At 55.7% G+C, this 49,745-nt stretch carries 47 protein-coding genes and 5 tRNA genes; 36 read left to right on the top strand and 16 right to left on the bottom strand.

Features of this window, described 5'->3' with window-relative positions; all coding sequences use genetic code 11:
• Nucleotides 1-96: 96 nt before the first annotated feature.
• Together rarD and yigI are read right to left on the bottom strand one after the other, a co-directional pair.
• Nucleotides 97-993 carry an EamA family transporter RarD gene (rarD, locus tag ACOTYB_RS20785; protein ID WP_017694744.1) on the bottom strand — a complete coding sequence of 299 codons (897 nt, stop codon included), beginning with the start codon at nucleotides 991-993 and terminating at the stop codon, nucleotides 97-99.
• Between the two features lie 51 nt (nucleotides 994-1,044).
• Complete coding sequence (gene yigI / locus ACOTYB_RS20780; RefSeq protein ID WP_006812366.1) at nucleotides 1,045-1,512, bottom strand: acyl-CoA thioesterase YigI; 468 nt, start codon at nucleotides 1,510-1,512, stop codon at nucleotides 1,045-1,047.
• Between the two features lie 160 nt (nucleotides 1,513-1,672).
• Here yigI and pldA point away from each other — a divergent pair, with 160 nt between their 5' ends.
• The 3 genes from pldA to rhtC all read left to right on the top strand — a co-directional run bounded on the left by pldA (nucleotide 1,673) and on the right by rhtC (nucleotide 5,144).
• Nucleotides 1,673-2,542, top strand: coding sequence for a phospholipase A (pldA, locus tag ACOTYB_RS20775; RefSeq protein WP_003860803.1), 870 nt, complete (start codon nucleotides 1,673-1,675; stop codon nucleotides 2,540-2,542).
• A 90-nt stretch (nucleotides 2,543-2,632) separates the two neighbouring features.
• The gene (gene recQ / locus ACOTYB_RS20770) at nucleotides 2,633-4,462 is read left to right on the top strand and encodes an ATP-dependent DNA helicase RecQ (protein WP_003860800.1); all 1,830 of its coding nucleotides are present in this window, start codon (nucleotides 2,633-2,635) and stop codon (nucleotides 4,460-4,462) included.
• Between the two features lie 61 nt (nucleotides 4,463-4,523).
• Nucleotides 4,524-5,144, top strand: coding sequence for a threonine export protein RhtC (gene rhtC / locus ACOTYB_RS20765; protein WP_023323988.1), 621 nt, complete (start codon nucleotides 4,524-4,526; stop codon nucleotides 5,142-5,144).
• On the opposite strand, the gene rhtB is transcribed toward rhtC, so the two are convergent.
• Nucleotides 5,141-5,761, bottom strand: a complete 621-nt coding sequence (gene rhtB, locus ACOTYB_RS20760) for a homoserine/homoserine lactone efflux protein (RefSeq protein ID WP_003860798.1) — start codon at nucleotides 5,759-5,761, stop codon at nucleotides 5,141-5,143. The two genes, rhtC and rhtB, sit on opposite strands and share 4 nt — an antisense overlap.
• Before the next feature lie 111 nt (nucleotides 5,762-5,872).
• Here rhtB and pldB point away from each other — a divergent pair, with 111 nt between their 5' ends.
• The 3 genes from pldB to ACOTYB_RS20745 all read left to right on the top strand — a co-directional run bounded on the left by pldB (nucleotide 5,873) and on the right by ACOTYB_RS20745 (nucleotide 8,679).
• Entirely contained in the window at nucleotides 5,873-6,865 is a 993-nt protein-coding gene (gene pldB / locus ACOTYB_RS20755) for a lysophospholipase L2 (protein ID WP_015570002.1), read from the top strand.
• Nucleotides 6,866-6,896: 31 nt separating this feature from the next.
• Nucleotides 6,897-7,697, top strand: coding sequence for a sugar/pyridoxal phosphate phosphatase YigL (gene yigL, locus ACOTYB_RS20750; RefSeq protein ID WP_023299050.1), 801 nt, complete (start codon nucleotides 6,897-6,899; stop codon nucleotides 7,695-7,697).
• Nucleotides 7,698-7,779: 82 nt separating this feature from the next.
• Entirely contained in the window at nucleotides 7,780-8,679 is a 900-nt protein-coding gene (locus tag ACOTYB_RS20745; RefSeq protein WP_003860795.1) for a carboxylate/amino acid/amine transporter, read from the top strand.
• On the opposite strand, the gene metR is transcribed toward ACOTYB_RS20745, so the two are convergent.
• Entirely contained in the window at nucleotides 8,567-9,520 is a 954-nt protein-coding gene (gene metR / locus ACOTYB_RS20740; RefSeq protein WP_015570000.1) for an HTH-type transcriptional regulator MetR, read from the bottom strand. The two genes, ACOTYB_RS20745 and metR, sit on opposite strands and share 113 nt — an antisense overlap.
• A 116-nt stretch (nucleotides 9,521-9,636) precedes the next feature.
• Here metR and metE point away from each other — a divergent pair, with 116 nt between their 5' ends.
• Nucleotides 9,637-11,898, top strand: a complete 2,262-nt coding sequence (gene metE / locus ACOTYB_RS20735) for a 5-methyltetrahydropteroyltriglutamate--homocysteine S-methyltransferase (RefSeq protein ID WP_126524493.1) — start codon at nucleotides 9,637-9,639, stop codon at nucleotides 11,896-11,898.
• Between the two features lie 47 nt (nucleotides 11,899-11,945).
• Here the strand turns inward: metE and ACOTYB_RS20730 are convergent, their stop codons facing one another.
• Entirely contained in the window at nucleotides 11,946-12,752 is an 807-nt protein-coding gene (locus ACOTYB_RS20730) for a dienelactone hydrolase family protein (protein ID WP_003860793.1), read from the bottom strand.
• A gap of 259 nt (nucleotides 12,753-13,011) precedes the next feature.
• Between ACOTYB_RS20730 and udp the strand changes: the two genes are divergently transcribed.
• The 9 genes from udp to tatD all read left to right on the top strand — a co-directional run bounded on the left by udp (nucleotide 13,012) and on the right by tatD (nucleotide 20,922).
• Nucleotides 13,012-13,773: a uridine phosphorylase gene (gene udp / locus ACOTYB_RS20725; RefSeq protein WP_003860792.1), complete on the top strand. Its 762-nt coding sequence runs from the start codon at nucleotides 13,012-13,014 to the stop codon at nucleotides 13,771-13,773.
• A gap of 139 nt (nucleotides 13,774-13,912) precedes the next feature.
• Nucleotides 13,913-15,370, top strand: a complete 1,458-nt coding sequence (gene rmuC / locus ACOTYB_RS20720; RefSeq protein WP_032661096.1) for a DNA recombination protein RmuC — start codon at nucleotides 13,913-13,915, stop codon at nucleotides 15,368-15,370.
• A gap of 66 nt (nucleotides 15,371-15,436) precedes the next feature.
• A complete protein-coding gene (gene ubiE / locus ACOTYB_RS20715) occupies nucleotides 15,437-16,192 on the top strand; it encodes a bifunctional demethylmenaquinone methyltransferase/2-methoxy-6-polyprenyl-1,4-benzoquinol methylase UbiE (RefSeq protein ID WP_003860790.1) in 756 nt (251 codons plus the stop codon).
• Nucleotides 16,193-16,205: 13 nt separating this feature from the next.
• Nucleotides 16,206-16,811, top strand: coding sequence for a ubiquinone biosynthesis protein UbiJ (gene ubiJ, locus ACOTYB_RS20710; RefSeq protein ID WP_045342699.1), 606 nt, complete (start codon nucleotides 16,206-16,208; stop codon nucleotides 16,809-16,811).
• The gene (gene ubiB, locus ACOTYB_RS20705; protein WP_022650180.1) at nucleotides 16,808-18,448 is read left to right on the top strand and encodes a ubiquinone biosynthesis regulatory protein kinase UbiB; all 1,641 of its coding nucleotides are present in this window, start codon (nucleotides 16,808-16,810) and stop codon (nucleotides 18,446-18,448) included. Before ubiJ ends, ubiB begins: the two co-directional genes overlap by 4 nt.
• Before the next feature lie 76 nt (nucleotides 18,449-18,524).
• The gene (gene tatA / locus ACOTYB_RS20700; protein WP_003860787.1) at nucleotides 18,525-18,779 is read left to right on the top strand and encodes a Sec-independent protein translocase subunit TatA; all 255 of its coding nucleotides are present in this window, start codon (nucleotides 18,525-18,527) and stop codon (nucleotides 18,777-18,779) included.
• A gap of 3 nt (nucleotides 18,780-18,782) precedes the next feature.
• Entirely contained in the window at nucleotides 18,783-19,325 is a 543-nt protein-coding gene (gene tatB, locus ACOTYB_RS20695; RefSeq protein ID WP_003860783.1) for a Sec-independent protein translocase protein TatB, read from the top strand.
• A gap of 2 nt (nucleotides 19,326-19,327) precedes the next feature.
• A complete protein-coding gene (tatC, locus tag ACOTYB_RS20690) occupies nucleotides 19,328-20,098 on the top strand; it encodes a Sec-independent protein translocase subunit TatC (protein WP_023315191.1) in 771 nt (256 codons plus the stop codon).
• A 41-nt stretch (nucleotides 20,099-20,139) separates the two neighbouring features.
• The gene (gene tatD / locus ACOTYB_RS20685) at nucleotides 20,140-20,922 is read left to right on the top strand and encodes a 3'-5' ssDNA/RNA exonuclease TatD (RefSeq protein WP_126524495.1); all 783 of its coding nucleotides are present in this window, start codon (nucleotides 20,140-20,142) and stop codon (nucleotides 20,920-20,922) included.
• Here tatD and rfaH read toward each other — a convergent pair.
• Nucleotides 20,919-21,410 (bottom strand): transcription/translation regulatory transformer protein RfaH, encoded by a 492-nt coding sequence (gene rfaH / locus ACOTYB_RS20680; protein ID WP_003860779.1) that lies wholly within the window; start codon nucleotides 21,408-21,410, stop codon nucleotides 20,919-20,921. The two genes, tatD and rfaH, sit on opposite strands and share 4 nt — an antisense overlap.
• Nucleotides 21,411-21,579: 169 nt before the next feature.
• Between rfaH and ubiD the strand changes: the two genes are divergently transcribed.
• From ubiD to ACOTYB_RS20665, 3 genes are all read left to right on the top strand, one after another.
• Complete coding sequence (ubiD, locus tag ACOTYB_RS20675) at nucleotides 21,580-23,076, top strand: 4-hydroxy-3-polyprenylbenzoate decarboxylase (RefSeq protein ID WP_032608225.1); 1,497 nt, start codon at nucleotides 21,580-21,582, stop codon at nucleotides 23,074-23,076.
• Nucleotides 23,077-23,115: 39 nt separating this feature from the next.
• Complete coding sequence (gene fre / locus ACOTYB_RS20670) at nucleotides 23,116-23,817, top strand: NAD(P)H-flavin reductase (protein ID WP_003860778.1); 702 nt, start codon at nucleotides 23,116-23,118, stop codon at nucleotides 23,815-23,817.
• 216 nt (nucleotides 23,818-24,033) lie between these two features.
• Entirely contained in the window at nucleotides 24,034-25,653 is a 1,620-nt protein-coding gene (locus ACOTYB_RS20665) for an ABC-F family ATP-binding cassette domain-containing protein (protein WP_219989717.1), read from the top strand.
• A gap of 38 nt (nucleotides 25,654-25,691) precedes the next feature.
• Here the strand turns inward: ACOTYB_RS20665 and ACOTYB_RS20660 are convergent, their stop codons facing one another.
• Complete coding sequence (locus tag ACOTYB_RS20660; RefSeq protein ID WP_003860776.1) at nucleotides 25,692-25,979, bottom strand: HTH-type transcriptional regulator; 288 nt, start codon at nucleotides 25,977-25,979, stop codon at nucleotides 25,692-25,694.
• Nucleotides 25,980-26,309: 330 nt separating this feature from the next.
• On the opposite strand from ACOTYB_RS20660, the gene ACOTYB_RS20655 reads away from it, so the two are divergent.
• Entirely contained in the window at nucleotides 26,310-27,020 is a 711-nt protein-coding gene (locus ACOTYB_RS20655) for a DUF3053 domain-containing protein (protein WP_017383576.1), read from the top strand.
• Between the two features lie 244 nt (nucleotides 27,021-27,264).
• Nucleotides 27,265-27,477: a transcription antiterminator/RNA stability regulator CspE gene (gene cspE, locus ACOTYB_RS20650; protein ID WP_003860775.1), complete on the top strand. Its 213-nt coding sequence runs from the start codon at nucleotides 27,265-27,267 to the stop codon at nucleotides 27,475-27,477.
• A gap of 58 nt (nucleotides 27,478-27,535) precedes the next feature.
• Here cspE and ghrB read toward each other — a convergent pair whose 3' ends face one another.
• The 6 genes from ghrB to ACOTYB_RS20620 all read right to left on the bottom strand — a co-directional run bounded on the left by ghrB (nucleotide 27,536) and on the right by ACOTYB_RS20620 (nucleotide 33,565).
• On the bottom strand, nucleotides 27,536-28,510 hold the full coding sequence (gene ghrB / locus ACOTYB_RS20645; protein ID WP_023315194.1) for a glyoxylate/hydroxypyruvate reductase GhrB: 975 nt from the start codon (nucleotides 28,508-28,510) through the stop codon (nucleotides 27,536-27,538).
• A 27-nt stretch (nucleotides 28,511-28,537) separates the two neighbouring features.
• Complete coding sequence (locus tag ACOTYB_RS20640) at nucleotides 28,538-29,818, bottom strand: MFS transporter (RefSeq protein ID WP_001089079.1); 1,281 nt, start codon at nucleotides 29,816-29,818, stop codon at nucleotides 28,538-28,540.
• Nucleotides 29,819-29,934: 116 nt separating this feature from the next.
• A complete protein-coding gene (locus tag ACOTYB_RS20635) occupies nucleotides 29,935-30,873 on the bottom strand; it encodes a sugar kinase (RefSeq protein ID WP_023323994.1) in 939 nt (312 codons plus the stop codon).
• A gap of 3 nt (nucleotides 30,874-30,876) precedes the next feature.
• The gene (locus ACOTYB_RS20630) at nucleotides 30,877-31,626 is read right to left on the bottom strand and encodes a sugar phosphate isomerase/epimerase family protein (RefSeq protein ID WP_421765876.1); all 750 of its coding nucleotides are present in this window, start codon (nucleotides 31,624-31,626) and stop codon (nucleotides 30,877-30,879) included.
• Nucleotides 31,627-31,728: 102 nt separating this feature from the next.
• Nucleotides 31,729-32,745 carry a LacI family DNA-binding transcriptional regulator gene (locus ACOTYB_RS20625; RefSeq protein WP_015569988.1) on the bottom strand — a complete coding sequence of 339 codons (1,017 nt, stop codon included), beginning with the start codon at nucleotides 32,743-32,745 and terminating at the stop codon, nucleotides 31,729-31,731.
• Between the two features lie 157 nt (nucleotides 32,746-32,902).
• Nucleotides 32,903-33,565, bottom strand: a complete 663-nt coding sequence (locus ACOTYB_RS20620) for an OmpA family lipoprotein (protein ID WP_022650190.1) — start codon at nucleotides 33,563-33,565, stop codon at nucleotides 32,903-32,905.
• A gap of 122 nt (nucleotides 33,566-33,687) precedes the next feature.
• Between ACOTYB_RS20620 and ACOTYB_RS20615 the strand changes: the two genes are divergently transcribed.
• Complete coding sequence (locus ACOTYB_RS20615) at nucleotides 33,688-36,057, top strand: molybdopterin guanine dinucleotide-containing S/N-oxide reductase (RefSeq protein ID WP_421765875.1); 2,370 nt, start codon at nucleotides 33,688-33,690, stop codon at nucleotides 36,055-36,057.
• On the opposite strand, the gene ACOTYB_RS20610 is transcribed toward ACOTYB_RS20615, so the two are convergent.
• Together ACOTYB_RS20610 and tag are read right to left on the bottom strand one after the other, a co-directional pair.
• Nucleotides 36,026-36,466 carry an N-acetyltransferase gene (locus tag ACOTYB_RS20610; RefSeq protein WP_220153495.1) on the bottom strand — a complete coding sequence of 147 codons (441 nt, stop codon included), beginning with the start codon at nucleotides 36,464-36,466 and terminating at the stop codon, nucleotides 36,026-36,028. The genes ACOTYB_RS20615 and ACOTYB_RS20610 overlap by 32 nt on opposite strands.
• The gene (gene tag, locus ACOTYB_RS20605) at nucleotides 36,444-37,025 is read right to left on the bottom strand and encodes a DNA-3-methyladenine glycosylase I (protein ID WP_022650193.1); all 582 of its coding nucleotides are present in this window, start codon (nucleotides 37,023-37,025) and stop codon (nucleotides 36,444-36,446) included. Before tag ends, ACOTYB_RS20610 begins: the two co-directional genes overlap by 23 nt.
• A 160-nt stretch (nucleotides 37,026-37,185) precedes the next feature.
• Here tag and ACOTYB_RS20600 point away from each other — a divergent pair, with 160 nt between their 5' ends.
• The 9 genes from ACOTYB_RS20600 (at nucleotide 37,186) to dppF (ending at nucleotide 47,597) form a co-directional block, all read left to right on the top strand.
• Nucleotides 37,186-37,728, top strand: a complete 543-nt coding sequence (locus ACOTYB_RS20600; RefSeq protein WP_409249021.1) for a lipase — start codon at nucleotides 37,186-37,188, stop codon at nucleotides 37,726-37,728.
• A 238-nt stretch (nucleotides 37,729-37,966) separates the two neighbouring features.
• A complete protein-coding gene (locus ACOTYB_RS20595; protein ID WP_022650195.1) occupies nucleotides 37,967-39,169 on the top strand; it encodes an L-lactate MFS transporter in 1,203 nt (400 codons plus the stop codon).
• A 239-nt stretch (nucleotides 39,170-39,408) separates the two neighbouring features.
• Nucleotides 39,409-41,103, top strand: coding sequence for a kdo(2)-lipid A phosphoethanolamine 7''-transferase (gene eptB / locus ACOTYB_RS20590; RefSeq protein WP_045897243.1), 1,695 nt, complete (start codon nucleotides 39,409-39,411; stop codon nucleotides 41,101-41,103).
• Between the two features lie 91 nt (nucleotides 41,104-41,194).
• Nucleotides 41,195-41,271 (top strand) — tRNA-Pro (locus tag ACOTYB_RS20585).
• A gap of 621 nt (nucleotides 41,272-41,892) precedes the next feature.
• Nucleotides 41,893-43,500 (top strand): dipeptide ABC transporter periplasmic-binding protein DppA, encoded by a 1,608-nt coding sequence (gene dppA, locus ACOTYB_RS20580; RefSeq protein WP_003860756.1) that lies wholly within the window; start codon nucleotides 41,893-41,895, stop codon nucleotides 43,498-43,500.
• Nucleotides 43,501-43,661: 161 nt separating this feature from the next.
• On the top strand, nucleotides 43,662-44,681 hold the full coding sequence (dppB, locus tag ACOTYB_RS20575; protein WP_006810536.1) for a dipeptide ABC transporter permease DppB: 1,020 nt from the start codon (nucleotides 43,662-43,664) through the stop codon (nucleotides 44,679-44,681).
• A gap of 9 nt (nucleotides 44,682-44,690) precedes the next feature.
• On the top strand, nucleotides 44,691-45,593 hold the full coding sequence (gene dppC / locus ACOTYB_RS20570) for a dipeptide ABC transporter permease DppC (RefSeq protein WP_003862349.1): 903 nt from the start codon (nucleotides 44,691-44,693) through the stop codon (nucleotides 45,591-45,593).
• 10 nt (nucleotides 45,594-45,603) lie between these two features.
• Entirely contained in the window at nucleotides 45,604-46,587 is a 984-nt protein-coding gene (dppD, locus tag ACOTYB_RS20565) for a dipeptide ABC transporter ATP-binding protein (protein WP_022650197.1), read from the top strand.
• Nucleotides 46,584-47,597 carry a dipeptide ABC transporter ATP-binding subunit DppF gene (gene dppF, locus ACOTYB_RS20560; RefSeq protein ID WP_023315202.1) on the top strand — a complete coding sequence of 338 codons (1,014 nt, stop codon included), beginning with the start codon at nucleotides 46,584-46,586 and terminating at the stop codon, nucleotides 47,595-47,597. Before dppD ends, dppF begins: the two co-directional genes overlap by 4 nt.
• A gap of 42 nt (nucleotides 47,598-47,639) precedes the next feature.
• Here dppF and coaA read toward each other — a convergent pair whose 3' ends face one another.
• Nucleotides 47,640-48,590, bottom strand: a complete 951-nt coding sequence (coaA, locus tag ACOTYB_RS20555; RefSeq protein WP_015569977.1) for a type I pantothenate kinase — start codon at nucleotides 48,588-48,590, stop codon at nucleotides 47,640-47,642.
• Nucleotides 48,591-48,907: 317 nt separating this feature from the next.
• Here coaA and ACOTYB_RS20550 point away from each other — a divergent pair.
• The 5 genes from ACOTYB_RS20550 to ACOTYB_RS20530 form a co-directional block, all read left to right on the top strand.
• Nucleotides 48,908-48,983: transfer RNA gene (locus ACOTYB_RS20550), tRNA-Thr, on the top strand.
• 8 nt (nucleotides 48,984-48,991) lie between these two features.
• Nucleotides 48,992-49,076: transfer RNA gene (locus ACOTYB_RS20545), tRNA-Tyr, on the top strand.
• A 116-nt stretch (nucleotides 49,077-49,192) separates the two neighbouring features.
• A tRNA-Gly gene (locus ACOTYB_RS20540) sits at nucleotides 49,193-49,267 on the top strand.
• A gap of 6 nt (nucleotides 49,268-49,273) precedes the next feature.
• Nucleotides 49,274-49,349 (top strand) — tRNA-Thr (locus ACOTYB_RS20535).
• Between the two features lie 118 nt (nucleotides 49,350-49,467).
• Nucleotides 49,468-49,745: GTP-binding protein (locus tag ACOTYB_RS20530; protein WP_000031680.1), on the top strand; the 278-nt coding region annotated here is incomplete at its 3' end.

The following is a 49,745-nucleotide window of genomic DNA, read 5'->3' as shown; positions in this document are numbered from 1 at the left end:
AGCTGGGAAAAGAGTACAGTAATATGGTCATGGTGGCATGACCATATTACTGGGGATCCCTCAGCCCTGTGGGAGAGGGTTAGGGTGAGGGCAACATCACAGCCCTTTGCGCACCCTGCGCTGGGTATAAATCGCATCCGCAACAAAGATGGCCAGCGCCACCCAGATAAAGGCGAACGTCACCATCTTATCCGCACCCGGCACCTCGCCGTAAAACACCACCGCCAGCAGGAACATCAGCGTCGGGCCAATGTACTGGAAGAAGCCCAACGTGGAGAGGCGCAGACGCGTTGCCGCGCCGGTGAAGCACAGCAGGGGTATCGTCGTGACCACGCCCGCGGCCATCAGCATCAGGTTCAGCGACCATGGGTTGCTGCCCATATGGCTGGTGGCGCTGTCGGCAATACCGAACAGGTAGATCGCGGCGACAGGCAGCAGCCACAGGGTTTCAAACAGCATTCCCGTCTGCGCTTCCACGGCGATTTTTTTACGCACCAGGCCGTAGAAGGCAAAGCTGAACGCCAGCCCCAGGGCGATAACCGGCAGTGAGCCGAAGGTCCACAGCTGTACCAGCACGCCGCAGAAGGCCAGAATCACTGCCACCCACTGCATCCGGCGAAAGCGCTCGCCGAGGAAAATCATCCCCAGCAAAATATTGACCAGCGGGTTAATAAAGTAGCCCAGGCTGGCTTCGAGCATGTGATGGTTATTCACCGCCCAGATAAACAGCAGCCAGTTTCCGCCAATCAGCACCGCAGAGAGGGCGAGCAGGAAGACCTTCTTCGGGGTTTTCAGCAGCGTTTTGACGCCTGACCACTGACGGCTGATACTCATCAGCGCAATCATGAAGAAAAACGACCAGATGACGCGGTGAGTGAGGATCTCGTCCGCCGGGACATAGGCGATAAGTTTGAAGTACGCCGGTGCTATACCCCAAATAAAATAAGCGGCAAGGGCGAGTAAAACGCCCTGCCGCGTCTGTTTAGCATCCATCGGGAAAATCCGTTACAAAAAAGTGAAGTAATTTTACCCGAATTTGCCGTCTCAACCCACCATATAAGTGGCGGTTGCGCTGGCGATATAAACCTGCTCCTCGTTATGCAGCTCAACGCGGGCGACGGCAACTTTATTCCCGGCGCGCAGCAGGCTGCTGGTACAGGTGAAGCGGTTTCCGCGTCCTGGGCGCAGGTAGTCGACGCGTAAATCGATGGTGCCCATGCGCGACAGGCGCTGGCGTAACTCATCTTCGTTGATGGTGTCGTGGCGCGTCAGCGTGCTGCCCACGCACACCAGACCGGCCGCCACGTCCAGCGCGGAGGCAATTACCCCGCCGTGCAAAATGCTTTGCGCCCAGTTACCGACCATCATTGGCTGATTATTGAAACTCAGCTGAGCGAAGTCTTTTTCGTATCGCTCCAGCTCAAGACCCAGTGCACGGTTGAACGGCATGTGGTACACAAAAATCTCGCCCACGAGCTTTAAGGTTTCTTCGGCGGTGAGTGTGGCTGACATCTGACGTGGCATCCTTGTTGTTAACAAAATGTTGATTTTATGCTTCAGGATAAAGGAATGCCACTTTAAGAAACGAGGAAGCGGAAGTTATCGCAGAAGTCTGTAGAATGCCCGGACAAAACTATTCATTAAATGTCACCATTTCAGGAGAACACCACCGATGCGGACGTATCTGGGTTGGTTACTGGCGGCGGTTGCGCTGCCCCTCACAGCATATGCGCAGGAAGCGACGATCAAAGAGGTGCATGATAAACCTGCCGTTAAGGGCAGCATCATCGCCAATATGCTTCAGGAGCATGACAATCCGTTCACGCTGTACCCGTATGACACAAACTACGTGATCTACACCCAGACCAGCGATCTCAACAAAGAGGCGATAAGCTCCTATAACTGGTCTGATAATGCGCGTAAAGATGAGGTGAAGTTCCAGCTCAGCCTCGCCTTCCCGTTCTGGCGCGGCATCCTGGGGCCGAACTCGGTACTTGGCGCGTCCTACACGCAGAAGTCATGGTGGCAACTCTCCAACAGCGGGGAGTCATCACCGTTCCGCGAAACCAACTATGAACCGCAGCTGTTCCTCGGTTTCGCCACCGATTATGAGTTTGCAGGCTGGACGCTGCGAGACGTGGAGGTGGGCTATAACCACGATTCCAACGGTCGTTCCGACCCAACCTCACGCAGCTGGAACCGCATCTATACGCGTCTGATGGCGCAGAACGGCAATTTCATGGTGGAAGTGAAGCCGTGGTACGTAGTAGGCAGCACCGATGACAACCCGGATATCACCAAATACATGGGATACTATCAGCTTAAGGTGGGCTATCAGCTGGGTGACGCGGTGCTGAGCGCCAAAGGCCAGTACAACTGGAATACCGGCTACGGCGGTGCAGAGCTGGGCCTGAGCTACCCGGTAACGAAACACGTGCGTCTCTATACCCAGGTGTATAGCGGCTACGGCGAATCGCTGATCGACTACAACTTCAACCAGACCCGCGTCGGTGTGGGCGTCATGCTGAACGATATTTTCTAAGCTGCTCGAATGTTTTTGCGTTAAACGTTGAAGTTTCTCTCTCAGGCGCTGAAAATAGCGCCTGTTTCATTTCTGGCATATGGGGTTAACGTGGCGCAGGCGGAAGTATTGAATCAGGAATCGCTGGCTAAACAGGTTTTGCATGAAACCTTTGGCTACCAGCAGTTCCGTCCTGGCCAGGAAACCATCATTGAAACCGTGCTGGAAGGCCGCGATTGCCTGGTGGTCATGCCGACCGGCGGCGGTAAATCGCTCTGCTATCAGGTGCCCGCGCTGGTGCTTAATGGCCTGACGGTTGTGGTATCACCCCTTATTTCCCTGATGAAAGACCAGGTCGACCAGCTGCTCGCCAACGGCGTGGCGGCGGCCTGTCTTAACTCAACGCAAACTCGCGAGCAGCAGCAAGAGGTGATGGCCGGGTGCCGCACCGGACAGGTTCGCCTGCTGTATATCGCGCCAGAGCGCCTGATGCTGGACAACTTCCTCGACCACCTGGCGCACTGGAACCCGGTGCTGCTGGCGGTGGATGAAGCGCACTGTATCTCCCAGTGGGGGCACGATTTCCGCCCGGAATACGCCGCCCTCGGCCAGCTTCGTCAGCGCTTCCCCGAGCTGCCGTTTATGGCGCTTACCGCCACGGCGGACGACACCACGCGTCAGGACATCGTTCGCCTGCTGGGACTGAACGACCCGTATATTCAGGTCAGCAGCTTCGACCGCCCGAACATCCGCTATATGCTGATGGAAAAGTTCAAGCCGCTGGATCAGCTCCTGCGCTACGTGCAGGAGCAGCGCGGCAAGTCCGGCATCATCTACTGCAACAGCCGCGCAAAGGTGGAAGACACCGCTGCGCGTCTGCAAAATCGCGGCTTTAGCGCGGCGGCATACCATGCCGGGTTAGAGAACCACATCCGCGCCGATGTGCAGGAAAAATTCCAGCGCGACGACCTGCAAATCGTGGTCGCAACGGTGGCGTTCGGGATGGGGATCAACAAGCCCAACGTGCGCTTTGTGGTGCATTTCGACATTCCGCGCAATATCGAATCCTACTATCAGGAAACCGGCCGCGCCGGGCGTGATGGTCTGCCTGCGGAAGCGATGCTGTTTTACGACCCGGCGGATATGGCGTGGCTGCGCCGCTGTCTGGAAGAGAAACCGCAGGGGCAGTTGCAGGATATCGAACGCCACAAGCTTAACGCGATGGGGGCCTTCGCCGAAGCGCAAACCTGCCGCCGTCTGGTGTTACTCAACTACTTTGGTGAAGGGCGTCAGGCGCCGTGCGGCAACTGCGATATCTGCCTCGACCCGCCGAAGCAGTACGATGGCCTGATGGACGCGCGCAAAGCGCTCTCGACTATCGGACGCGTGAACCAGCGCTTTGGGATGGGCTACGTCGTTGAAGTGCTGCGCGGGGCTAACAACCAGCGTATCCGCGATATGGGTCACGACAAGCTACCGGTTTACGGCATCGGGAAAGACCAGAGCCATGAGCACTGGGTGAGTATTATCCGCCAGTTGATCCACCTCGGCTTTGCCACGCAAAATATTGCCCAGCATTCTGCGCTTCAGCTGACCGAAGCGGCGCGACCTGTCCTGCGTGGCGAGGTTGAACTGAAGCTCGCCGTTCCGCGCGTCGTCGCCCTGAAGCCGCGCGTGATGCAAAAATCCTACGGCGGTAACTACGACCGCAAGCTGTTCGCCAAGCTGCGTAAGCTGCGTAAAGCTATTGCCGATGAAGAGAACATCCCGCCATACGTGGTGTTCAACGACGCGACGCTGATCGAGATGGCCGAGCAAATGCCGCTCAGCGCCAGCGAGATGCTCAGCGTCAACGGCGTCGGCACGCGCAAGCTGGAGCGCTTCGGTAAAGAGTTTATGGCGCTCATCCGTTCCCACGCTGATGGTGATGATGAGGAGTAGTCAGCCGGGCGAAAAAGTGCCAGGATGGTGACTCACTGTATTATTTCCCCGCGAGCTAATTATGTTAATGCTATTTCTCACCGTGGCGTTAGTGCACATCGTTGCGCTGATGAGCCCAGGCCCTGATTTTTTCTTCGTGTCGCAAACGGCCGTCAGCCGCTCCCGCAAAGAGGCGATGATGGGTGTGCTCGGTATTACCATGGGCGTCATGGTCTGGGCGGCGGTTGCGCTGCTCGGTCTGAACCTGATCCTGGCGAAAATGGCGTGGCTGCATAACATCATTATGGTTGGCGGCGGTCTGTACCTGTGCTGGATGGGCTACCAGATGCTGCGCGGGGCGCTGAAGAAAGAAGAGAACAAGCCGGAAGAGCCAAAGGTTGAGCTGGCAACGGGCGGCCGTAGCTTTGTGAAAGGGCTGCTGACCAACCTGGCGAACCCGAAAGCAATTATTTACTTCGGCTCGGTATTCTCGCTGTTTGTGGGGGATAACGTCGGCGCGGGCGCGCGCTGGGGGATCTTCCTGCTGATCGTTGTGGAAACGTTCGCCTGGTTTACCGTTGTGGCAAGCCTGTTTGCCTTACCGGCGATGCGTCGCGGCTACCAGCGCATCGCGAAGTGGATCGACGGCTTCGCCGGCGCGTTGTTCGCCGGCTTCGGCATTCATCTCATCATTTCTCGCTAAGCATGACGCGCTGACGCAAGCAGCGCGCCAACCAGCATAAACAGCGAACCAAAGACTTTGTTCAGGGCCTTCATCTGCTTAGGCCCTTTGATCCACGCCGCAATTCGCTGCGCCAGCGTCGCGTAACCAATCATCACAATGATATCGACAATAATGGTGGTTGCGCCCAGCACCACGTACTGCATCACCTGTGGCTGATGCGGCACGATAAACTGCGGGAACAGGGCGGCGAGGAACACGATGCTTTTCGGGTTGGTCAGGTTAACGAACACCGCGCGCTTAAACAGGTGGCCGCGTGTTTGCGTCCGGGAGAGCGTATGCAGATCAATCGAGCCAGCGGCGCGCCACTGCTGAATGCCCAGCCAGATAAGATACGCTGCGCCAGCCCATTTCAGCACCTCGAAGGCCAGCACCGAACGGGAGAACAGCGTGCCCAGACCAATCCCCACCAGCACAATATGAATGCCAAGCCCGGTCTGTAAACCGGCGATTGACGCCACCGCGCCGCGATAGCCGTGATTAATTGAGGTGGTCATGGTGTTGATTGCGCCCGAGCCAGGTGAAAGGCTGAGGATGATGGATGTCAGCAGGTAGGCGAACCACCACTCGAAGGTCATTTGAAACTCCCGGATCGTCTGTTTTTATGCCACAATACGCTATTGTTGAGTCATTTTGTGACCGGTGACGAAAAAAACGATATTCCCTGAATTACGGGGGGTGGAAACCCAATGTTTCAGCAGAAAAAGGACTGGGAAACACGAGAAAACGCATTTGCTGCTTTCTCCATGGGGCCGCTGACCGATTTCTGGCGCCAGCGTGAGGAAGATGAGTTTATGGGCGTCGGGGAAATCCCGGTACGCTTCGTTCGTTTCCGTGATGAAAAAAATGACCGGGTGATTGTGGTCTGCCCCGGGCGCATCGAAAGCTATATCAAATATGCCGAGCTGGCGTATGACCTGTTCCATCTGGGCTTTGATGTGTTAATTATCGACCATCGCGGGCAGGGGCTTTCCGGCCGGATGTTGCCGGATACCCATCGCGGCCACGTGGATAACTTCAGCGATTACGTCGACGATCTGGCCGCGTTCTGGCAGCAGGAAGTGCAGCCCGGGCCGTGGCGCAAGCGTTATATTCTTGCCCACTCCATGGGGGGCGCGATCTCGACGTTGTTTTTGCAGCGCCATAAGCACCAGTGCGACGCCATTGCGCTAACCGCGCCGATGTACGGCATTGTGATACGTTTTCCTGACTGGATGGTGCGCCATCTTCTCGACTGGGCTGAGGGCCATCAGCGCATTCGAGAAGGCTATGCCATCGGAACAGGACGCTGGCGGGCGTTACCGTTTGCCATCAACGTGTTAACCCACAGTCGGCAGCGTTATCGGCGCAACCTGCGTTTTTATGCCGATGAACCGCGTCTGCGGGTCGGCGGCCCCACCTGGCACTGGGTGCGGGAAGGTATTCATGCCGGTGAACAGGTGCTGGCAGGCGTAGGCGATGATGACACGCCGACGCTCCTGATCCAGGCGGAAGAAGAGCGTGTGGTGGATAACCGCATGCATGACCGCTATTGTGAACTTCGCGCCGCTGCGGGCCATCCCTGTGAAGGGGGTAAACCGCTGGTCATCAACGGTGCGTACCATGAGATCCTTTTTGAAAAGGACGCTATGCGCTCAGTCGCGCTCAACGCCATTGTTGAATTTTTCAACAGGCATAACTGATTATTGTTTTCCACCAGAGGTTGAAATCCCTATGTACCAGGTTGTTGCATCTGATTTAGATGGCACGCTGCTTTCCCCCGACCACACCCTGTCGCCTTATGCGAAAGAGACCCTAAAACTCCTGACTGCCCGTGGCGTGAACTTCGTGTTCGCCACCGGTCGCCACCACGTGGACGTGGGGCAGATCCGCGATAACCTGGAGATCAAGTCGTACATGATCACCTCTAACGGTGCGCGCGTACATGACACGGACGGCAACCTGATTTTTACCCATAATCTCGATCGTGACATCGCCACTGATTTGTTCGGCATTGTGCATAACAACCCGGATATCGTGACTAACGTTTACCGCGACGACGAGTGGTTTATGAACCGTCATCGCCCGGACGAAATGCGTTTCTTCAAGGAAGCCGTCTTCAACTACTCCCTGTATGAGCCGGGTTTGCTGGATCCTGAAGGGATCAGCAAGGTGTTCTTTACCTGCGAAAGTCACGAAGCGCTGCTTCCGCTGGAGCAGGCGATCAACGCCCGCTGGGGCGACCGCGTGAACGTGAGCTTCTCCACGCTGACCTGTCTGGAAGTGATGGCGGGCGGGGTGTCCAAAGGTCACGCGCTGGAAGCGGTCGCGAAGCGTCTGGGCTTTGATCTGAAAGACTGTATCGCCTTTGGCGATGGCATGAACGATGCCGAGATGCTCTCCATGGCGGGTAAAGGCTGCATCATGCAGAACGCGCATCAGCGCCTGAAAGATCTGCACCCGGAGCTGGAAGTGATTGGCACGAACGCAGACAACGCGGTACCTAAGTATTTGCGCAAACTGTTCCTTGAATAATCTTCATTTGATTGTTTATTGTTCAGATGTCAACTAAAGAGTTCGCTACAATGCCTCTCCTTCTTTCTGAGAGACAAGCATTGTGGCGCTACTCATTATCACGACTATCCTGTGGGCCTTCTCCTTTAGTCTGATTGGCGAATACCTTGCCGGATCGGTCGACAGCTACTTTTCGGTGCTGATGCGCGTGGGGCTGGCGGCACTGGTGTTCCTGCCGTTCCTGCGTACCCGCGGGCAATCGCTAAAAACCATTCTGCTGTACATGCTGGTAGGCGCGATGCAGCTCGGCATCATGTACCTGTTCAGCTTCCGGGCTTACGTCTACCTGTCCGTCTCGGAATTTCTGCTCTTTACCGTGCTCACGCCGCTCTATATCACGCTGATTTACGACCTGCTCAGCAGGCGCCGCCTGCGCTGGGGATATCTGCTGAGCGCGGCGCTGGCAGTCATTGGCGCGGCGATAATTCGCTATGACAAGGTGAGCGATCACTTCTGGACCGGGCTGATGTTCGTCCAGCTCGCTAATATCAGCTTTGCCATCGGGATGGTGGGTTACAAACGCCTGATGGAGACCCGCCCGATGCCGCAGCATAACGCGTTTGCGTGGTTCTATATGGGCGCGGCGATTGTCGCGATTGCGGCATGGTTTATGCTCGGCAACCCGCAAAAGCTGCCGACCACCCCCGTGCAGTGGAGCGTTCTGGTCTGGCTGGGCGTGGTGGCCTCGGGCCTGGGCTATTTTATGTGGAACTACGGCGCGACGCAGGTAGACGCCGGAACGCTGGGGATCATGAACAACGTGCACGTGCCGGCAGGGCTACTGGTGAACCTCGCCATCTGGCAGGAGCAGCCGCACTGGCCGAGTTTCCTTATTGGGGGAACGGTGATCCTGGCTTCGCTGTGGGTACATCGCCGCTGGGTCGCTCCGCGCTCCGCACAAACGGAAGATGGTCGCACGCGTGGTTCCGCGCTGAGCGAATAAACGCTTCCGTAATTGGCTGACGTTGCTCGCCATCGCGCACGGCGGCGTACAGCCGGCTCCACAGTCCTTCACCCAGGGTTTTGGTGACCACCAGACCCTGGCGTTCAACCGTCTCGACCACCCAGTGCGGCAGCGCCGCAATTCCCATTCTGGCCGCCACCATCTGAATTAACAGCAGCGTGTTATCCACGCTTTTCAGCTGTGGGCTGATGCCTGCGGGTTGCAGGAAATGGCGCCAGATATCCAGACGACTGCGCTGTACCGGGTAAATCAGCAGCGTCTCCGTTGCCAGATCTTCCGGCGTGATACGCGTTTTGGCGGCCAGCGGATGGTCCGGGGCCAGCACCAGACGCACCTCAAAATCAAACATTGGCGAATAGTGCAGACCGCTGCGTGGCAGAATATCTGAGGTCATCACCAGATCCAGCTCACCCTGCTGAAGCGACGGCTGCGGATCAAACGTGACGCCGGATTTGAAGTCCATCTCTACCTGCGGCCACTTCTGGCGGAAGTTCTCAAGCGCGGGGGTCAGCCACTGAATACAGCTGTGACACTCAATGGCGATGCGCAGGGTGGTCTGCTGCGGCTCGTTGCAGGACTGCAACGCGCTGGCAATCTGCGGCAGCACCTGGTTCGCCAGCTGAAGCAAAATTTCGCCCTGCGGCGTAAAGCGCAAAGGCTGGCTCTTACGCACAAAAAGACGAAAGCCGAGGCGTTGTTCCAGATCGCTGAACTGGTGAGAAAGGGCAGACTGAGTCTGGTGCAGCGTGGCCGCTGCCGCCGCAAGAGAACCGCAGTTCCGCAACGCTTGTAGCGTTTTCAGGTGTTTAATCTCGATCATGAAAGTCCTTCACTTCGGCATGAACATTTTGCGCTTGAGGAATATACAGTACCTGCCAATTATAGAAGTGTAAACATCTGGACGTCTAAATAACGAATTTCTACAAGGGGTATGCCATGACAATCCGCACTCACACTCTCGGTTTCCCTCGCGTTGGTCTGCGTCGCGAGCTGAAAAAAGCGCAAGAAAGCTACTGGGCGGGTAACGCCACCCGCGAAGAACTGCTGGCGGTGGGACGCGAGCTGCGCGCGCGTCACTGGGATCAGCAAAAACAGGCGGGCGTAGACCTGCTGCCGGTGGGCGATTTCGCCTGGTACGACCATGTTCTGACCACCAGCCTGCTGCTTGGCAACGTGCCGGCTCGTCATCAGAACAACGATGGATCGGTGGATATCGATACCCTGTTCCGCATCGGCCGTGGCCGCGCGCCAACGGGTGAGCCAGCGGCAGCGGCGGAAATGACCAAGTGGTTTAACACCAACTATCACTATATGGTGCCGGAGTTCGTTAAGGGCCAGCAGTTCAAACTGACCTGGACCCAGCTTCTGGATGAAGTGGACGAAGCGCTGGCGCTGGGTCACCAGGTGAAACCCGTGCTGCTGGGGCCGGTCACCTACCTGTGGCTGGGCAAAGTGAAAGGTGAGCAGTTCGACCGCCTCAGCCTGCTGAACGATATTCTGCCGGTTTATAAGCAGGTGCTGATTGAGCTGGGTAAGCGCGGTATTCAGTGGGTGCAAATCGATGAACCGGCGCTGGTGCTTGAGCTGCCGCAGGCGTGGCTGGATGCCTTCAAACCGGCGTATGACGCGCTCACGGGCCAGGTGAAGCTGCTGCTGACCACCTATTTCGAGGGCGTAACGCCTAACCTCGACACCATTACTGCGCTGCCGGTTCAGGGTCTGCACGTTGATCTCGTTCACGGCAAAGACGATGTGGCAGAGTTGCACAAGCGTCTGCCTGCGGAGTGGCTGCTCTCTGCCGGTCTGGTGAATGGTCGTAACGTCTGGCGTGCCGATCTCACCGAGAAATATGCACAAATTAAGGACATTGTCGGTAAACGTGAATTGTGGGTAGCCTCTTCCTGTTCCTTGCTGCACAGCCCGATCGACCTGAGCGTAGAGACCCGACTCGACGCTGAGGTGAAAAGCTGGTTTGCCTTTGCCCTGCAAAAGTGTGAGGAGCTGGCTCTACTGCGCGACGCGTTGAACAGCGGCGACACGGCTGCGATTACCCACTGGAGCGCTCCGATCCAGGCGCGCCGTCACTCGACGCGCGTGCATAACCCGGCGGTGGAAAAACGTCTGGCGGCCATCACTGCCCGGGACAGCCAGCGCCAGAGCCCGTATGAAGTGCGCGCCGAAGCCCAGCGTGCGCGCTTTAACCTGCCCGCGTGGCCGACCACAACCATCGGCTCCTTCCCGCAGACTACCGAGATCCGCGGCCTGCGCCTGGACTTCAAAAAGGGCAATCTGGATGCGAATCACTACCGCACCGGCATTGCGGAACACATCAAACAGGCGATCGTCGAGCAGGAACGTCTGGGTCTGGACGTGCTGGTGCACGGCGAGGCCGAGCGTAACGATATGGTGGAATACTTCGGTGAACACCTGGACGGCTTTGTCTTTACCCAGAACGGCTGGGTGCAAAGCTACGGCTCCCGCTGCGTGAAGCCGCCGGTGGTGATCGGCGACGTCAGCCGCCCGGAAGCGATCACCGTGGAGTGGGCGAAGTATGCCCAGTCTCTGACCGACAAACCGGTAAAAGGCATGCTGACGGGGCCGGTGACCATTCTCTGCTGGTCGTTCCCGCGTGAAGATGTATCCCGGGAAACCATCGCCAAACAGATCGCCCTGGCGCTGCGTGATGAAGTGGCGGATCTGGAAGCGGCGGGGATTGGCATCATTCAGATCGACGAACCGGCGCTGCGTGAAGGGTTGCCGCTGCGTCGCAGCGACTGGGATGCTTACTTACAGTGGGGCGTGGAGGCTTTCCGCCTCAACGCGGCCGTCGCGAAGGACGACACGCAGATCCACACCCACATGTGTTACTGCGAATTTAACGACAGCATGGACTCCATTGCCGCGCTCGACGCCGATGTGATCACCATCGAGACCTCGCGTTCAGACATGGAGCTGCTGGAGTCGTTCGAAGAGTTCGACTACCCGAACGAAATCGGGCCGGGCGTGTATGACATTCACTCCCCTAACGTGCCAAGCGTGGAGTGGATTGAATCGCTGCTGCAAAAAGCGGCCCAGCGCATCCCGGCGGAACGTCTGTGGGTAAACCCGGACTGCGGCCTGAAAACTCGCGGCTGGCCTGAAACCCGCGCGGCGCTGGCGAACATGGTGCAGGCGGCGCAGAATTTGCGTCAGGCGTAGTGGGGCTGGATTGCCCGGTTGGCGTAGCCGCCACCGGGCTTTTGGTATTACGCTTTCTTCCCGCCGTACTGGCTGAACCACGCCAGCATTCTCTGCCAGCCATCTTTCGCGGATTCCGCGTGATAGCTCGGACGATAATCGGCATTAAACGCGTGTCCCGCATCCGGGTACACCACGATTTCGGCCTTCGCGTTTGCCGCCCGCAGCGCGTGGCGCATGGTCTCGACGGTATCAAGCGGAATGCCGGTATCCTGACCGCCATACAGCCCTAGCACCGGGGCATTTAAATCGGTGGCGATATCAACCGGATGTTTAGGCGAGTTCAGCGTCTTTTCGCCCACCAGTTTGCCGTACCAGGCCACGGCCGCTTTCAACTGCGGATTGTGCGCGGCATACAGCCAGCTAATGCGTCCACCCCAACAGAAGCCGGTCACCATCAGACGGTGCGGGTCGCCACCGTTGCGCGCCGCCCAACTGGCAACGTGGTCGAGATCGGCCAGTACCTGCGCGTCCGGCACTTTGCTGACCAGGTTGCTGAACAGCGTCGGGATGTCGCTGTAATCATTCGGATCGCCCTGACGGAAATAGAGTTCCGGCGCAACGGCCAGGTAACCTTCCAGCGCCAGACGGCGGCAGAGGTCGCGAATATGTTCATGAACGCCAAATATTTCCTGCACCACGATCACGATGGGCAGCGGGCCATCGGCAGATTTTGGCCGCGCGTGGTACGCTGGCATGTTCTCTCCCTGGGAGGGAATGGAGGTCTCGCCTGCGGTAATGGCTTCTTCAGGGGTTGAGACGATGGTTGAAGCGTGCGGGGCCGCAGCAGGTGCAAAACCGGTTTTTTCAGTCATGGCATTCTCCGTACCAATGAATGGATTAGCGCAAAGATAAATATAGACACCAGGTTAACAACCCACAGTGCCTTAAAGCGTCTATCTTTTGTGCAGCACCCGGCGATATAACTTGTTAATGTGATGTGAATCACTATTTTATGGAAATTAACTGCAATCATTTTCATTCATGGTGAGGTGTGTCACGAAATAATGCACATTGCTTCTGTAAAGTACCGTTTTACTTCTTCTGACAAACCGACCCACAGAGGAGTCACCTATGTCTAAGTCTGATGTTTTTCATCTCGGCCTCACTAAAAACGATTTACAAGGGGCTACGCTTGCTATCGTCCCTGGCGATCCAGAGCGTGTGGAAAAGATCGCCGCGCTGATGGATAAGCCGGTTAAGCTGGCAGCGCATCGCGAATTCACCACCTGGCGCGCAGAGCTGGACGGTAAAGCGGTGATCGTGTGCTCTACCGGTATTGGTGGCCCGTCTACCTCTATCGCCGTTGAAGAGCTGGCGCAGCTGGGCATTCGTACTTTCCTGCGCATCGGCACCACAGGCGCCATTCAGCCGCACATCAACGTGGGCGACGTGCTGGTTACCACCGCATCCGTGCGGCTGGACGGGGCAAGCCTGCACTTTGCTCCGATGGAATTCCCGGCAGTGGCCGATTTCGAATGCACCACCGCGCTGGTTGAAGCCGCGAAATCCGTGGGCGCCACCACCCACGTGGGCGTAACTGCCTCTTCCGATACCTTCTACCCGGGCCAGGAGCGTTACGACACCTTCTCTGGTCGCGTGGTGAGCCGTTTCAAAGGCTCCATGGAAGAGTGGCAGTCGATGGGCGTCATGAACTACGAAATGGAATCTGCGACGCTGCTGACCATGTGCGCGAGCCAGGGTCTGCGTGCCGGTATGGTGGCGGGCGTTATCGTCAACCGTACCCAACAGGAGATCCCGAACGCTGAAACCATGAAGCAGACTGAAAGCCATGCGGTGAAAATCGTGGTTGAAGCGGCGCGCCGCCTGATCTAATTCTCTCTTCAGTGCTAAAAGGCCGACATGCTCGGCCTTTTCTTTTTGCGTAACGCCTCGCAGGAAAACCCTTTCAAACTGGACGTTCATACAGCACAATTCTATTTTGTGCGGGTTAGACGTGGATGCAGGGGGCATTGTGGATATTTCAATCCTGGTTTATGCGGTAGTTGCGCTGGTGAGCGTGGGGATTGGCTGGCTCATTTGCGGCTACCAACATGCTCAGCAGAAAGCCGATCAGCTGGCAGAGCGCGAAGAGATCGTCGCCGAACTCAGCGCGACGAAACAACAGCTTGCGCTGAGTGACCACTGGCGCGATGAGTGTGAACTGCTCAATAACGAACTGCGCAATCTGCGCGACATTAACACCTCGCTGGAGGCCGATCTCCGGGAAGTGACCACCCGCCTTGAGTCCACCCAACTGCACGCCGAAGACAAAATCCGTCAGATGATCAACAGCGAGCAGCGTCTTAGCGAGCAGTTTGAGAACCTCGCGAACCGCATTTTTGAGCACAGCAATCGCCGCGTGGATGAGCAGAACCGTCAGAGCCTGAACAGCCTGCTGACGCCGCTGCGTGAACAGCTGGACGGCTTTCGCCGTCAGGTGCAGGACAGCTTTGGTCAGGAGGCCCGCGAGCGCCACACGCTGGCGCATGAAATTCGTAATCTCCAGCAGCTGAATGCGCAGATGGCGCAGGAGGCGGTTAACCTGACGCGCGCACTGAAAGGTGATAACAAAGCGCAGGGAAACTGGGGCGAAGTGGTCATGACGCGCGTGCTGGAGGCCTCTGGCCTGCGCGAAGGATACGAATACGAAACGCAGGTCAGCATTGAAAACGATGCGCGCTCGCGGATGCAGCCGGATGTCATTGTTCGTCTGCCACAGGGCAAAGATGTGGTTATCGACGCCAAAATGACGCTGGTGGCCTATGAGCGCTACTTCAACGCGGAAGATGACTACACCCGCGAAACAGCGTTGCAGGAGCACATCGCCTCCGTGCGTAACCATATCCGTCTGCTGGGCAGAAAAGATTATCAACAGTTGCCGGGGCTGCGATCGCTGGATTATGTGCTGATGTTCATTCCGGTTGAGCCAGCCTTCCTGCTGGCGCTCGACAGACAGCCCGAACTGATCACCGAAGCGCTGAAAAATAACATTATGCTGGTCAGCCCCACCACGCTGCTGGTGGCGTTACGTACCATTGCCAACCTGTGGCGTTATGAGCACCAAAGCCGTAACGCGCAGCAGATTGCCGATCGCGCCAGCAAGCTGTACGACAAAATGCGGCTGTTTGTGGACGATATGTCCTCGGTGGGGCAAAGCCTGGATCGCGCGCAGGATAACTACCGGCAGGCGATGAAAAAACTCTCCTCCGGGCGCGGCAATTTGCTGGCGCAGGCGGAGGCGTTTCGCAGCCTGGGGGTGGAAGTTAAACGCGAGATTAATCCGGAACTGGTGGAGCAGGCTACCGCTCAGGACGAAGAGTTTCGTCTGTGTGAAGGCGACGGTGAGCAAAATAGCCGCAATGAAGACAACGGTTTAGCGGCGAGTTTATCCCCCGAAGCGCAGCCGGCACGTTTCTTTCACGGTGGTTGAAACGTAGGGCAAATGCGCCCAATCTGTTACACTTCACGAACATTTGACTGATTAGCAGGCTCTGAGATGGTTGACGATTCACAAGACACAACGCACTTTGGCTTTCAGACTGTCGCCAAAGCGCAGAAAGCTGACATGGTGGCCCACGTATTTCATTCCGTGGCGGCGAAGTACGATGTGATGAATGATTTGATGTCATTCGGCATTCATCGCTTGTGGAAGCGCTTCACTATTGATTGCAGCGGCGTGCGCCGTGGACAAACGGTGCTGGATTTAGCCGGAGGCACAGGGGATCTGACCGCTAAATTCTCCCGTCTGGTTGGCGAAACCGGCCGCGTGGTGCTGGCGGATATCAACGACTCCATGCTGAAAATGGGACGCGAAAAGCTGCGTAACATCGGCGTGGTAGGCAACGTTGAATATGTTCAGGCCAACGCCGAAGCGCTGCCGTTCCCGGATAATACGTTCGACTGCATCACCATCTCTTTCGGTCTGCGTAACGTGACCGATAAAGATAAAGCGCTGCGCTCCATGTACCGCGTGCTGAAGCCGGGCGGCCGACTGCTGGTTCTCGAGTTTTCTAAACCGATTATCGACCCGCTGAGCAAAGCTTACGATGCCTATTCCTTCCACGTTCTGCCGCGCATCGGCGAGCTGGTGGCAAACGATGCAGAAAGTTACCGTTATCTGGCCGAATCCATCCGAATGCACCCGGATCAGGACACGCTGAAAGCGATGATGCAGGATGCCGAGTTTGAAAACGTGGAATACTTCAATATGACGGCGGGTGTCGTCGCGCTGCATCGTGGTTACAAGTTCTGAGTGGAGGTTTCCCGTGCCCATTAAACCCTTAGTCACCGCAGGCATCGAGAATGTACTGAATGCCTTTCTGTATCGCGCTCCGGCGCTGAAAACCGCACGTCAGCGGCTTAACGGAAAGGTGCTGCGCATCGTGTTAAAGGAGTTCTCGACGCCGCTTGTGCTGGTCTTCAGCGAACGCCGGCTTGACGTTCTGGGGGAGTGGGAAGGCGAAGCTGATTGCTCGGTAATTACGCACATGAGCGTCTTACCAAAACTGCGTGACCGTCAGCAGATGACGGCGCTTATTCGCAGCGGTGAGCTGGAGGTCGAAGGCGATATTCAGGTGGTACAGAACTTCGTTGCACTCAGCGATCAGGCTGAATTCGACCCGGCGGAACTGCTGGCGCCCTATATCGGCGACATCGCGGCTGAAGGGATAAGCAAAACGCTGCGCACGGGTTCCGCTTTCCTGCGTAAAGGTCTGCTCCGTCAACAGCGCTACGCTGCCGAGGTGCTGACCGAAGAGTGGCGTATGGCGCCGGGGCCTTTAGAAGTCGCCTGGTTTGCAGAAGAGACCGCGGCAGTTGAGCGCGCAGTTGATGCGTTAACCAAACGGCTGGAAAAACTGGAGGGCAAATGACGCCTGGTGAAATTCGGCGCCTCTATTTTATCGTTCGCACCTTTTTGAGCTACGGGCTCGACGAGCTTATCCCCAGAATGCGTATCACCCTGCCGCTTCGGCTTTGGCGTCGCACGCTGTTCTGGATGCCGAATCGCCATAAGGATCAGGAGCTGGGCGCACGCCTGCGTCTTGCGTTGCAGGAGCTGGGACCGGTCTGGATCAAGTTTGGGCAGATGCTCTCAACACGTCGCGACCTTTTTCCACCGCAGATTGCCGATCAGCTCGCACTATTGCAGGATCGCGTCGCTCCGTTTGACGGAGAGAGAGCGAAGAAACAAATCGAAGAAGCGATGGGCAATATCCCCATCGAGACCTGGTTTGATGATTTCGATATTCAGCCTCTGGCCTCTGCCTCTATTGCGCAGGTTCATACTGCGCGCCTGAAGGAAAATGGCAAAGAGGTGGTCATTAAAGTGATTCGTCCGGATATCCTGCCGGTTATCAAAGCAGACATGAAGCTGATTTATCGCCTGGCTCGCTGGGTGCCGCGTCTGTTGCCGGATGGCCGCCGTCTGCGTCCGCTGGAAGTGGTACGGGAATACGAAAAAACGCTGATTGATGAGCTTAACCTGCTGCGTGAATCGGCGAACGCCATTCAGCTGCGTCGAAACTTTGAAGACAGCCCGATGCTGTATGTTCCTGAAGTCTATTCTGACTATTGCAGTCAGAACATGATGGTGATGGAACGTATCTACGGTATTCCGGTCTCGGACGTGACGGCGCTGGAAAAACAGGGCACCAACATGAAGTTGCTGGCCGAACGTGGCGTGCAGGTCTTCTTTACTCAGGTTTTCCGCGACAGCTTCTTCCATGCTGACATGCATCCGGGCAACATTTTTGTCAGCTATGAGCACCCGGAAGATCCTAAATACATCGGCATCGACTGCGGTATTGTCGGCTCGCTGAATAAAGAGGATAAGCGTTATCTCGCCGAGAACTTTATCGCTTTCTTCAATCGCGACTACCGTAAGGTGGCCGAGCTGCACGTGGATTCAGGCTGGGTTCCGCCAGATACCAACGTGGAAGAGTTTGAATTTGCGATCCGCACCGTCTGTGAGCCGATTTTTGAAAAGCCGCTCTCGGAGATCTCTTTCGGACACGTCCTGCTCAACCTGTTCAACACCGCACGCCGTTTCAATATGGAAGTGCAGCCACAATTAGTTTTACTTCAGAAAACATTACTTTACGTTGAGGGCGTAGGCCGCCAGCTCTATCCTCAGTTAGACTTGTGGAAAACCGCGAAACCGTTCCTCGAATCCTGGATTAAGGATCAGGTCGGTATTCCAGCCCTGGTTCGCTCGCTTAAAGAGAAAGGCCCGTTCTGGATTGAAAAAATGCCTGAAATTCCTGAACTGGTTTACGACAGTTTGCGTCAGAGCAAGAACCTTCAGCACAGCATGGATAAAATCGCGCACGAGCTTCAATCCAGTCGCGTGCGTCAGGGGCAGTCCCGCTATCTCTTCGGAATTGGCGCGACGCTGCTGATAAGCGGCACGTTGCTGTTGATCAATCGTCCGGACTGGGAAATGATGCCAGCCTGGATTATGGCTGCCGGTGTGGTTGTCTGGCTTGCTGGCTGGCGAAAAACGCGCTGAATTAGCGTCGCTATCGAGAGATTGCATACGTATAATGCGATCTGACTAATTAATCATCTATCACTGGGGAACACGCATGGGTGGTATCAGTATCTGGCAGTTAGTGATCATTGCCGTCATCGTTGTGCTGCTGTTTGGCACGAAAAAACTCGGATCGATTGGTTCCGACCTGGGCGCGTCAATCAAAGGCTTCAAGAAAGCCATGAGCGATGATGAGAATAAGCAGGAAAAAACCAGTCAGGATGCTGATTTTACCGCTAAATCCATCGCCGATAAGCAGGACGAAGCCAAAAAGGAAGAGGCTAAACGTCACGATAAAGAGCAGGTGTAATTCGTGTTCGACATTGGTTTTGGTGAGTTACTGCTGGTCTTTGTGATTGGTCTGATTGTGTTGGGGCCGCAGCGTTTACCCGTTGCGGTGAAAACCGTCGTGGGCTGGGTGCGGGCACTTCGCTCGCTGGCAACTACCGTGCAGAACGAGCTGGCGCAGGAGCTGAAGCTTCAGGAATTTCAGGACAGCCTGAAAAAGGTTGAAAAGGCGAGCATGGATAACCTGACGCCGGAGCTGAAAGCATCAATGGATGAGTTACGAGAAGCGGCTGAATCCATGAAGCGCTCTTACAGCATTAACGATCCTGAGAAGGCGAGCGATGAAGCAAACACCATCCACAATCCGGTGGTGAAGGGTAGCGAAGAGCAGCGCGAGGGTGTAACGCCTTCCAGCGCGGAGCATCAGGCTGCTTCGCCAGAGCAATCGCCGCAGGAGCCCGAAGTGAAAAAGCAGGTGCCGCCGGAAGAGCCCGTGGTCAAAACGGCTGAGGTAAAACCCGCCGCGCCCGTTTCCGAATCATCCCCCTCGTCGAGTGATAAAGCGTAAACATGGCAGTAGATGATACTCAACCGCTGATTGCGCACCTCATTGAGCTGCGTAAGCGCCTGTTAAACTGCATTATTGCGGTTTTCCTCATTTTTTTATGTCTGGTCTATTTCGCCAACGATATCTATCAGGTGGTTTCCGCGCCGCTGATTAAACAGATGCCGCTGGGCGCGACGATGATTGCAACGGACGTTGCTTCACCGTTCTTTACCCCCATCAAGCTGACCTTCTGGGTATCGTTGATTGCATCTGCACCGGTCATTTTGTATCAGGTCTGGGCATTTGTGGCGCCCGCGCTGTACAGGCATGAACGCAAGCTGGTTATTCCGCTGCTGGTGTCCAGTTCGCTGCTGTTTTACATCGGCATGGCGTTCGCCTACTTCGTTGTCTTCCCGCTGGCCTTTGGCTTCCTGACGCATACCGCGCCGGAAGGGGTGCAGGTTTCGACGGACATCGCCAGTTACCTCAGCTTCGTCATGGCGCTGTTTATGGCCTTTGGTGTCGCCTTCGAGGTGCCCGTAGCGATTGTCCTGCTCTGCTGGGTAGGGGTGACCACGCCTGACGATCTGCGTAAGAAGCGCCCGTACATCCTTGTGGGGGCATTTGTTGTAGGTATGCTGTTAACGCCACCGGACGTCTTCTCGCAAACCTTACTGGCGATACCGATGTACTGCCTGTTTGAAGTCGGCGTATTCTTCGCTCGTTTCTACGTCGGAAAGGGGCGTACCCGGGACGAAGAAGACGAGCCGTCTGAAGAGACCACGAAAGAATAAAACCAACCGCCCGTCAGGGCGGTTGTCATATGGGGATACGTATGTTTGATATCGGGCTTAATCTGACCAGCGCCCAGTTTGCGAAAGACCACGATGAGGTGGTGGCGCGCGCCTTTGCCGCCGGCGTGAGCGGGCTGTTACTGACGGGAACGAATCTGCATGAGAGTGAGCAGGCACGGCAGCTGGCGCAACGCTATCAACACTGCTGGTCCACCGCCGGCGTGCATCCGCATGACAGCAGCCAGTGGACGCATGAAAGCGCTGAGGTGCTTCATCGTCTGGCACAAACGCCAGAAGTGGTTGCCATTGGCGAATGCGGGCTTGATTTCAACCGTAATTTCTCGACGCCTGAAGAGCAGGAGAAGGCATTTACCGCCCAGCTTGCGCTGGCAGCAGAGCTGGAGATGCCGGTGTTTATGCACTGTCGCGATGCGCATGAACGTTTTATGGCGCTACTGGAACCCTGGCTGGAGAAACTGCCGGGCGCGGTGTTGCACTGCTTTACGGGCTCCCGTCAGGAAGCGCTGGATTGCCTGAACCGCGGGCTTTATTTGGGTATCACGGGCTGGGTCTGCGATGAGCGTCGTGGGCTGGAACTGCGTGAGCTGTTACCCGTTATCCCGGCCGATCGTTTGCTGCTGGAAACGGATGCGCCGTATCTGTTGCCCCGGGATATGCAGCCCAAACCGCCATCACGACGTAATGAACCGGCCTACCTGGGGCATATTGCTGAGCGAGTGGCGCACTGGCGGGGAGAAGATGTGCAGTGGCTGGCAGCACAAACCGATGATAACGTGCGTCGTCTGTTCGGCGTGCAGTTCTAAACTTTGCGGAAATCGGTGTTTTTCACGCTCTGCAACACCTCTTTGTTCAGCAGGTTGAGCAGCAGCATGGAGCGCGCTTCACCGTCCGGCTCAGCGAAGATGGCCTGTAAGCCTTCAAAGGCGCCTTCGGTGATCACCACGCTGTCGCCGGCATAAGGGGTTTCCGGATCGGTAATATCTTCAGGCTGCTGGTAGACAGAAAGCTGATGAATAACCGATGACGGTACTCTTGCCGGATGGGCGCCAAAACGCACAAAATGGCTGACGCCGCGTGTGGCACTGATCGTCGTGGTGTGGATCACTTCGGGGTCGAATTCGACGAACAGGTAATTCGGGAACAGAGGCTCACTGACGGTCGTGCGTCTTCCACGCTGCATTTTTTCAAGCGTGATCACGGGTGTCAGGCAGTTCACAGACTGACGTTCAAGATGTTCCTGCGCGCGCTGAAGTTGCCCGCGTTTGCAATACAGTAAATACCAGGCCTGCATAATCACTCTTCCCATTGTTCGGGGCGCAAGCATACCAAAACCCTGGCGGGATCGCTAAGGTGATTATAATGGCGAAAAAGAGAGTAAGTCGTGGAAGTTCACGCTAATTTAACAAAATTACAGCATCACGCGGTCTTACGCCGTATAATGAAGCGCTTACAGAGAGGCCATGATTAACTGCATGAAATACCACGATCTACGCGACTTCCTGGCGCTGCTGGAAAAGCAGGGCGAACTCAAACGCATTACGCTTCCTGTTGATCCGTATCTGGAAATGACAGAAATCGCTGACCGCACCCTGCGCGCGGGCGGCCCGGCGTTGCTGTTTGAAAACCCAAAAGGCTACACCATGCCGGTGCTGTGCAACCTGTTTGGCACACCTCGCCGCGTGGCGCTGGGGATGGGGCAGGAAGATGTCACGGCGTTACGTGAAGTGGGCAAACTGCTGGCCTTTCTGAAAGAGCCGGAGCCGCCAAAAGGGTTCCGCGACCTGTTCGACAAACTGCCGCAGTTTAAGCAGGTGTTGAATATGCCCACCAAACGCCTGCGCGGTGCGCCGTGCCAGCAAAAAGTGCTGGAAGGCGATGCGGTGGATCTGACCAATATTCCCATCATGCAGTGCTGGCCTGAAGATGCCGCACCGCTGATCACCTGGGGCCTCACCGTGACGCGTGGGCCGCATAAAGAGCGTCAAAACCTCGGCATTTACCGCCAGCAGCTGATTGGCAAAAACAAGCTCATCATGCGCTGGTTGTCCCATCGCGGCGGGGCGCTGGATTTTCAGGAGTGGTGCGCGGCCCATCCGGGCGAACGCTTCCCGGTTTCCGTCGCGCTGGGTGCCGATCCGGCAACCATCCTGGGCGCGGTGACGCCTGTTCCTGATACGCTGTCTGAATATGCCTTTGCAGGGCTGCTGCGCGGCACCAAAACCGAAGTGGTGAAGTGCATCTCCAATGACCTGGAAGTACCGGCCAGCGCAGAGATTGTGCTGGAAGGTTACATTGAACAGGGCGAGCTGGCACCCGAAGGGCCGTACGGCGACCACACCGGCTATTACAACGAAGTGGATAACTTTCCGGTGTTCACCGTCACGCACATTACCCAGCGTGAAGATGCCATTTATCATTCAACTTACACTGGCCGCCCACCGGATGAACCGGCGGTACTGGGGGTGGCGCTGAACGAAGTGTTCGTGCCGATCCTGCAAAAGCAGTTCCCGGAAATTGTTGATTTTTATCTGCCGCCGGAAGGGTGTTCGTATCGCCTGGCGGTGGTGACGATGAAGAAGCAGTATGCCGGTCACGCTAAGCGCGTGATGATGGGCGTATGGTCTTTCCTGCGCCAGTTTATGTATACCAAGTTTGTGATTGTCTGCGATGATGACGTCAATGCCCGCGACTGGAATGACGTTATCTGGGCCATCACCACGCGTATGGATCCGGCGCGTGATACGGTGTTAGTGGAAAACACGCCGATTGATTACCTGGATTTTGCCTCGCCGGTTTCCGGACTTGGCTCAAAAATGGGACTGGATGCCACGAACAAATGGCCTGGCGAAACCGACCGTGAATGGGGTCGCCCGATCGAAAAAGATCCTGCCGTGACCGCGCGAATTGACGCGATCTGGGACGAGCTGGCCATAATGAATAACGGTAAGGCAGAATAAGACCGTTTAGCCCTATAGACTTCCCGACAGAGAGAGCGAATGACAACCTTAAGCTGTAAAGTGACGTCGGTAGATGCTATTACCGACACCGTATATCGCGTCCGTTTGGTTCCTGAAGCGGCATTCTCATTCCGTGCCGGTCAGTACCTGATGGTCGTGATGGACGAGCGTGATAAGCGTCCTTTCTCTATGGCCTCAACGCCAGCAGAGAAGGAATTTATTGAGCTGCATATTGGTGCGTCTGAGCTTAACCTGTACGCGATGGCCGTGATGGACCGCATCCTGAAAGAGCGTGAAATCGTGGTCGATATTCCTCATGGCGAGGCCTGGCTGCGTGAAGACGAAGACCGTCCGCTGATCCTGATTGCCGGTGGCACGGGCTTCTCCTATGTCCGCTCTATTCTGCTGACGGCGCTGGCGCGTAATCCAAATCGCGATATCACCATCTACTGGGGCGGCCGTGAAGAGAAGCACCTTTACGATCTGTCTGAGCTGGAGGCGCTGAGCGTAAATCATCCAAACCTGCGCATTGAGCCGGTTGTCGAGCAGCCGGAAGAGGGCTGGCGCGGGCGCAGCGGTACGGTGCTGACTGCGGTATTGCAGGATCACGGGACGCTGGCCGGGCACGATATCTACATTGCCGGTCGCTTTGAAATGGCAAAAATTGCCCGCGACCTGTTCTGCAACGAGCGTGACGCGCGGGAAGATCGTCTGTTTGGCGATGCGTTTGCGTTTATCTGATTGAGAGACCCGCTTCGGCGGGTTTTTTATGCTCGGGCAATAGCCTGGTGAAAATTTAACCTTGAAATGGGCGGCGCATTGCCGTTATTCTTGTTCCCGTTAAATTTCGCCCTCAGGAGCGCCCCCCAAAAATGAACAAACACGACTGATGAATTTCGATCCTTGCTCAACGCATCGCGTCGGCAGGGGATGTTTTGATTTCATTCAGGAGTGCTTATGGCTCATTTTGCGCAGTCCCCCTCTTTTATTTTGCATCAGGTCACCTGTCAGTTTGCGACGGGCGATATCCTTTTTGGTCCACTGAATCTTTCTCTGGATGCGTCAGTGTGCGCGCTGGTTGGCCGCAACGGCAGCGGTAAAACACGGCTGCTGCGTCTGCTGGCAGGGGTTGATGAACCCGCCAGCGGTCATATTGAGCGCTTTGGTACACACGTCTACGTGGCGCAGCAGCAGAATATTTCTGCGGATACCACGCTTGCCGAACTGCTTGGTTACGACGCGATCTTTGCGGCGCGCACGCGCATCGACAGCGGTCATTATGAACCCGACGATCTCGACACGCTCGACGGTTACTGGGATCTGGCTGAACGGCTGAGCCAGGCTTTTATCGCTGCAAAACTTCCCCCTTTTGACCCGAGTAAACGCGCGGCAGAGTTGAGCGGCGGCGAGCGCATTCGTGCCTTGCTGTGCAGCGCATTCACCGCGGATGCTGACTACCTGCTGCTGGACGAACCGACCAACCACCTCGACAGGCAAGGCCGCAAGTGGTTCTACGAGCAGCTTTCCAGGTATCAGGGCGGGGTGCTGGTGGCCTCTCACGACCGTGAGTTGCTGGCCCAGGTACCGCGAATCCTTGATCTGAGCGCGTTGGGCTTGCGCAGCTACGGTGGGAATTATGCTGACTATCGAACCCAGCGTGATGCTGAACAGCTGGCTGCCCGCGCCGCGCTGGAGCATGCTGCCACCGAGCGCAAGCGTACCCGCGCCCGTATGCATAAAGAGCATGACGACAGCCTGCGGCGTTCAGCCAAAACGCTTCGCACGGTCGACAGCCTTAACATCGCCTCGTTTGAACGGGTCAAATACAAAGGGGCGGCGAAAGAGCGTATTGGTTCCTGGAAAAAACAGCATAGCGATCAAAACCATGCTTTGAACGCTGCGGTCAACCAGGCACGCGAGCGGGTTGAAGAGGATAATGCGGTGATGTTTACCCTGCCGGGCAGTGAAATCCCGGAAGGGAAACAGGTGCTGGTGCTGGAAGAACTGGTGCTTCCGCACGTGCCTGTCCCACCGATAAACTGGCGAATGGATGGCCCGATGCGCGTGGCGCTACGCGGGCCGAACGGCTGTGGAAAATCCACGCTGTTGAAAGTGATGTTGGGCGAAACCGCCCCTGTTACGGGAACCTGTAAGGTCTCTGTCAGGTGTGCTTATCTCGATCAGCATCTTTCCCGGCTGGATCTGTCGCAGTCGGTGATGACTCACCTTAGCCTGGGCAATACGCCGCTCGAAGAGGGGGCGCTGCGTACCCGTTTAGCGCAGCTTCAACTGGGCGCAGAGAAAGTGACACTACCACTGGCCGAACTGAGTGGCGGCGAGCGCCTGAAGGCCGCGCTGGCCTGCGTATTGTGGCGTGAAGCGGCAACGCAGCTGTTGCTTCTGGATGAGCCGACCAACCACCTCGATCTGGCCTCTGTTCAGGCCATTGAAGCGGCCTTAGCCGATTACCCCGGCGCGCTGCTGGTGGTGTCGCACGATGAAGCTTTTCTGGCAGGGCTGAAGCTGACGCATGAACTGGTGTGGGAAGAGACGGGATGGCGATGTGAAAGCCTGTAAACACAAGCCCCCGCAAGGGCGGGGGCAAACAAACTTTATCAGGCTAACTGCTTGCGAAGGTCAGGGTTTGCCTGGATCAGGCGCATCAGCTTTAGCTCGGCTGGGGTAGGTTTTTCACGTTTTGACTCCCACTCCAGCACCATTGCTACGCTGACACCCATCGCTCTTGCGAATTCATCTGTTTTCAGGCCCGATCCTTTGCGTAAACGCTCAAATTCACTAAAAGGATTGGACTTTTGATTCAGGGTAACCGTCGGCGGTACATCTTTAAAAATAATCTGTTCCAGGCTGCTCAGCAGCTCAAACTCAGGATCTTTTAATTCCATTGAGAACTCCTCATAAATCACACATCGGGATCATGAACATCAGAGAGCCTGTTAAGAATAGTCACTAAACCAGACACAGGATCGTCACGGCTGTGATTAATTGTGCGATAACGATCGCTTTACACGTTTCAGCTATATGGATAGTTATGCTAATTACCTGATTAGTCATATGTAGGGATTCACAGGTATTTTTTTGTAAATAGTCAGTACAAAAACGGGAATACCCGTTTTGCATGAAAACTCTATCTTGCAAGGCTGACCTGGACTATCCTTGTCAGCGTTGGGCACGCGTGTGCCGGTGTGCGCTTTTTGGGTGAAAGGAGTAATAAAATGGCGACAGGAAAGTCCTGCTCTCGCTGGTTTGCGCCTATTGCGGCGTTATTGATGGTTGTTAGCCTGAGTGGGTGTTTCGATAAAGAAGGCGATCAGCGCAAAGCGTTTATCGATTTTCTACAGAATACAGTGATGCGTAGCGGCGAGCGTTTACCAACGCTGACTGCGGATCAGAAAAAACAGTTTGGTCCATTCGTGTCGGATTACGCCATTCTGTATGGCTATTCACAGCAGGTAAGCCAGGCGATGGATTCCGGTATTCGCCCGGTAGTGGATAGCGTGAATGCCATCCGTGTTCCACAGGATTATATGACCCAGCGCGAACCGCTACGCCAGTCAAATGGCGCGCTTGGGGTACTGAGCCAGCAGCTGCAAAATGCCAAAATGCAGGCTGATGCGTCGCGTTCCGCGTTGAAGCAGGGCGAGGATCTTAAACCGGTCTATGACCAGGTGTATGAGAAAGTCGTGACCAAGCCTTCAAACGCTTTGCAACCGCTGATCCCGGCGGCGCAGGTCTTTACTCAGCAGTTGGTCCAGGTGGGTGACTTTATTAGTGAACAAGGTACGCAGGTGAGCTTTGTCTCTAACGGTATCCAGTTCCCGACCTCCCAGCAGGCGAGCCAGTATAACGCGCTGATCGGTCCGCTCGCGTCCCAGCATCAGGCCTTTAGCCAGGCCTGGAGCGCAGCGGTCGCTGCTACGGAATAAGAAAAACCCCCGCTTCGGCGGGGTTTTTTTTATGCTTGATGAAAATAACGCTTGTCATTCATCTACCACATCGGTATAACTATGTTCGTCGGTTTGTTACACAGACCTAAAGCAGTTTAGTAAAGCAGTCCAGATTGTTATCCATAGATACCCTTCGTAGTGACCCTTCCTTCATCGCTTAAAAATCTGTAACGCAATCCATCAAGCCGGAAGGCACAATATATTTGTTAATAAGGTAATTTCTATGTCTGCTAAAATGACTGGTCTGGTAAAATGGTTCAACGCTGATAAAGGTTTCGGCTTCATCACTCCTGACGATGGCTCTAAAGACGTGTTCGTACACTTCTCTGCTATCCAGAACGATGGCTACAAATCTCTGGATGAAGGTCAGAAAGTTTCCTTCACCATCGAAAGCGGCGCTAAAGGCCCAGCAGCTGGTAACGTTGTAAGCCTGTAAGCTTCCAGCCCAGTAGCACTAAATTCAAAAACCCGCCTTCTGGCGGGTTTTTTCGTTTCTACTGTTGTATCTGCGGGTTAACGCAGTTCTTATCCACTTTACCGCCGAGCGCGGCAATCAGGTTATCCACGGCGGTCGCCGCCATGTTGTAGCGTGTTTCATGAGTCGCAGAGCCGATGTGGGGCAGGGCGACAACGTTCGGCATGGTCAGTAGCGGAGAATCCACCGGCAGCGGCTCTTGTTCAAACACGTCCAGACCAGCGGCGTGGATCTCACCGTTTTGCAGTGCCTCAATCAGCGCCTTCTCATCGACCACCGGACCACGACCCGCGTTGATGAAAATGGCCGATTTCTTCATCTTTTCAAACGCCGCTTTGCCGATGAGATGACGCGTTTCATCCGTCAGCGGCAGGATCAGGCAGACAAAGTCGGCTTCCCGCAACAGCGTATCAAGCTCGCAATAAAGGGCGTTGAAACGTTCTTCAGCTTCACTGTGGTGACGGCGCGCGTTATACAGAATGGGCATGTTGAAGCCAAAATGCGCGCGCTGTGCCAGCGCCAGACCGATACGGCCCATCCCAACAATCCCCAGCGTTTTGCCATGAACGTCCACGCCGAACCAGTCCGGGCCAATGCTTTTGGTCCATTCGCCCGCTTTCACGCGCTCGGCCACTTCCACTACACGACGGGCGGTGCTAAGCACCAGCGCCATCAGCGTGTCGGCGACGGTTTCCGTCAGGGCATGGGGCGTGTGCATCAGCAGGATGTTGCGCGCGTTTAGCGCATCCACGTCGAAATTGTCGTATCCCACCGAAACGGTTGAGGTAGCACGAAGCTTCGGCATTTTCTCCAGCAGCGCTGCATCCACCTTTTCGCTCGAACCCAGCAGGCCCTCGGCGCTGGCAAACGCGTCGGCGTGCTGTGCCACGGTTTCCGGGCTGAGGTTCTTTACCCGGGTAACGGTAAAGTGTTCCTCCAGGCGTTTTTGCAGATCTTCAGGCAGTGCTTTGTACAAAATGACGGACGGCTTCATGCTAATCTCCGTTGATTTTAAAAGGATTCAGGCGTGGCGTGCGCCGACGGGTAGCTGTTGATTATTAGCAGGCTTAACAATCAGAGTAAGCCATACCGAGGCAAAAAGCGCCACCCCCATAAAGATGTAAGAGGCCGACGGGCTGCCGGTGGCACCGTTAAGATAGCCCACAAACCACGAGCCAAAGAACGAACCCAGCGCACCCATACTGTTGATCAACGCCATCGCGCCCCCTGCGACGTTACGCGGCAGCATTTCCGGGATGATGGCAAAGAACGGACCATACGGGGCATACATGGCCGCACCCGCAATCACCAGCAGCGTATACGAAGCCCAGAAGTGGTTTGCGCCTACGGCCCAGGAGCCAATGAAGGCAAAAGCAGCGATCAGCAGCAGTGGCCAGACGAACAGCTTACGGTTTTGCAGCTTGTCCGATGCCCAGGAGACGATAATCATCGCGATGGTCGCAGCCAGGTAAGGCACCGATGACAGCCAGCCCACTTCCACCATGCCAAGGTTTTCACCGCCGCTGCGGATAATCGACGGCAGCCACAGCACAAAACCGTACACGCCAATACTCCAGGTAAAATACTGTGCACACAGCAGAATAACGTTCCGGGAGCGGAAGGCTTCGCCGTAGTTACGCACCGCTTTAAGCCCTTGCTGCTCTTTATCCAGCTGCGCCTGGAGTGCGGCTTTTTCGTCTTCAGAAAGCCATTTCGCCTGGGCTGGCTTATCTTTCACCAACACCCACCAGCAGAAGGCCCAGATAATCGCGGGAACGCCTTCGATGATGAACATCTCGCGCCAGCCGAAGGACTGGATCAGATAGCCGGAAACCACCGACATCCACAGCACGGTGACCGGGTTACCGAGTATCAGGAACGTATTAGCACGTGAACGCTCCGATTTTGTGAACCAGTTGCTGATGTAAATCAGCATTGCTGGCATGACGGCCGCCTCAACCACGCCGAGGATAAAGCGAATAGCCGCCAGAGCAGGAATGTTATTCACCACGCCAGTAAGCGACGCACAGGCACCCCATAAGATCAGGCAGATGAAAATGAGCTTTCGCACGCTGCGGCGTTCAGCGTAAATCGCGCCGGGGATCTGGAAGAAGAAATAACCCAGGAAGAAGAGGGCGCCCAGCAGGGACGAGACCCCTTTGGTGATCCCGAGGTCTTCGTTGATCCCGGCGGCGGATGCGAAACTGAAGTTGGCACGATCCAGGTACGCCAGGCTGTACGTGATAAACACGATTGGCATGATGTACCACCAGCGTTTTACTGCATTGGTCGAACTGTTCATAGGCTTGCCTCTGTTGTTGAGGTTGTTGCCGCCGTTGTCTGTAGGGTACACGGTGGCTTAATTATCTGGTGCGGATTGCTGCCCCACCCTGGTCCTCTCTCACGGGGAGAGGGAATTTAGACGCCGAGCTCTGCTCGTGTTGGTAATCCTTCGCTGTCGCCCTGCACCTGAATCGCCAGCGAACCAATTTTGTTGCCTCGCGCCACGGCCTGCGACAGCGGTTTGCCCTCCAGCAGGGCGCTGATGACCCCGACGGCAAACCCATCGCCCGCGCCCACGGTATCGACCACGTTGTCGACTTTTACCGCAGCGACAGCGCCTTGCTCACCGTCGGCAGTTTTAAACCACGCGCCGTCGGCACCGGTTTTCAGCACCACGGCTTTTACCCCTCTGTTGAGGTAAAAATCAGCAATGCCTTCGGGCGTGCTTTCGCCAGTGAGGATCATTCCCTCTTTTATGCCCGGCAGAACCCAGTCCGCCTGAAACGCCAGTCGGTTGAGTTTCTCAGCCATCTCCGCTTCGCTTTTCCACAGTACCGGGCGCAGGTTCGGATCAAAGGAGATCGTTTTGCCCTGCGCTTTCATTGCCGAAGCCGCGTGATCGAGTAAATCGTACGAGCTGGCCGAGAGCGCCGCCGCCACGCCGCTCAGGTGCAGGTGGCGCGCGGAGGAGAAATACGCGGCGTAATAATCATCCACGGAGAGATGGCTTGCCGCTGAGCCTTTGCGGAAATACTCCACGATGGGATCGGTTCCATTTTCAACTTTAGATTTCAGCTGAAAGCCCGTCGGGAAGCGTCCGTCAAGGGTGACGCCTGCGGCATCAATGCCCTCTTTTTTCAGCGAGTCGAGAACGAAATGGCCAAAGCTGTCATTGCCCACGCGGCTCACCCAGCCGACATTCAGCCCCAGCCGCGCAAGGCCGGTAGCGACATTCAGCTCGGCGCCTGCCACGCGTTTGATAAAGTGCTCCACTGCGCTCAGCTCGCCCGTTTCGGTGGCGACAAACATCGCCATGGCCTCGCCGATAGTGATAACGTCCAGCGTCTTGTGCATGGTTTACTCCTCGCGCAGCAGGTTGACGTAATGGCGGGTGACGGCGGTGAGATCCGTCCCTTCGAGCGGAAATTCGATACCGCGCGGCGCGTCGGCAGGCAGTTGATTAAGCAGATCCCGCCAGCGAGAATCGGTCTGATCCGGCGCGACGGCGCGGAACTGCGCCTTATGCGGGACTGCGGCCTTCACATGAATATAGCTCACGGCGGGAGCCAGCTGACGTGCAGCCTCTTCCGGGGAGTCGCCAACCCACAGCCAGTTGCCCATATCGAACGTCAGTGTGACCGGCAGCGCCATTACCCGGCAGGCGGCTTTGAAGCGCTGCATCGGCGCGAGCTGCCCGCAGTCGGTCTGGTCGTTTTCCACCACCAGCGTCATGCCGATTTCATCCAGCAGTGCGCGCAGGGCTTCAAGCGGTTGTTTGTCGCTGAAATGACCCAGCGAGACTTTAAGCCACAGCGCGTTCAGTGCGCTGGCTTCGCTAAGGTAGCGCGGAAGATCCGGGTTGAGGGTTCCATCGGGCATAAACAGGGGGGCCGGGGCGGAGTAGCACGCCAGTAAACCCAGCAGTTCAATGGACTCGCCCAGCGCAGGCAGGGCCATTAACTCGTCGTGGCTGAAGAGCTCTCGGCGGATTTCAACGCCATCAGCCCCTGCGCCGGCAATAACGGGAAGCATTGCCCGTTGACCGCCTGCCTGTCGCACCTGATCCGCACCATACGCGGCGGTGACCACCATAATTTTCCTGCTCATTTCCTGACTCCAGAGCGTAATCGATAGTATTACGCTAGATGGAACCGGTTCCAAAGAAAAGATCGGGATGCTGAATTTATGATCGCTGTCACGAAGGGGAAATTAACGGGCAGTAGAGCCGCGAACGATCAGCTCGCCAGAAAAAACCTGCTCGCGTACGGCGTCGCGGGTGCCTTCAATGCGGCGAACCACTTGTTCAACCGCGGCATAGCCGATCTGCCAGGTGGGTTGTTTGAGGGTGGTAATGCCTACGCCAGCAAGTTCAGCCCACTCCAGTTCATCAAAGCCGAGCAAGCCGATGTCGCTGCCCCAGTGCAGGCCAATGCGTTTAAGCGAGCGGGCAACCTGAAGCGTCAGCGCCCCGTTAGCGGAGATCACCGCCTTACGCATTCCCCGATGGCGGGTATGGAACTGGCGCAGGGTATTATCCAGCTGTCCGGCTTCATGGAGGGGGATTTCAGCATTTTCGGCGATCACACCGGGATAACGCGCCAGCGTGGCGCGAAATGCAGCCAGGCGGTCGCGGCGGGTGTTAACCATACCCAGCGGTTCGCTCAGGAACAGAATGGCTTCGAAACCCTGTTCAATCAGGTGCTCGGTGGCAGTGGTGGCCGCCTGGGTGTTATCCAGCCCGACCACATCGCAGGCAAATTCCGGGATTTTGCGGTCAATAAGCACCATCGGGAGAGACGATTGTTGCAGACGATTTAGCCCCTCTTCGCGCATCCCGACGGCATTGACCACGATCCCTTCCACCTGATAGCTGCGCAGCAGATCGAGGTAATGCAACTCCTGATCAACTTCGTTATTGGTGTTACAGACCAGCGGGGTAAAGCCTTTTTCCCGGCACGCCGCTTCGATGCCGCTGAGTACGTTAACGGAGTAGGGGTTAGTGATATCGGCGATGATAAGCCCAATCAGGCGGGTGCGACCCCGCTTGAGGCCGCGCGCCATCAGGCTGGGACGGTAGTCGAGATCGGCAATGGCTTGTTCGATCCGCGCCAGCAGCGCATCGGACAGCAGGTGTTTCTCGCCGTTGAGGTAGCGTGAAATGCTGGTTTTACCGGTTTTGGCGGCTTTCGCCACGTCGCTGATGGTGGCCCGGGTTGGTTTGATCATCGCTGATTTCCCTGAATTTAGTGAGAATACCTTAGCGGGAAAATCTGGCGAATCAAGCAATTTGCCGGGTGGCGGTCTGATGCCCTCACCCCAACCCTCTCCTACAGGAGAGGGCGCAAATACTAAAACGGCAACGGGGTTGCCGTTTTGCTTTTACCTACTGCACAGGACTCAACGTAATTTCAACGCGGCGGTTCTGCGCTTTGCCTTCCGCCGTGCTGTTGCTGGCGATCGGGTTAGCCGGACCCATGCCGCTGGTGCGGATGCGGTTCGCTTCTACGCCCTGGGTGATCAGCGAGCTGGCCACGGAATCGGCGCGCTGCTGCGACAGACGCATGTTCAGATCCTGGCTGCCGGTGCTGTCGGTGTAACCAATCACGTTCACGGCAGTTTTATTGTACTCTTTCAGCACTGCGGCCACGCCGGTCAGGGTGTTCGCGCCTGCGGGTTTCAGCGTCGCGCTGCTGCTGTCAAAGGTCACGTTGTTTGGCATGTTCAGGATGATGTTGTCACCGCTGCGCGTCACGCTTACGCCCGTACCTTTCATTTTGTCACGCAGTTTTGCTTCCTGCACGTCCATGTAATAACCCACGCCGCCGCCCAGGGCTGCGCCTGCCGCTGCGCCAATCAGCGCACCTTTGCCGCGATCTTTCTTGGAGGAGGAGAGTACGCCAACGCCAGCGCCTACCAGGGAACCAATACCCGCGCCAATGCCGGATTTGCCCGCTTCGCGTTCACCGGTGTAAGGGTTGGTTGTGCAGCCTGAAACAGCCAGTGCGCCGCTCACCAGAGCGGCAATAACGAGTACGCGTTTTTTCATCTTATTTCCTTAATCCTTTTTATTCTTTGCCACGACGGACGTGGCAGTGGATTATGACGTCCGGATACGGAGAAAATTCAGTGTATAACTCTGAAATTTGTCACAAACGATAAATTGCCTCAATGAAAGGCCGAAACACCTGCACGCAACCAGGAGCGCACGCTTTGAGCACCTCAACAAAAACCATTCTGACCGCCGCCCACTGGGGGCCGATGCTGGTCGAAACCGATGGCGACACTGTGCTGTCGTCTCGCGGGGCTTTGCCTTCGCGCCATCTCAACTCTTTACAGACCGTCGTTCGCGATCAGGTACACAGCAAGACCCGCGTCCGCTGGCCGATGGTGCGTAAAGGCTTTCTGGCGTCACCGGATAAACCGCAGGGTATTCGCGGGCAGGATGAGTTCGTGCGCGTGAGCTGGGACGATGCGCTGGCGCTGATCCATACGCAGCATAAACGCATCCGCGACAGCTATGGCCCGTCGTCCATTTTTGCCGGCTCCTATGGCTGGCGCTCAAACGGCGTGCTGCATAAGGCTGCAACCCTGCTGCAACGCTATATGAGCCTGGCCGGAGGATATACCGGCCATCTGGGTGATTACTCGACCGGCGCGGCGCAGGCGATCATGCCGTATGTCGTGGGCGGGAATGAGGTTTATCAACAGCAGACCAGCTGGCCGCTGGTGCTGGAGCATACAGAGGTGGTGGTGCTGTGGAGCGCCAACCCGCTCAATACCCTGAAAATTGCCTGGAATGCGTCCGACGAGCAGGGCGTTTCCTACTTCGATGCGCTGCGCAAAAGCGGCAAGCGCATCATCTGTATCGATCCGATGCGCTCTGAAACCCTGGATTTCTTCGGCGACAGCGCCGAGTGGATCGCGCCGCATATGGGCACCGACGTGGCGATGATGCTGGGCATCGCCCACACCCTGGTGGAGAACGGCTGGCACGACACGGAATTTCTGGCGCGTTGTACCACGGGGTTCGATAAATTTGCCGACTATCTGACGGGACAAAGCGACGGTATTGCCAAAACCGCAGAGTGGGCCGCGGCGATTTGCGGCGTTAATGCCGTTAAAATCCGCGAACTGGCGGCGTTATTCCATAGCCATGTCACGATGCTCATGTCCGGCTGGGGGATGCAGCGCCAGCAGTTTGGCGAGCAAAAGCACTGGATGTTGGTGACGCTCGCCGCGATGCTTGGGCAGATTGGCACACCCGGCGGCGGTTTTGGCCTTTCCTATCACTTTGCCAACGGCGGCAACCCGACGCGTAAAGCCGCGGTGCTGGCGTCCATGCAGGGCTCGGTGCAGGGTGGCGTGGACGCTGTGGATAAAATTCCGGTGGCACGCATTGTTGAAGCCCTGGAGAACCCCGGCGGGTTTTATCAGCACAACGGTCAGGATCGCCATTTCCCGGATATTAAGTTTATCTGGTGGGCGGGTGGGGCCAACTTCACCCATCACCAGGATACCAACCGCCTAATCCGCGCCTGGCAGAAACCGGAGCTGGTGGTGATCTCGGAGTGCTTCTGGACTGCGTCAGCGAAACATGCCGATATCGTTTTGCCTGCCACGACCTCGTTCGAGCGTAACGATCTCACCATGACGGGGGATTACAGCAACCAGCATATGGTGCCGATGAAGCGCGTCGTGGCTCCCCGGGTTGAAGCGCGGGATGATTTCGACGTCTTTGCCGACCTGAGTGAAATGTGGGAAGCGGGCGGGGGGGAGCGTTTCACCGAGGGCAAAACGGATCTGCAATGGCTGGAAACATTTTACCAGAGTGCCAGCCAGCGCGGGGCTGCGCAGGGCGTGTCCCTGCCGCCATTTGCTGAGTTCTGGGAGGCGAATCAACTCTTCGAAATGCCAGAAAGCGAGCAGAACGCGCGGTTTGTGCGCTTTGCTGACTTCCGTCGCGATCCGGAGAATCACCCGTTAAAAACCGAAAGCGGGAAGATTGTGATCTACAGCGAACGCATCGCCAGCTTTGGCTACGCGGACTGTCCGCCGCATCCGGCGTGGCTGGAGCCGGACGAATGGCATGGCAATGCGCAGCCGGGGCAGCTTCAGCTGCTGTCTGCCCATCCTGCCCATCGTCTGCACAGCCAGCTCAACTATTCGGCTCTGCGCGAGCAGTATGCGGTGGCGGGTCGTGAGCCGATCGCGCTGAATAGCGACGATGCAAAGGCGCGGGGGATTAACGACGGCGATCTCGTTCGGGTCTGGAACGCGCGCGGGCAGGTGCTGGCAGGCGCCGTGGTGAGTGACGGGATCCGCCCTGGCGTTTTCTGCATTCATCAGGGCGCATGGCCGGATCTGGCGCTGGACGAGGGCGGTATTTGTAAGAACGGCGCCGTAAACGTGCTGACCAAAGATCTCCCCAGCTCGAAGCTGGGGAATGGCTGCGCGGGGAATACGGCGCTGGCATGGGTGGAGAAATATGAGGGGCCGGCGCTTACCCTTACGGCGTTTGATCCGCCTGCCAGCTCGTGATCCACGTCGGGTGTTGGGTATCATCCTGCCAGGCGCTGTCTTCGATGCGAAAACCCTGAGCATGATAGAAATTCACCGCCCGCACGTTTTTCTGGTACACCTCCAGGGTTAAATACGGGTAGTGCTGCTGAACGTGGTTCAGCAGCGCACGCCCAATCCCCTTTCCGATGAACGCCGGGGCGACAAACAGCGCCCCCACGAACTGGAACTGCATGACGCTGATAAAACCGCACAGGGTACCGTTTTCTTCCCAGACCCAGGTCTCGGCGGCGGGAAGGTATTCATCCCGCACTACCGCTTCATTCGCTTGCCAGTAACTTGCGTCGATAAACGGATGCGCCTCGGTGGTGCTCTCCAGCCACAGACTCAAAAGCGGCGCGGTGTTCTCACTTTGCCATTTGCGGATCATGGTGGCCCTCCGGATGGCAGAAGCAGCCCGTAATGTGGTCATTGACCAGCCCGCAGGCCTGCATAAAGGAGTAACAGATGGTGGTGCCCACAAACTTAAAGCCGCGTTTTTTCAGCGCTTTCGACAGGGCATCTGAGGCGGGGGTCGACGTTGGGATCTCTGCAAGCGTGGCGGCCTGCGTCACCTTCGGCTCGTTATCCACAAACGACCAGACAAATGCTGAAAAGGGTTCGCCATTTTGCTCCATCGCCAGATAAGCACGCGCGTTACCAATAATGGCCTGAATTTTACCGCGATGGCGGATGATACCGGTATCCAGAACCAGCTTTTGTACGTCGTCGTCGGTCATGGCGGCAACCGCAGCCGGATCGAACTGGTGGAAGGCTTTGCGATAGTTCTCACGCTTTTTCAGAACGGTGATCCACGACAGCCCGGCCTGCTGGCCTTCAAGGCAAATCATTTCAAATAGTTTTTTACCGTCGGTTTCCGGTACGCCCCATTCCTTGTCGTGATAATCGATATAAAGCTGATCCTGGCTTACCCAGCCGCAACGTTGCATAGGTCATCTCCCTTCCTGATACGGTAAACGCAAAAATTTCAATCTGCCCGGCTTGACGTGTCTGCTAAAGAGACAATAGTTAATACAGGGCTATACGCCCTAATACCTCTTCGAACAATGACATATATCGCCGAACTCGGCTCTTTCTGGAGTCGCTTTGATGATGATAAAAAAAATCAGTGGTCGCCATGCTGCTTCTGGCCTGGTGGGTGTTTCAGTCTGCCTGCTTTTTTGTCACACCGCTTTTGCGTGGCAACAGGAATATATCGTTTCAGATGCACAAAGTAATACGACGGAACGTTATACATGGGACGCCGATCACCAACCTCGTTATGAAGATATTCTCGCGGAGCGTATTAACCGCACGCAGAATGCTACGGGGTTTACCCTGAACGATCCCTCCGGTTCGGATGCGGAAACCGTTCTGAGCGTTGGCTGGAATTTTCCCGTGGCGGGACATTTCACCACCGGGCCCGTCATGGCGTGGCGCACTGATGGCGCCCCCCCTGTAACGGTGAATGCGTTTGAGGATACAACCACCACGCAGTCGCTTACCGATCCCCTCTGGCATGCCAGCGTGAACTCATTGGGTTGGCGTGTTGATACGCAGTATGGTGATTTACACCCCTGGGCGAAGATCAGCTATAACCAGCGAACTGAAGAAGAATATTTATATACGCTGGGATTGAGCGCCAAATTTTAAGGGTTGTTATTTTTTTAAACGATACGATAACATATTTAATACAATTATGACGGGGTCTGGAGCGATAGTGCCCACTAACAGAACAGCGCTTCATTCCCCGGCAAGGTCATTCATTCCAGATCCCAGGCATTTCATTCCTTCTCTCCTGCATTTCATTCCGTTTTTCCCCAACGCTATAAAGGTTTTGTTTATCGTTGTCCTCAGCGAATTTCCATAATTTATCTTGCAGGACACTGCCATGAACACATCAACTTATAACCGCACGCGTTGGCTGACGCTATTCGGCACCATCGTTACCCAGTTCGCACTGGGATCGGTCTATACCTGGAGCCTGTTTAACAGCGCCCTGTCCGATAAGCTCGGCGCGCCGATAAGCCAGGTGGCATTCTCCTTCGGCTTGCTGAGTCTTGGGTTAGCAATTTCCTCTTCCGTGGCGGGCAAACTTCAGGAACGTTTCGGCGTGAAGCGTGTAACCATGGCATCCGGGATCTTGCTGGGCTTGGGATTCTTCCTGACGGCATATTCTAACAACCTGATGATGCTGTGGCTGAGCGCCGGGGTGCTGGTGGGGCTGGCGGACGGCGCAGGTTATCTGCTGACGCTGTCTAACTGCGTGAAGTGGTTCCCGGAGCGTAAAGGGCTTATCTCCGCATTTGCCATTGGTTCATATGGCCTGGGCAGCCTCGGCTTCAAATTCATCGATGCGCATCTGCTGGCCTCGGTTGGGCTTGAGAAAACCTTTATGATCTGGGGCGTGATTGTGCTGGTAATGATCCTCTTCGGCGCCACGCTGATGAAAGATGCGCCGCAGCAGGAAGTGAAAACCGTTAACGGCGTGGTGGAGAACGATTTCACCCTCGCTCAGTCCATGCGTAAGCCGCAGTACTGGATGCTGGCGGTGATGTTCCTGACGGCCTGCATGAGCGGTCTGTATGTCATCGGTGTGGCGAAAGATATCGCGCAGGGAATGGTAAAACTGGACGCGGCGACGGCGGCGAACGCCGTAACGGTCATCTCTATCGCTAACCTCTCGGGTCGTCTGGTACTGGGTATCTTGTCTGACAAAATCGCCCGGATCCGCGTGATTACGCTGGGGCAGGTGATCTCCCTGGTGGGTATGGCAGCACTGCTGTTCGCTCCGCTGAACGAGGCGACATTCTTTGCGGCGATAGCCTGCGTAGCCTTTAACTTTGGCGGCACTATTACCGTCTTCCCGTCGCTGGTGAGCGAGTTCTTCGGCCTGAACAACCTGGCGAAAAACTACGGCGTGATTTATCTCGGCTTCGGTATCGGCAGTATTTGCGGTTCACTGATTGCCTCGCTGTTTGGTGGCTTCTACGTGACATTCTGCGTGATATTTGCCTTGCTGATTATTTCGCTGGCGCTGTCCACCACGATTCGTCAGCCGCAGCGCGAGGTATATAAAGAAGCGCATGCATGATTCGATAAAAAGGGGCCGCAGGGCCTCTTTTATTTATTTCTAAATCGCTTCCGGACTTGCTATTTTGTAAAAAACTTCATCGATTCACATTCTCTGCTGCCACTTTTCTTTCCTGCTGTGGTCTACTTATCGCGCTTGTAGACGTTTCTGATAACGGTTTCTCTCGCATCTACTTACTCTGTCAGCTTTCTCACTGAGATTCGGCGGGTCTTTATACCCCTTCCCCCAGGGTTGTTTGCATGAAATATATTAGGTCTCTTACCCAGCAAAGATTGTGTCTGATGCTGGCTGTCTATATCGGTTTGTTTCTGAATGGCGCGGTGCTGTTCAGACGAGTGGAAGGTTATTTCGAACACCTCACTGTAAGAAATGGAATTTTTGCCGCGATTGAAGTGTTTGGCTCAATTCTGGCGACCTTCTTCCTGCTACGTCTGCTCTCGCTTTTTGGCAGACGTACATGGCAGGTTCTGGCCTCGCTGGTGGTGGTTATCTCCGCCGCCGCAAGCTATTACATGACATTCATGAATGTGGTCATTGGCTACGGTATTGTGGCCTCGGTGATGACCACGGACATCGACCTCTCGAAAGAGGTGGTGGGTCAAGGGTTCATCCTGTGGACGATTCTGACCTGCCTGATCCCGCTCTTCTTTATCTGGAGTAACACCTGCCGCTACACCCTGTTACGCCAGCTGCGTACCCGGGGACAGCGCATCCGCAACGTCGCCGTCGTTCTTCTGGCGGGTCTGCTGGTGTGGGCGCCTATTCGCCTGATGGAAAAACAGCAAAAAAGGATCGAAAAAGCGACAGGCGTGGATATGCCAAGCTACGGCGGCGTGGTGGCTAACTCGTATCTGCCGTCTAACTGGCTGTCGGCGTTAGGTCTTTATGCCTGGGCTCAGGCGGACGAATCCAGCGATGTGAAATCGCTGATTAACCCAACCAAAAAGTTCACCTACCAGGCTCCGGCTGACGGGCTGGATGATACTTACGTGGTCTTCGTTATCGGCGAAACGACGCGCTGGGATCATATGGGTATCCTCGGTTATGACCGCGATACCACCCCGAAACTGGCGCAGGAAAAGAATCTTGTAGCTTACCGCGGCTACTCCTGCGATACCGCCACGAAGCTCTCGTTGCGCTGTATGTTTGTTCGTGAGGGCGGTGCGAGTGATAATCCTCAGCGCACTCTCAAAGAGCAAAACGTGTTTGCTGTTCTGAAGCAGCTTGGATTTAGCTCCGATCTGTTCGCCATGCAAAGTGAGATGTGGTTCTACACCAACACCATGGCGGATAACATCGCCTACCGCGAGCAGATTGGCGCCGAGCCGCGTAACCGCGGAAAGAACGTTGATGACATGCTGCTGCTCTCTGAGATGGAACAGTCACTGAAAAACCATCCGCAGGGTAAGCATCTTATTGTTCTGCATACCAAAGGGTCACACTACAGCTACTATCAGCGTTACACGCGCGATTTCGCCAAATGGACGCCTGAGTGCGTCGGCATTAACAAGAACTGTAGCAAGCAGGAGCTGATCAATGCCTATGATAACTCGATTCTGTATGTGGATACCTTCCTCAGTCGGGTGATCGACCAGCTTCGCGATAAGAAAGCGATTGTGATCTACGCGGCCGACCACGGCGAGTCCATCAACGAGAAAGAGCATTTACACGGTACGCCGCGTAAGCTGGCCCCGCCTGAGCAGTTCCGCGTGCCGATGATCATGTGGATGTCGGATAAGTACCTGGAAAATCCGGACAAAGCCAAAATGTTTGCCCATCTGAAACAGCAGGCAGAGATCAAGGTACCGCGCCGTCACGTTGAGCTGTACGACACCATTATGGGCTGTCTCGGCTATACCTCACCGAACGGTGGGATTAACGAAAACAACAACTGGTGTAAACTCCCTGATAACACCACAAAAGCCGCGCAGTAGCTGGTCTGGCGAGAATATCGCCAGTTGAATGGCTTTTTGAAAATAAGGGATTGACGGGGGCGCACCTCAGCAGTAAGATGCGCTCCGCATTCGGCGAGTAGCGCAGCTTGGTAGCGCAACTGGTTTGGGACCAGTGGGTCGGAGGTTCGAATCCTCTCTCGCCGACCACATTCTAAAAAGGGCTAACCGCAAGGTTAGCCCTTTTTGCATTAACGCGTTACCCCGCACGAGTCCTCAAAATACCCCTTAGCCCTGCTTCCCCCTGCCTGCTTGCGGTTTTGTGACATAATCCATTGTATTTTTTTATATATAGTTTGATCTTTTTTCGCGTTGCTTATGGATAACCTCAGCATTTTTCGCTGTGCGTTTTAACGTTCGCGGTATTTAGTGCTCAGATAATCACCATCCTGTAAGAAAATTTACCCATTCTGAATAAAACTTAATCACTGAGTGTTGCGAAATATGAAGATAATTGTGCTGCATCATGGCGAGTAGCATAAATTTCTCTGCTGAAAACTCACGGTCAGGGTTTTTTTAATCTTTGTTTGCGGTTTCTCACACTCCACGTAAATCCCCGCCACCTGTATTGACGTTTTCACATTCTGTTGACAGATTGTAGGGCACGAGGGGCATTTCAGGGAGGATCTGCGCTGCAACTCAAACGCTCTTCTGAAAGGATTCTCTATCCCTTTTAACGCCTTCGGGCATCACCGACCGGACCGGGTAAAAAATAAATAAAGGTCAGGCGGCGTAACACAACAAAGCAAAACATCACATTGGAGCACAATAATGAGTATTTCCTTGAAGAAGTCAGGGATGCTGAAGCTTGGTCTGAGCCTGGTGGCCATGACCGTTGCAGCAAGCGTACAGGCAAAAACCCTGGTTTACTGTTCTGAAGGCTCTCCGGAAGGCTTTAACCCACAGCTCTTTACCTCTGGTACGACTTACGACGCAAGCTCTGTACCGATCTATAACCGTCTGGTTGAATTTAAAACCGGCACCACGGAAGTGATTCCTGGCCTGGCTGAAAAGTGGGATATCAGCGAAGACGGTAAAACCTATACCTTCCACCTGCGTCAGGGAGTGAAGTGGCAGGACAGCAAAGAATTTAAACCTACGCGCGACTTTAACGCCGACGACGTTGTGTTCTCCTTCGACCGTCAGAAAAATGCCCAGAACCCGTACCATAAAGTGTCTGGCGGCAGCTATGAATACTTCGAAGGGATGGGTCTGCCAGACCTGATCGCTGAAGTGAAAAAAGTGGACGATAAAACCGTCCAGTTTGTGCTGACGCGTCCGGAAGCGCCATTCCTGGCTGACCTGGCGATGGACTTCGCCTCGATTCTCTCTAAAGAGTACGCTGACAACATGCTGAAAGCCGGCACTCCGGAAAAAGTGGACCTGAACCCAATCGGTACCGGCCCGTTCCAGCTGCTTCAGTACCAGAAAGATTCCCGTATTCTGTATAAAGCCTTCCCGGGCTACTGGGGCACCAAGCCGCAGATCGACCGTCTGGTCTTCTCCATCACGCCTGACGCATCCGTGCGTTACGCAAAATTGCAGAAAAACGAATGTCAGGTGATGCCGTATCCAAACCCGGCTGACATCGCGCGCATGAAGCAGGACAAAAATATCAACCTGCTGGAGCAGGCGGGCCTGAACGTGGGTTATCTCTCCTTCAACACCGAGAAGAAACCGTTCGATGACGTGAAAGTGCGTCAGGCGCTGACCTACGCGGTGAACAAAGAAGCGATCATCAAAGCCGTTTACCAGGGCGCAGGCGTTGCGGCCAAGAACCTGATCCCACCAACCATGTGGGGCTATAACGACGACATTAAGGACTACACCTACGATCCTGAGAAAGCGAAAGCGCTGCTGAAAGAAGCGGGCCAGGACAAAGGCTTTACCGTTGAGCTGTGGGCGATGCCGGTACAGCGTCCTTACAACCCGAACGCACGCCGTATGGCGGAAATGGTTCAGGCTGACTGGGCGAAGATTGGCGTACAGGCCAAGATTGTGACCTACGAGTGGGGCGAGTACCTGAAGCGCGCCAAAGCGGGTGAACACCAGGCGGTCATGATGGGCTGGACCGGTGACAACGGGGATCCGGACAACTTCTTCGCGACCCTGTTCAGCTGTGCGGCAGCGAAAGACGGTTCTAACTATTCTCGCTGGTGCTACAAGCCGTTTGAAGATCTGATCCAGCCGGCGCGTGCGACCGACGATCACAACAAACGTATCGAACTGTATAAGCAAGCGCAGGTTGTCATGCACGATCAGGCTCCGGCGCTGATTGTTGCTCACTCCACCGTGTACGAGCCAGTGCGTAAAGAAGTGAAGGGCTACGTGGTCGATCCACTGGGCAAACACCACTTCGAAAACGTGTCTGTTGAATAATAAGTAGGGTGTTCTCCCTCTCCCTGTGGGAGAGGGCAGGGGTGAGGGGCGTGCATGCACCCCCTCACCCTAACCCTCTCCCACAGGGAGAGGGAATTTACATTTGTGAGCAATACAGACGTCACGCCACTGAGTGTGCGTCATCAGAGAGAATCCGGGTTATGTTGCAGTTCATCCTCCGACGTCTGGGACTGGTTATCCCGACGTTTATCGGTATCACCCTTCTCACTTTTGCCTTCGTCCATATGATCCCGGGTGATCCGGTGATGATTATGGCGGGCGAGCGTGGTATCTCCCCTGAACGTCATGCGCAACTGCTGGCTGAACTCGGCCTTGATAAGCCGATGTGGCAGCAGTATCTCCACTATATCTGGGGCGTGTTGCACGGCGATTTAGGGATTTCACTGAAAAGCCGTCTTCCGGTGTGGGACGAGTTCGTACCTCGCTTTAAAGCGACGCTGGAACTCGGTATCTGCGCCATGATCTTCGCGACCGCGGTAGGGATCCCCGTTGGCGTACTGGCTGCCGTTAAACGTGGCTCTATTTTTGACCACACCGCTGTTGGCCTGGCACTGACCGGCTACTCCATGCCTATCTTCTGGTGGGGCATGATGCTGATCATGCTGGTCTCGGTGCAGTGGAACCTGACGCCGGTCTCCGGACGCGTCAGCGATATGGTTTTCCTTGACGACACCAATCCGTTAACCGGCTTTATGCTGATTGATACAGCGATCTGGGGCGAAGAGGGCAACTTCATTGATGCGGTTGCGCACATGATCCTGCCTGCAATGGTGTTGGGCACCATCCCTCTGGCGGTGATCGTGCGTATGACCCGTTCCTCCATGCTGGAAGTGCTGGGCGAGGATTATATTCGTACTGCCCGCGCTAAAGGCCTGACCCGTATGCGCGTCATCATCATTCATGCCCTGCGAAACGCTATGCTGCCGGTGGTAACCGTTATCGGTTTGCAGGTCGGTACGCTGCTGGCGGGGGCGATCCTGACCGAAACCATCTTCTCCTGGCCGGGTCTTGGACGCTGGCTGATTGATGCGCTGCAACGCCGTGACTATCCGGTTGTGCAGGGCGGTGTACTGCTGGTCGCGACGATGATTATTCTCGTCAACCTGCTGGTCGATTTGCTGTACGGCGTGGTGAACCCGCGTATTCGTCATAAGAAGTAAGGGGCCATCATGTCACAAGTTACTCAAAATAAAGTGGTCACCGCACCGGTGCCAATGACGCCGATGCAGGAATTCTGGCACTACTTCAAGCGCAACAAAGGCGCGGTCGTCGGGCTGGTGTATGTTTCCATCATGATCCTGATTGCGGTGTTTGCGAACGTCCTTGCGCCGTATAACCCGGCTGATCAGTTCCGCGATGCGCTGCTGGCACCTCCTGCATGGCAGGACGGCGGAAGCCTGGCGCACCTGCTGGGCACCGACGACGTGGGTCGCGATGTGCTTTCGCGCCTGATGTACGGCGCACGCCTGTCGCTGCTGGTTGGCTGCCTCGTTGTCGTACTGTCGCTGATCATGGGGATCGTACTCGGCCTGGTGGCAGGCTACTTCGGCGGCATTGTTGATAACATCATCATGCGCGTCGTCGACATTATGCTGGCATTGCCAAGCCTGCTGCTGGCGCTGGTGCTGGTGGCGATCTTCGGTCCGTCGATTGGTAACGCCGCGCTTGCGCTGACGTTTGTTGCGCTACCGCACTATGTGCGTCTGACCCGTGCGGCGGTGCTGGTGGAAGTGAACCGCGACTACGTTACCGCCTCTCGCGTGGCGGGTGCCGGTGCGATGCGTCAGATGTTTATCAATATCTTCCCAAACTGCCTTGCGCCGCTGATTGTTCAGGCGTCGCTCGGTTTCTCTAACGCCATTCTTGATATGGCCGCTCTTGGCTTCCTTGGCATGGGTGCGCAGCCGCCAACACCGGAGTGGGGCACCATGCTCTCCGACGTGTTGCAGTTCGCGCAAAGCGCCTGGTGGGTCGTCACCTTCCCGGGTCTGGCGATTCTGCTGACGGTGCTGGCATTTAACCTGATGGGTGATGGTCTGCGTGATGCACTTGATCCCAAACTGAAGCAGTAAGAGGCACGAGATGGCGTTATTAAATGTAAATAAATTATCCGTGCACTTTGGCGACGAAGGCACACCGTTTCGCGCCGTGGACCGTATCAGCTACAGCGTTAATCAGGGCGAAGTGGTCGGGATTGTAGGAGAGTCGGGCTCCGGTAAGTCAGTGAGTTCGCTGGCGATTATGGGGCTGATTGACTACCCCGGCCGCGTGATGGCGGAAAATCTGGAGTTCAACGGTCAGGATCTGAAGCGTATTTCCGAAAAACAGCGCCGCCAGCTGGTGGGCGCGGAAGTGGCGATGATCTTCCAGGACCCCATGACCAGCCTGAACCCATGCTACACCGTGGGTTTCCAGATTATGGAAGCGATTAAGGTGCATCAGGGTGGGAATAAGAAAACCCGTCGCCAGCGTGCTATCGATCTGCTGAACCAGGTGGGGATACCTGACCCAGCATCGCGTCTGGACGTTTACCCGCACCAGCTTTCAGGCGGGATGAGCCAGCGCGTGATGATCGCCATGGCGATTGCCTGTCGGCCAAAGCTGCTGATTGCGGATGAACCGACGACGGCGCTTGACGTGACCATCCAGGCACAGATCATCGAGCTGCTGCTGGAGCTGCAGCAGAAAGAGAACATGGCGCTGGTGCTGATTACGCACGATCTGGCGCTGGTGGCGGAAGCGGCGCACAAAATCATCGTGATGTACGCGGGTCAGGTGGTGGAGACCGGAAGTTCGCACGATATCTTCCGCGCGCCGCGTCATCCGTATACGCAGGCGTTGCTGCGTGCGCTGCCGGAGTTTGCCCAGGACAAAGCGCGTCTGGCGTCACTGCCGGGTGTGGTTCCGGGTAAATATGACCGTCCGCAGGGCTGCCTGCTGAATCCGCGCTGCCCGTATGCGACGGATAAATGCCGCGCCGAGGAGCCAGAGCTGAATCTGCTGGCCGATGGTCGGCAGTCAAAATGCCACTACCCACTCGATGATGCCGGGAGGCCAACACTATGAGTACGCACGAGGCCACCACGCAACAGCCGCTGTTGCAGGCTATCGACCTGAAAAAACATTACCCGGTGAAGAAGGGGATTTTTGCCCCTGAGCGCCTGGTAAAAGCGCTGGACGGCGTCTCCTTCAGCCTTGAACGCGGTAAAACGCTGGCGGTCGTCGGGGAGTCGGGCTGTGGGAAATCCACGCTGGGCCGTCTGCTGACGATGATTGAAACGCCAACCGGCGGCGAGCTTTACTATCAGGGCCAGGATCTGCTCAAGCACGATCCGCAGGCGCAGAAGCTGCGTCGCCAGAAAATCCAGATTGTGTTCCAGAACCCGTACGGTTCTTTAAACCCGCGTAAAAAAGTGGGGCAGATTCTGGAAGAACCGCTACTGATTAACAGCAATCTGAGCAAAGAGCAGCGTCGTGAAAAAGCGCTGGCGATGATGGCGAAGGTGGGGCTTAAAACCGAGCATTACGATCGCTACCCGCATATGTTCTCTGGTGGTCAGCGTCAGCGTATTGCCATCGCTCGTGGGCTGATGCTTGACCCGGACGTGGTGATTGCCGATGAGCCGGTCTCAGCGCTTGACGTGTCCGTTCGCGCGCAGGTGCTTAACCTGATGATGGATTTACAGCAGGATCTGGGACTGTCGTACGTCTTCATCTCCCATGACCTGTCCGTGGTCGAGCACATTGCCGATGAGGTGATGGTGATGTATCTGGGACGCTGCGTGGAGAAGGGGACGAAAGATCAGATCTTTACTAACCCGCGTCATCCGTATACCCAGGCACTGCTGTCTGCGACGCCGCGGCTGAACCCGGATGACCGCCGTGAGCGCATTAAGCTGACCGGTGAGTTGCCAAGCCCGCTTAACCCGCCGCCGGGATGTGCGTTTAACGCCCGCTGCCGTCGCCGCTTCGGTCCGTGTACGCAGTTGCAGCCACAGCTAAAGGATTATGGTGGACAGCTGGTGGCCTGCTTCGCGGTCGATCAGGATGAAAACGGCGAAAAGCCGCATGCATAAATAAAAAACCGGCGATAAGCCGGTTTTTTTTACGTCTGAGGTCTACTTCCGTAAACGAATCTGGTCGACGGCGTGTTTCTCACTCTTGGTGAGGATCAGGCTTGCGCGTTCGCGCGTCGGCAGGATGTTCTCTTTGAGGTTGACGTAGTTGATCTCATTCCACAGCCCGGTCGCCACGCTGATAGCCTCTTCTTCAGAGAGCTGGGCGTAGTTGTGGAAGTAGGAATCCGGGTCGGTGAACGCCCCTTCGCGGAACTTCAGGAAGCGGTTGATATACCAGCGTTGCAGCAAATCTTCCGGCGCATCGACATAGATTGAGAAATCGACAAAGTCAGAGACAAACACATGATGCGGATCGTGAGGGTAATCCATCCCGCTTTGCAGGACGTTTAAGCCTTCCAGAATCAGGATGTCGGGCTGCACAACCGTTTTGTCGCCATCCGGGATGCGGTCGTAGATCAGATGCGAGTAAACCGGAGCGGTAACGTGAGGTACGCCCGATTTTAGATCTGAAACAAACTTTACCAGGCGGTGCATATCATAAGAGAGCGGGAAGCCCTTCTTTTTCATCAGGCCGCGTTCTTTCAACACCTCGTTGGGATGCAGGAAGCCGTCGGTGGTGATCAGCTCCACGCTGCGGTGTTCCGGCCAGCGGCTCAGCAGCGCCTGAAGCACGCGCGCGGTGGTACTTTTACCCACTGCCACGCTGCCCGCAATACTGATGATATAAGGAATACGTTGACCGTTCGTGCCGAGGAACTGTTCCAGGACGGCCTGACGACGCAAATTGGAGCTGATATAGAAGTTAAGCAAGCGAGAGAGGGGGAGATAGATTTCTGCCACCTCTTCCAGGGAGAGATCTTCGTTTATCCCTTTTAGCCGTGCGATTTCACCTTCCGTCAGTGTCATAGGGACGGAGTCACGCAGGGCTGCCCACTGGCTACGGTTAAACTGAAGATAGGGCGTCATTAACGTTTGCTCTTTTTTGCTCATAAGCATGCTTCTGTGAACCATCACGAAACGGCGGGTGCGGGCTCATCACATAGTTAATTTTGGACAATGGGCAGGAGGTTAACACCAGATGAGAGGAATAATAAGAAAAAATATGGGAAAGCGATGCTTAACCGGGCAGGTATCACGTGGTGCTATAGCGTGCCGAAATCAGGCGTTCATGTTGAATTTTTAACCGTGAGCGGATGAATTTACAGCGGTTAGCCCTGGTTTCGAATAAAATGTGAGCGAAAGAACGTTTTATGCAATTTTTTAGTTGCATGACTGCGCAGGTCTCCATAGAATGCGCGCTACTTGATGCCGACTTAGCTCAGTAGGTAGAGCAACTGACTTGTAATCAGTAGGTCACCAGTTCGATTCCGGTAGTCGGCACCATCAAGTCCGGTGGGGTTCCCGAGCGGCCAAAGGGAGCAGACTGTAAATCTGCCGTCACAGACTTCGAAGGTTCGAATCCTTCCCCCACCACCACTTTCTGGCAGCGTCAACGCCGCCGGAGCTGGTTGGAAAAATTGACCAGCTCGAACAGAAAAGAGAGAAATCTCTTTTTTTGTTACAGAAAGAACTGGGTAGCCGAGTTTCAGGATGCGGGCATCGTATAATGGCTATTACCTCAGCCTTCCAAGCTGATGATGCGGGTTCGATTCCCGCTGCCCGCTCCAATACGTGCTGATATGGCTCAGTTGGTAGAGCGCACCCTTGGTAAGGGTGAGGTCCCCAGTTCGACTCTGGGTATCAGCACCACTTCACTTCTCCCTCCCTTTCTCTCTGTTTCAATGTAAATGTATTCAACAGTTCAGGCATTTTCGCCTGGTTGATGTGGTGATATCACCGATTTATCCGTGTCTTAGAGGGACAATCGATGTCTAAAGAAAAGTTTGAACGTACAAAACCGCACGTTAACGTCGGTACTATCGGCCACGTTGACCATGGTAAAACAACGCTGACCGCTGCAATCACTACCGTACTGGCTAAAACCTACGGCGGTGCTGCTCGTGCTTTCGACCAGATCGATAACGCACCAGAAGAAAAAGCTCGTGGTATCACCATCAACACTTCTCACGTTGAGTATGACACCCCGACTCGCCACTACGCACACGTAGACTGCCCAGGCCACGCCGACTATGTTAAAAACATGAT

Origin of the sequence: Enterobacter cloacae complex sp. IR5450 (genome assembly GCF_049238665.1) — a bacterium.
In the GTDB taxonomy this organism is placed as follows: domain Bacteria; phylum Pseudomonadota; class Gammaproteobacteria; order Enterobacterales; family Enterobacteriaceae; genus Enterobacter; species Enterobacter hormaechei_C.
This window is presented reverse-complemented; position numbering and strand designations above follow the sequence as displayed.

Bases quoted from the DNA above. Each gene is read 5' to 3' on its own strand.
- rarD (WP_017694744.1), bottom strand. From the start codon at position 993: ATGGATGCTAAACAGACGCGGCAGGGCGTTTTACTCGCCCTTGCCGCT.
- yigI (WP_006812366.1), bottom strand. From the start codon at position 1,512: ATGTCAGCCACACTCACCGCCGAAGAAACCTTAAAGCTCGTGGGCGAG.
- pldA (WP_003860803.1), top strand. From the start codon at position 1,673: ATGCGGACGTATCTGGGTTGGTTACTGGCGGCGGTTGCGCTGCCCCTC.
- rhtC (WP_023323988.1), top strand. From the start codon at position 4,524: ATGTTAATGCTATTTCTCACCGTGGCGTTAGTGCACATCGTTGCGCTG.
- rhtB (WP_003860798.1), bottom strand. From the start codon at position 5,761: ATGACCTTCGAGTGGTGGTTCGCCTACCTGCTGACATCCATCATCCTC.
- pldB (WP_015570002.1), top strand. From the start codon at position 5,873: ATGTTTCAGCAGAAAAAGGACTGGGAAACACGAGAAAACGCATTTGCT.
- yigL (WP_023299050.1), top strand. From the start codon at position 6,897: ATGTACCAGGTTGTTGCATCTGATTTAGATGGCACGCTGCTTTCCCCC.
- metR (WP_015570000.1), bottom strand. From the start codon at position 9,520: ATGATCGAGATTAAACACCTGAAAACGCTACAAGCGTTGCGGAACTGC.
- metE (WP_126524493.1), top strand. From the start codon at position 9,637: ATGACAATCCGCACTCACACTCTCGGTTTCCCTCGCGTTGGTCTGCGT.
- ACOTYB_RS20730 (WP_003860793.1), bottom strand. From the start codon at position 12,752: ATGACTGAAAAAACCGGTTTTGCACCTGCTGCGGCCCCGCACGCTTCA.
- udp (WP_003860792.1), top strand. From the start codon at position 13,012: ATGTCTAAGTCTGATGTTTTTCATCTCGGCCTCACTAAAAACGATTTA.
- ubiE (WP_003860790.1), top strand. From the start codon at position 15,437: ATGGTTGACGATTCACAAGACACAACGCACTTTGGCTTTCAGACTGTC.
- ubiB (WP_022650180.1), top strand. From the start codon at position 16,808: ATGACGCCTGGTGAAATTCGGCGCCTCTATTTTATCGTTCGCACCTTT.
- tatA (WP_003860787.1), top strand. From the start codon at position 18,525: ATGGGTGGTATCAGTATCTGGCAGTTAGTGATCATTGCCGTCATCGTT.
- tatC (WP_023315191.1), top strand. From the start codon at position 19,328: ATGGCAGTAGATGATACTCAACCGCTGATTGCGCACCTCATTGAGCTG.
- tatD (WP_126524495.1), top strand. From the start codon at position 20,140: ATGTTTGATATCGGGCTTAATCTGACCAGCGCCCAGTTTGCGAAAGAC.
- rfaH (WP_003860779.1), bottom strand. From the start codon at position 21,410: ATGCAGGCCTGGTATTTACTGTATTGCAAACGCGGGCAACTTCAGCGC.
- ubiD (WP_032608225.1), top strand. From the start codon at position 21,580: ATGATTAACTGCATGAAATACCACGATCTACGCGACTTCCTGGCGCTG.
- fre (WP_003860778.1), top strand. From the start codon at position 23,116: ATGACAACCTTAAGCTGTAAAGTGACGTCGGTAGATGCTATTACCGAC.
- ACOTYB_RS20665 (WP_219989717.1), top strand. From the start codon at position 24,034: ATGGCTCATTTTGCGCAGTCCCCCTCTTTTATTTTGCATCAGGTCACC.
- ACOTYB_RS20660 (WP_003860776.1), bottom strand. From the start codon at position 25,979: ATGGAATTAAAAGATCCTGAGTTTGAGCTGCTGAGCAGCCTGGAACAG.
- ACOTYB_RS20655 (WP_017383576.1), top strand. From the start codon at position 26,310: ATGGCGACAGGAAAGTCCTGCTCTCGCTGGTTTGCGCCTATTGCGGCG.
- cspE (WP_003860775.1), top strand. From the start codon at position 27,265: ATGTCTGCTAAAATGACTGGTCTGGTAAAATGGTTCAACGCTGATAAA.
- ghrB (WP_023315194.1), bottom strand. From the start codon at position 28,510: ATGAAGCCGTCCGTCATTTTGTACAAAGCACTGCCTGAAGATCTGCAA.
- ACOTYB_RS20640 (WP_001089079.1), bottom strand. From the start codon at position 29,818: ATGAACAGTTCGACCAATGCAGTAAAACGCTGGTGGTACATCATGCCA.
- ACOTYB_RS20635 (WP_023323994.1), bottom strand. From the start codon at position 30,873: ATGCACAAGACGCTGGACGTTATCACTATCGGCGAGGCCATGGCGATG.
- ACOTYB_RS20630 (WP_421765876.1), bottom strand. From the start codon at position 31,626: ATGAGCAGGAAAATTATGGTGGTCACCGCCGCGTATGGTGCGGATCAG.
- ACOTYB_RS20625 (WP_015569988.1), bottom strand. From the start codon at position 32,745: ATGATCAAACCAACCCGGGCCACCATCAGCGACGTGGCGAAAGCCGCC.
- ACOTYB_RS20620 (WP_022650190.1), bottom strand. From the start codon at position 33,565: ATGAAAAAACGCGTACTCGTTATTGCCGCTCTGGTGAGCGGCGCACTG.
- ACOTYB_RS20615 (WP_421765875.1), top strand. From the start codon at position 33,688: ATGAAAGGCCGAAACACCTGCACGCAACCAGGAGCGCACGCTTTGAGC.
- ACOTYB_RS20610 (WP_220153495.1), bottom strand. From the start codon at position 36,466: ATGATCCGCAAATGGCAAAGTGAGAACACCGCGCCGCTTTTGAGTCTG.
- tag (WP_022650193.1), bottom strand. From the start codon at position 37,025: ATGCAACGTTGCGGCTGGGTAAGCCAGGATCAGCTTTATATCGATTAT.
- ACOTYB_RS20600 (WP_409249021.1), top strand. From the start codon at position 37,186: ATGATGATAAAAAAAATCAGTGGTCGCCATGCTGCTTCTGGCCTGGTG.
- ACOTYB_RS20595 (WP_022650195.1), top strand. From the start codon at position 37,967: ATGAACACATCAACTTATAACCGCACGCGTTGGCTGACGCTATTCGGC.
- eptB (WP_045897243.1), top strand. From the start codon at position 39,409: ATGAAATATATTAGGTCTCTTACCCAGCAAAGATTGTGTCTGATGCTG.
- dppA (WP_003860756.1), top strand. From the start codon at position 41,893: ATGAGTATTTCCTTGAAGAAGTCAGGGATGCTGAAGCTTGGTCTGAGC.
- dppB (WP_006810536.1), top strand. From the start codon at position 43,662: ATGTTGCAGTTCATCCTCCGACGTCTGGGACTGGTTATCCCGACGTTT.
- dppC (WP_003862349.1), top strand. From the start codon at position 44,691: ATGTCACAAGTTACTCAAAATAAAGTGGTCACCGCACCGGTGCCAATG.
- dppD (WP_022650197.1), top strand. From the start codon at position 45,604: ATGGCGTTATTAAATGTAAATAAATTATCCGTGCACTTTGGCGACGAA.
- dppF (WP_023315202.1), top strand. From the start codon at position 46,584: ATGAGTACGCACGAGGCCACCACGCAACAGCCGCTGTTGCAGGCTATC.
- coaA (WP_015569977.1), bottom strand. From the start codon at position 48,590: ATGAGCAAAAAAGAGCAAACGTTAATGACGCCCTATCTTCAGTTTAAC.